Source organism: Sphingorhabdus contaminans (assembly GCF_007280415.1).
Lineage (GTDB): Bacteria > Pseudomonadota > Alphaproteobacteria > Sphingomonadales > Sphingomonadaceae > Sphingorhabdus_B > Sphingorhabdus_B contaminans.
Window position 1 is genome coordinate 679,978 of record NZ_VKKU01000002.1, and the last position, 57,671, is coordinate 737,648.

Sequence of the window (57,671 nt, forward strand, 5' to 3'; positions counted from 1 at the left end):
GGTCATGTCGAGGTCCCCGCGGACGCACATCCCAAAGGGGCGCTACGCCCGTTTGAGGAGCGCGGCCTCGCCAAATGGTGCGGGGATGAGCTGGTCATCGAAGAAAGCGGACGGCCTTATGCCCGATGCATCGCTGCTGCCTTCGACCGATTTCGCCAATCGGATAATGTGAAGGCAGCGTCGCAGGCGGTTTAACGACCGATGCTGCTGTAGCGGAAGCCTGCGGCCTGGATTTCGTTGCTGCGATAAATATTCCGCAGATCAACCATCGCGTCGCCCTTCATCGCCGAACGCAGCTTGGCAAGGTCAAGTGCGCGATAGGCATCCCATTCGGTGACCAGGGCAATGGCATCCGCACCTTCGGCAGCGGCATAGGCGCTTTCGGTCATGACCACTTCAGGGAGGATTTTCGATGCCTCTTCCATCCCTTCGGGATCATGGGCGTACACCTGCGCGCCCGCATCCAGCAGGGTCTGGACGATTGCGATCGACGGCGCATCGCGCATGTCGTCGGTATTGGGTTTGAAAGTCAGGCCAAGCAGCGCGACTTTCTTGCCCCGCGCATCCCCGCCCAGGGCAGCGATAATCTTGCGACCCATGGCCCGTTTGCGAAGGTCGTTTGCTTGAACGACGGCTTCAACAATACGGACCGGACTATCGTTATCCTGAGCGGTTTTGAGGAGAGCAAGCGTATCCTTCGGGAAGCAGCTGCCGCCATAGCCAGGACCTGCGTGCAGGAATTTCGACCCGATACGATTATCGAGTCCGATTCCGCGCGATACGTCCCGAACATTGGCGCCAAGCTTTTCACAAAGGTCGGCCATTTCGTTGATAAAGGTAATTTTCGTCGCCAGAAATGCGTTGGCGGCATATTTGATAAGCTCCGATGAACGGCGGCTTGTGAAGAGGATCGGCGATTCATTGAGGAACAGCGGGCGGTAAATGGCACGCATGGTTTCGCGGGCCCATTCAACATCGGTTCCGACTACGATACGGTCAGGACGTTTGAAGTCACCAATAGCGGCGCCTTCGCGTAAGAATTCCGGGTTGGAAACAACGGCAAATTCCAGGGTCGGATTTGCTTCACGGATAATCCGTTCGACTTCGTCGCCGGTACCGACGGGCACGGTCGATTTGGTCACAACAACCGTTTTGGGGTCTATCGCGCTCGCCAGTTCTTCGGCGGCGGCATATACGTAGCTGAGATCGGCATGGCCATCGCCGCGACGCGAAGGTGTTCCCACCGCGATAAATACGGCGTCACAACCCTTTAGCGAGGATTTGAGATCGGTCGAAAAGGAGAGGCGCTTTGCATCGACATTCGTCTTCACCAAAGTGTCGAGACCCGGTTCGAAAATCGGCATAATATTGGCATTGAGCTGATCGATTTTGCGTGCGTCCTTGTCGACGCAGACAACGTCATGGCCAAAGTCGGCGAAGCAAGCGCCCGACACAAGCCCGACATAACCTGATCCTATCATCGCGATTTTCATACATATTTCCTGGGAATAGCGTTTAGTTCGCCGCTTCATTATTTGGCGGGGACATAAACGGCAAGCCACTAAAAGGGATAATGCAACGGTCACCAAAAGGGTATTTTGCACACCAATGGGCTTGCTTCATGGTTAAAAAAAGGCCCCGAACGCGGTAGAGCGTCCGGGGCCTTTTGTTTGTCTGTCCGGTAGGTTCAGGACAATATCATATCCTGGCCCAAACCGGTCTTATGGTTTTAGCGAACGCCGATGACGTCCGGGTTGCCGTCACGATCGCCGATCACCGTACCGCCATTGCGGATGGGACCAACGAGCAGAAGCCCTGCCAGGTGCGGTGTCGCCATGGACGTGCCGCTGATGGTGTTATAACCTCCTGCGAGCCAGGTAGACCGGATGCCAACACCGGGTTCGGCATAATCGACCGGCGGGTTGCCGAAGTTCGAGAATGATGCAAACACATCGCCGGTACCAAAAGCAGATACCGTATAGATATTCGGCCCGTTGGCCCGTCCGGGTGAGCTGCTCGTAGCGTTGGTGGCCTCGTTACCGGCAGCCAGTGCGAAGCGGATACCCTTTGCCGCTGCTGCGACAACGGCATCGTCAAGTGCCTGACTGATACCGCCCCCGAGGCTCATATTCGCAACGTCGCCCGGTGCACCATTTTGCGATACATAATCCACGCCAGCGATGACGCCGGAAGTTGAACCGCTGCCCTTTTTGTTAAGCACGCGTACGGCAACAACCTTTGCGCCCGGCGCAACGCCGACCACACCGATATTGTTATTGATGGCAGCAATCGTACCAGCAACATGCGTGCCGTGACCATTTTGGTCGTCAGCGGTCAGACCGGTGATGAAGCTGCGGCTGCGCGGCACATCGACGTTCAGATCCGGATGGTTCAGCTGGATGCCAGAATCAATGACCCAGGCCGTAGCAAAGGTGCCGTTAATTCCACCGCCAACGCGTGTAATGCCCCAAGGTGTCTGCTGCACGCCCGATGGTGGAGGCGGCGGCGGCGGAGGAGGAGGGGTTGGTCCGGGAGGAGGAGGTGGTGGTGGTGGCTTCACGCCATCCTGGCCCTTGCTCGCGTTCACTTCACCCAAAGCGTAAACGACTGTGCCGCTTGCATCGAGTGGAGTCACTGAGACCACACGGTCCTGTTCACAAAAGGCAATATCGCTGTTGCGCGTTTTCAAGCCATCGACGCCCGTCTTGGTCATCTTGGCAGCAAACCCACGAACTGCGTCGCGATACACATGCTTCAACTGGCCACCGCCATCACGCACGGCGCGGTCGGCCTTTACGCCGACATCAGCTTTCGCAACGACATTCTTTTTGAATACGCAGATATAGCTATCTGCAATCGGATCACCGTTCCGTTCGGCAGAAGCCGGACTGATTGCGATAACGGAACAGGCGGCGATAGCCGTTCCGAGATACAAACTCTTCATTACTGAAACCTCCCAGTTTGGATTTGCCGCCCGAGCGACGCGCGGCGAATCTTACAGTATTTCGTCAAACCTAATGCAACACAAATTAAGGTCAGAACGCTTGACGCCCCATAATTGAACACATTTTAGCAACACTCAACGATAATATTGCATTAACCAAAAGTTGTTGCAGCAAGATGTACGTTCAGAAGAAGTCTGCTTATCAACACGCGCCACACGAACACCAAAAAAATCAAGAAAAAAGAATCATTTCGCTTCAGCATTTGAACGGCCAGTTAATTGTTAACCCTGACATGGCAAAAACATTGCTCAAAGGGGGTAGTCCAATAAAGACGCGCTATCTCCCCAATATCAATCGCACCTGATAATAGAGGCACGCTATATGATCGGTGCGAAGTGTTCGGTCGGGAAATGGCAATATCCTCGACATGCGGCACACAAAAAGTTGAAAAAGAAGGTAATCTGATGTCCAATGCTATCATAAGCTCAAACCATTCCGGACAGGTCGGTTTTGCGCAGGGTCGCCCCATGACAGCCGGTCCACAAAACTTCTCGACTATGGAAAGTTCAGGCATTGGTGAATTTACCAATGTCCTGTTGCGTCATAAGCGGCTTGTACTCAGCATCATCATCGTCGTTACCTTGAGCGCATTTGTCTGGCAGATCACACGACCCACACTCTACAGTTCAACAGTGTCGATGCAGGTCGAACTGATCGATGCCGTCGGTGTGAACCAGGCCGACATCATGGCAAAGAACAACCAGCGTATTGCCAACGAAGTGAAGTTACACCGTTCACGCGCCGCTGCCGAGAAAGTGGTACGTGACCTCGAGCTGTATGATCGCGCTGACTTCAAGAAAGATATGGGCAAAACGCCGGTAGGCGGAAAGAAGCAGAAAATCCGTAAGGCCGCGACCCGTTTGCTCGAAATGTCCGAAATCACCATGCAGGAAGGTTCGGACCTTGTCGAAATTACGGTAGAATCGCGCTCGGCCGAAATGGCAACACTGATTGCAAACCAATATCCCATTTCCGTCCAATCTATCCGTACCAAAAAAGCTGAAGAGCGGAGTAAGGAACTGCTCGCCTCGCTGACCAAAAAGCAGGAAGAGACGGCCAAAATGGCTGAAGAAACGGCAAAGGCCGTTTCTGATTTCCGCATTGCCAATGGCATGCTGGCCGGTGCAGCGGGCACGGAAGATCTGAGCCAGATTAACCGGATTCAAAGCGAAGCCATATCTGCTGCCGCCATGAGTGCCGGCTCCTCCTCGCGTAGCGCGGGCGTCGCTGCTGCTGCAGGGATCCGGAGCATTGCAGGGGCCAGCAATGCTGCGACGCAGGCGCTGGAACGTCAGGAAGCAGATCTGACAACCCAACTTGCAAGCAAATCCGAAACCTATGGCAACAGCCACCCCGAAATCATTGCCTTAACGGCAACCTTGTCGCGTGTTCGTCAGGATCTTTCGCGTGAACGTAGCCGTGCAGCATCCGATGCAGCCGCCGTTGCCAGCGCCGAAGGTGCGCGGATGGCGCAAATGGCACGCAGCGACGCTTCGGGTGACGCTGCGCGTGCGGGCCAGTTGCGCGCACAGCTCAATGCCCTGACCGGAAAGGCCTACAGCAATATCCGCAATGTGGTGGAGCTCGAAACATTATCGCGCCAGGCCGAACAGGCGGTGAAGGCATATAACCAGATCACCGAGCGCGTTTCGGAAATCCGTGCCAAGAACCCGTTGGAAGGCGTCAACACCACGGTAGTGTCGCCTGCATCGGTCAATGAAAAGCCGGTATCGCCGCAGCCGTTCAAGATTACGACAATGGCGCTCTTGGCATCGGCCGTGATGGCCTTCCTGGTCGCCTTTGCCATCGACTTGTTTGACAACAAGCTTCGCAACTCGGCGCAAATCCGCAAATTCTTCGGCCTGCCGACGTTCGGCATGCTGCCCTTTATCGAAGCCGATTTTGGTAGCAAAATCGAAGAAAGCCCTGTGTTGCAAGACCCGCAATCGCTTTTTTCGGAAGTTGCGCGCGCCGCTTATTTCGATGTCAATGCATTGGGTACGCCAAATCAGTGCCAGACCGTGCTGATTACATCACCATTACCGGGTGACGGAAAGTCGGTGGTATCGGTTACGCTTGCCGCCGCAGCCATGGCCGTTGGAAAGCGCGTCGCGGTAATCGATCTCGATCTGCGCAAGACGGGTCTTATCCAGCAGATGAAGCGCGCCGGCACACCGGACCTGATCGAGATTTTGAAGGGTCATGTCGACTTTTCAAAGATCGCCCCGCCGCTGCTTCCAAATGACAGCGACGCGGACCAGATCGACACTGAAACAGAGATCGATACAAGCCGCATCGCCCTGATCAGTGCGACCAAGCCGATTGCGGAACCTGCGCGTTTGTTGGGTTCGCGCGCCTTGCAGGTGTTGCTGTCTGACCTCAGGACAAAGTTCGATTTCATCGTCATCAACGCACCTGCGACATTGGCCGTTAAAGATGCGCGGACGATGTGCAGCTTTGCCGACCATACTGTTGTGGTTGCACGTTGGGGCAAAACAACGATCGAACAGATGAACGCTACCATGGAAATGCTGGGCATCAACCGTGTAGCAGGTGTAATCTTCGACCAGGTCAACTATGAAGAGCACGCACGTGGCCGCTATGGCGATGCCATCCAATATTATTGGGAATCGGCCAGCTATTACAGCGACATTGGCCGGGCCAAATCCAAGATGCCCGCCTGGTTCAATCGGTTGTTTGGCAAGAAATCCTACGTGAACTGAGCATGGGGCCGGTGAAAGACCGGTCCCTCTGCCCGTTTCGAACAATAGTATAAGGTTTGGTCCGTGCGCATAGCTGTCATCAGCGACATCCATTCGGCTTACGCACCATTTGCAACCGCCCTGTCGGACGCACGCACTGCCGGATTTGACCAGCTCATCCTTCTGGGCGATCTCTTTACCTATGGCCTTGATCCCAGGCCATGTGCGGACCTTGCGGCGGAAGCCATCGCCCGGGATGGTGCGCTTTTGGTCGGCGGGAACCATGACCAGCTCTATATTGATATGGAAAATGGTGAGACCGGCTATTTTGACCGTATGCCCGAATGGATCAAACAGTCGGCCGAATGGACTTGGGCGCAACTGGGAAGCCATTGGCCCGACAACCTGCCGATCGTGCCTGAATGGCACTATGGGCCGCTGTTCATGGCGCATGCCAACCCCTTTGGTTATGGCGACTGGACCTACATGTCGGGCGAGGCCGAAATGGCGCGCGCGGCGCACGTGTGTGCGGAACGTGGATATCGCTATGGTGTCTTCGGGCATCTGCACCGCAGCCGCCATTATGCCGACGCTAACGCCGAAATCCACGTCGTAGGGGCAGTCGGCCAACCCCGCTCTGCTGACGATCGCACCCCGCACTGGGCTATGGTTGAACTGGACAACGAAAAATTGACACTTGTTCGGTACAATATAGCCTGCGACGCTGCGGCGCATTGCCGCGAGATCAGGCAGCATCCGGAATTCTCGCCAAGCACTAAAGATAAGTTATGTGGATTTTTTGAATGATGAAGATTGTAGTTACGGGCGCCGGCGCGGTTCTGGGCCAAGGGATTATCAAGTCGCTCAAGTCGGCATCTTTGCCAATCCGGATCATTGCGCTTGACCCCAATGCCCTGTCGGCAGGATTGCACTGGACGGACGAAGCACGCCTGATCCCGATGGCGACTGACCCCGATTATGTATCCCGGATCGAGGCCATTCTGGACGAAGTGCGGCCGGATGCCGTGCTTGTGGGGACCGACGTCGAACTCGCCCTCTTCGCGCAGAAGCGCGCGGAATGGGAAGCGCGCTTCAACACGCATATTCTCGTGAGTCCCGCTAACGTCATCGAAATCGCCGACGACAAATTCCAGACCGCACAGTTCCTTGAGGCAAACGGGCTGTCCAACCCCAGATCGGTGCGTGCCGAAGACAGCGCCGCCTTGGAACAGCTGATCGAAAGCATCGGCTTTCCCCTGATCGTCAAACCCCGCCGCGGCGCGCGTGCGGTCGGTGTGTCCAAGGTGCACAACCGGACAGAACTCGACGAAGCGCTGCGCGGGCGGAGCGATCTGGTGGTCCAGCAAATGGCGGGCGAGGATGACCAGGAATATACCGCAGGCGTGCTGTTCTTCGACAATGAAGTGCAGGCATCCATCGTGCTGCGCCGGGATCTGAGAGACGGAAACACCTACCGCGCCTATTCGGGCGAGTTCCCCGAATATGAGAAATATGTCCATGATCTGGCCCACGCGCTCAAGCCCTATGGCCCGACCAATTTCCAGTTTCGCGTGGATCAGCACGGCGTCCCGCGCCTTTTTGAAATCAATGCCCGTTTTTCAGGGACGACGCCGATGCGGGCATTGTTCGGCTTTAACGAGGTTGAATTATGCTTGCGTAAACTGATCCTGGGCGAGGACATCGCCCCGCCGACAATCCGGCACGGGACGGTGATCCGGTTCCTCGAAGAACAGTTTCTCGACCATAGCCAGATCGCCGCAGTGGGGCGTCCGTGACCAGACAACGGATTGCGGTTACCGGTGCAAGCGGGGCAATTGGCAGCCGCCTTGCCGCGCTTTTGCAGAGCCGCGGCTTTTCAGTCGTGGCGCTGCAGCGGGATACCGCCTTTTCCCATGGCGAAGGTATCGAGATCCGCCCGTTCTCTCTCTCCGATACCTCCGACACGATTGCCGAACATCTGCACGATGTAGATCAACTCGTGCATCTGGCTGCGATTATTCCGGGCAAAGTGCCGGGCAGCGAGGGCGATGCCGCACTCTGGAACGTCAATGTCCTTGGCACACAAAGGCTCGTCGAGGCGATGGCAATGGCCAAGGTCAAGCGCCTGGTACTGACCGGTACCGCCAATGTTTACCGCGCGGATCAGGCCGAAGCATCGGAAGAATCCCCCTTTGGCCCGCAATCGCGGGTGCTGTATCTGGCATCCAAAGCGGCGCAGGAATGGCTCGCCGCCAGCATGTGCAACGAACATGATATAGACCACGCCATTTTGCGCATATCGTCGGTCATCGGCGACGGCCGCAGCATCATTGACAAGCTGGCAGGCGACTTGGCCAAAGGCATCCCCGTTCAGATCCAGGACGGCGCCGCCTTTGGTGCCGACTTCATAGACTGCGATGACGTATGCGCCGGCTTACTGCTTGCCGTCGAAACAGAATTGAGCGGCGTGTACAACCTGTCGTCCGGCCAGCGCACCGAATTGATCGACATCCTGATTAAACTGGCTGAAATTTTGGGCCGACCTTCAGACGCAATCCAGATGGTGCACGCCAACCGTGCTCCCGATACAGGGTTCCCAGCCATTAACAGCGATCGGCTGCAAAGTTTCGGCTTTAAACCAAAACCGTTGCAGGCGATACTCCAGCGTATCGCCGCTTCGGCTGCCGGAGGAACGAAGGCGGCATGAACACCATTACCAGCATCCTGCGCCGTCTATTGGCGGCGGTAGCCCTGGTGGCTTTGCTGCCGGTCAACCTGATTATCGCCGCATTGTTGCGCGTGTTGCAGGGCAAGAATGTGCTGTTCCGGCAAACACGATCCGGTTTGGGTTGCAAGCCGTTCACGCTGGTGAAGTTTCGCACAATGCGCGATTTGCGCGACGCCGATGGTCAACTGCTGCCCGATGAAGACCGGGTTACGGGTATCGGAACATTTCTGCGTAAAACACGGCTTGATGAGCTTCCCAGCCTTTGGAACGTCGTCAACGGGGATATCGCGATTGTCGGTCCCCGCCCGCTCCTGCCGGAGACGATCGCCGGTCTGGGCGAACGTGGCGTGAAACGGGGTTCGGTCCCTCCCGGGTTGACCGGATGGGCGCAGGTCAATGGCAACACCTTGCTAACCCTTGATGAGAAAATCTCTCTCGATCTCTGGTATATCGATAACGGAGATTGGCGGACGGACCTGTCAATCGTGATATCCACCCTTGGCGTTATGGCCACAGGTGAAAAACGCAGACGTCTGCAAAGCTGACATAGAAAAGCCGGAATATCCTTTCGGATATCCCGGCTTAATTCCTAGCTGGTCACCGGCCTAAAAAACCGGCGCTTTGACGGATTATTCTGCAGCGACCTGGACGTCGTCGTAGTTCATTTCGTCATCAAATTCCTTGACGTCTTCGGCCACAACCTGAACGCCATTGTTGAAAGCCCAAATCGCGGCCTGCGTCCGATTGCTGACCCGCAACTTACGCAGGATTGCTTTGACATAGACCTTCACGGTCGCTTCGCTGATTTCGAGACGACGGGCGATCACTTTATTGGCATGTCCAACAAGCAGATAGCGCAGAGTGGTAATCTCGCGTTCCGACAGGATGCGGGTGACATCAGGGTTACGCGCGAATTGCGGAACCTGGGCCTTCTCTTCCATGCTGGAAAGATGCTGCGCGAGCTGGCTCGGCATTACCTTTTCGCCCATCGCAACCAGACGAAGCGACTTCATAAGCGCTTCAAGGCTGATTTCCTTTACGATGTAACCATCGACGCCATATTTGAACGCATCAACAACTTCTTCCAGATCGAACTGGTCCGAAAGCACGACCTTGCGCGACTTCGGGAAGCTGGTGTTCAGCGCTTCCAACTCACTTTCAAGGTGGTCGGTTGTGCTATTGTCCAGAATGAACAGATTGGGCGATTCATCTTCGGCGTTCGCGAGCAGGAACGAAGTCCCGCTTTCAACGGAAGCCTGTACCGAAAAATTTTCTTCGGCTAGAATGCGGCGGAGGCCTTCACGAGCAAGAGAATTCTTGCCTACGACTACGGCGGATAAAATTGCATCGGTCATCAAACGTACCTTGTCCAGAAGATTTCACGTTTGCGACCCACGTAAACTTTACTTTTTGGTAAGTTTCTTAAAGTTATATAACTTCAGCAGAACTGTCGACCCCCAAAGGGCCATTTTTCGCCCAAATTTGCATTTTTTTGCATGTGCGAGATAACCATTTAAGTATCTGAATTTTAAAAGAATATTTCAATTCTTTGTATGAATTCGTCAGTGTCGTACCAGAGTGGGACACCTATCTATCCAAAGGTAAATAGCCGTAAAAGACGAAAGTCTAGCCATTTTGGATAAGTGATTCGTTTTGGTGATTCGCACGTTAACCATCTTTCTCGTTCCACTTTTTGGCGTCCAATGCAATCGATAGTAACAGATAGAGTTCGCGGCCTGGCCTTAATTGATCCCGGCGACATCCAAAAGTGACCGAAATTCAACCTGTCATTAGCGAAATTGTGGTGGAGATGCTGCAACGCTTATCGTCGGCAGCTTCATTAAATCGCCTGGCTTTGAATCCTTAAAGTAATTCAGAGCTGCTTCAGACGCTAAACCTCTGAAGAAATTCAATAAATTGAACAAAACAAGAAGAGTCCGCATACTAACCCATTGAATTCTAATTCTAAAATACAAATACGGTCGACATTCGTCGATTATCTCAAAATTTTATCTGCCTAAATTCATCTGGATAGCGTCGTTAGCCATTAATCATTGCGTTACTATCTTTACTAACATAGTGTTACTATTTTAAAGGCACCTTCAAATTCTTCCAGTCTCGCCCCCCTTTTTGCCCGGCGGACGGAGGATCGAGTTTTGGAGCTTTTAAAAATGTCACGTCGCACTTCCCGCCGCTCGGTCGGCGTTCAGCACGCATTGATCTCGCAAGAGACTCTGTCTCCACGTCCGGTACGTGGCCCCGGCCGTGCCGAGAAACTGTTCACGCTTCTGATCACGATCGTGGCCATTTTGTGCACACAGATCCCCTCAGACGCGTTCGGGCAGACATATAACCCTGCCAAACTTCCCTCAGGGGCCCAGCGCGCCTTCCCCAGCGCAGAAGGTTTTGGCGCGACTTCGGTCGGAGGTCGCGGCGGACGGGTCATCCCGGTAACGACACTGGCTGATTCAGGCGCGGGATCATTACGCGATTGTATGATGGCGAGCGGGCCGCGCATTTGTGTGTTCCGCGTCGCGGGTACGATTGAACTGCTGCGGCAGATCAAACCGACATCGGGCAATTTGACGATTGCCGGTCAGACCGCGCCCGGTGGAGGCATTGCCATCAAGAACCATCCGTCCAACCTGACAGGATCACCCTTTTACTTTACCAAGCCCCACAATATTGTCCGTCATATCCGGATCCGGCCAGGCCCGACAAGCGGCACCAAGCAGGACACCACCGACGCAATTACTATCGATGCTGGCGCAGCGCATACGATCATCGACCATGTATCCCTGTCCTGGGCGACGGACGAGCCGTTCAACACAACGAAGACCGCATCCAATGTGACGATACAATGGTCTCTGGTCTATGAAGGGCTGAGCAAATCGACCCATATTTCGGGTGAACATGCAAAAGCCATGTTTCTGGAGGGCGATAACATCACCGCGCACCACGTCTTCATGGCGCATGCCACGGACCGTATGCCCAATGCCGGTGTCGGCAGCCGCGTCGACTTCGTAAACCTCATCTCGTACAATATGCGCGAGAAGGCCCATCAGTATTTTTCGATGAAGCAAAAGCAAAGCGCAACCGCGAGCGGTTTGACGCGCACGGCCAATATCGTGGGCAACTGGGTTTCGATGGGGCCAAATTCGGTTCGTGGCACCGCGATTTATGGTGGAAATTATGATGAGCAGTTTTCGACTAATCCCGGCTTCGCCCAATTTTACCTGTACCAGAATATCGACGGACGCCGGCGCAATGGGACACTTTCGGAAAAGCTGTTCTTTGACCCTGCCGATTGGAAATATGTCCTGACGCAACCCATAGGCACGTTAAGCGTGCAGCTATTCAGCCCGGCCGAGCAGGCTGTTCGCGACATCACGGCATTTGCAGGTGCCTTTCCCCGCGATGCTGCGGACAAAAGGGTGGTGCAGGCATTTCTAACCTGTGGTGGCTCGATCATAGACAGCCCATCGCAGGTGGGCGGATGGCCAATACTGGCAGGCGGCACACCCTATATCGACGGCGATGCAGACGGCATGGACGACAATTGGGAGAAAAGCCGGAACATCAGCAATGCCAACGCAGACGCGGATGGCGACGGTTATACCAATTTGGAAGAATTCCTGAACGAGCTGGCCGGTGACCAGGACAGTGCCGGAAATTTCATAAACCGCGTTGGCGTGGGCAACGGCACCCTGCCGCCCGTCAATTGCAACATAATCCCCTAGATCCGGGCCCCTAATACTGGATCAGAGGATAGGGCGCGTGGTTTACCGGTTACCCGGTATCTGCGCGCCCAATTTTCTGTATTAAAGGGTAAAGGGACCAGTGGCCCCGAATTCAGACGGTAATCCCGCAGTTCACGGCAGGTACCGGACCGGTTCCTGCGCCAACGCGATTGATAAGATTGCCTGCGGAATCCTGGTCACCCGCCAACTCGTTCAGGAATTCTTCCAAATTGGTATAGCCATCACCATCTGCATCCGCAGTGCCGCTGCTAATCCCTCTGGATGCCTCCCAGACATCGTCCATGCCGTCGCCGTCCGCATCCGCATAAGGTGTTCCGGTAGCCAAAGCAGGCCAGCCACCCACCTGACTGGGATCATCAATGATCGAACCGCGGCAATTGAGGAAATCAAGCAATACGCGCTGATCTGAAACATCGCGGGGGAAGGCACCTGCGAAAGAGGTGACGTCACGCACACTTTGTGCGGCGGAGGAGAAGAGTTCGACCGACAATAGCCCGATGGGGCTGCTCTGGATATAACGCCAGTCGGCCGGATCGAAGAAGAGACGATCATCCAGGCTCGTCGACAGGCGACGCCCGTCAATATTACCGGAGAGGTAAAACTCTGCAAATCCCGGATTGGTCGAATATTGTTCGTCGTAGTTTCCGCCGTAAATCGATGCACCACGCATCGAATTGGGGCCCATAGACACCCAGTTACCCACAATATTTGCCTGACGGGTCAAACCGCTGGTGGCGCTGCCCTGCTTTTGCAGCATCGAGAAATATTGGTGCGCCTTTTCCTTCATATTGTAGCTTACAATATTCACGAAATCGACGCGGCTGCCGACGCCGGCATTGGGCATACGGTCAGTCGCATGCGCGACCAGCACATGATGCACCGTAATATTGCTGCCCTCGACAAACATACCCTTGGCATGTTCGCCCTGAATATGGGTCGATCTGCTCAGACCTTCGTAAACGAGCGACCATTGCACGGTGATATTGGCCGATGCCTTGGTCGAGTTGAAGGGTTCATCGGTGGCCCACGACAGAGAGACATGGTCGATGATGGTGTAATCCGCACCGGCATCAACCGTGATACTGTCTGTTGTATCCTGCTTTGTCCCGCTGGTTGCACCCGGTCGGATCCGGATGTGGCGGATAATATTATTTGGCTGCGACAGATAAATGGGCGATCCGGTCAGGTTGGACGGATCATTGCGGATTGCGATCCCGCCACCCGGCGCGGTCTGACCGGCAACAGTCAGATTGCCCGATGTAGGCTTGATCTGTGAATTGAGAACAATGGTGCCCGATACGCGGAACACGCATGTGCGTGCACCGGTCGCCATCATGCATTCGCGTAGCGAACCAGCGCCGGAATCGGCAAGCGTGGTCACGGGTATCACACGTCCGCCACGGCCACCTGTTGCAGCAGCGCCAAAGCCTTGCGCGGTCGGAAATGCACGTTGCCGTCCGTCCGGTAATTTGGACGGGCTATAGACACCTGCCGTCGTTGGAGGCGGCGGCGGAGGAGGTGGTGGTGGCGGTGCAGGCGGCGGCGGAGGGGTCGGCGTCGGCGGCGGCGGGGGAGGAGGAGGTGGCGGTGGCGGTGGCGCCGGTGGCGGAGCCGGCGTCGGCGGAGGTGACGGCGGCGGAGTTGTTGTGGGCGGCGGCGACGGAGGCGGCACCTCTGCTGGTGGCGGAGAAGGCGTGGGCGGAACGACAACTACAGGAGGCGGAGGCGTCGAGCTGGACGGCGGTGCACTACCGCTACCGCCACCGGCACCACCGCCGCCGCAACCCGACAGGGCGAGTGCGAAGACAAGTGTAGAAGAACCGACGACGATGCGTCCGCGACGTTGCATTGGTTTGCGACCTCTGGCCATATAGATGAAACCCGTGCCTTTTGTTTCTATGTAAGCATCGAGTATGCGAAGTTACCTAATTAGACGTAGGCGATTATGGTTAACAAAATGTGAAAGAAAGGGCGCGTCGGTCACACGTTGCTTATTGTCGGCCAGTTGAAAATGCCCCTGAATGGCAGATTAACGCCGTTTTTTTAGGGTTAAATTGGTCCGGACAACAAAATCAGTATCATTCCGCTACTTAACCCGAAAAGCCTGATTTTGGTTATATATCGAGGTCGCGAGTCATGACGATCGAACTGATGCCCCTTTTGCCATCCTGACGTTCCAACTGGACGACGATATCGACGACAAAGCGGGCATATTCGATCACATCCTGACGGCTCAGCCCGATGCCCGATTGCATCACCATCAGCGCCAGTTGCTCGATCGCCCCGCGCGGTGAGTTGGCATGGATGGTGGAAAAACTACCCGGGTGACCGGTGTTGATTGCCCGCAGGAAACTTACCGATTCAGTGCCGCGCAATTCGCCCAATACGATGCGGTCCGGCCGCAGCCGCAATGCGGCCTGCAACAGGTCGTTCGTGTTGATGCGGGCTACGCCCATATCGCCCTTCATGGCGACCAGGCCAACCGAGTTGGGATGCGACAGTCTTATTTCGGGCGTGTCTTCGACCAGCACTATGCGCTCGGACATCGGCACTTCGGCGAGAAGCGCGTTGAGGAAACTGGTTTTACCTGTTGATGTACCGCCACTGATCAGGATGGTCTTACGGGCATGTATGGCCTGCTGCAGGAAAGCGATCGGATCGCTTTTGGCCAACATCACAGCGGGTTCGGCGGCGGGCGCGAGCTGCGTGGAGAAAGACGACAATGGCATCGCCTTGATCTTGTGGCGGCGGATGGCAATGACCCAGTCACCGCGGGTCGCCGATGGTGCAATGACCTGCACGCGCGCCCCGTCCTCGAGCACGGCGGACAGCAACGGGTTTTCACGGTTCACGCCCTGGTTGTTCACGCGGGCAATCTGTGTGGCCAATCGTTCGATCAGCCGGGCGTCCACCTGTGGAACCTGTGCACATTCCATCTTGCCGGGCCCTGCCCGCTCGACCCAGATTTCACCGGGCCGGTTTATCAGCAGTTCGGTGACATCGTCCTGGTTCAGCCAGGGTTGAAGAGGCGCAAAATAGGCCTCCAGATAGGACTGCGCGACCTTTTCGCCGCCGTCGACAGGGGGGACTGCCCGAACGCTCAAAGATTTGCACCCAGGGCATCGGTAAAGTCGAGATCGCGCGCTACAAAGATCTTCACAGCCTGCCCCTGCACCACACGGATCGTGGGTGGTATGTTGGCACTACTCTGCGCAGCAACAGACGCCGCACTGGTGCCTGATGCGATAACAACGCCGTCATTCGACCGGGAACCAAGCGCTCCTACAACAGATAATAGGATGGCCGCCCCAAAACGCTGGAAGAAATGGCTGTTTACTTTGCCGGGCAGCCCGGTTTGACCGGAGCCGTCTGTGCCGGGCGAACCGAGGTCGATCGAAATGCCATCCGGACGTATCGCACGCGTCCAGATAACATAGGCGCGCTTCTGTCCTGCGGCGACGCCGCTCTTATACTGTCCAATCAGGCGTGAACCGCGGGGCAGCAAAACGGTCTTGTTGTCAAAGCTACGCACGTCCTGACTGACAAATGCGCGCGTATATCCCGGAAGGTCTGAGTTGATTGCTGTTTCGAGAACCGCTGGGATGAGCGTGCCCGCAACAATTGTTGCACCCGGGTTTGCCATCGGTGTAGCGCTGCTGCTTCCACCTTCGCCCGCACGCATCCCGAACAACTCATCATTGTTAAGGCCAATTGGTGTCGTTGGCACTTCACCGGCCGAAGCCTGACGGTTGGCGTTACGGCGTTGCAAACGGTCCGCATAATCATCCAATATCAGCGCAGGTGAACGCGGATCCGTCGTCCGGGGTTCGAAATTTGTTGTAGGCGGCGGCAGAACTGTTGCCATCGGCGGAGGAGTGACAGGGGGGACGCCCTGGCCGCTTGGAACTGTACTTGGCTGCACACCCATGACCGAATTGCCTAAGGGGTCAACCAGCGTCACTGCATTTTGTGGAACGGGCGGAGGTTGCAGATCGGCAATTGCCGGCATCTCTTCGGCTTGCTTGGGTTGCGGGCTCGCGGATTGCCGCGCCTCCGACATCAAATAGAGGGTTAGCGCGCCCAATGCGACCGCGCCGAACATGCCGCCCCAAATGGCGAAACCGTCTTTACCACGCTTTTGGTTCGCAACCACCGGGAAACGGTTCGTCGAAGCCTCTTCGAGGCTTTCATCATCAAGCGTGGTTCTGGGATCACGCTCATCATGGATGCCTTTCGTGATCGTTTTCAATTCCCGTTCTCCAGTTTAGGCTGAACAGGATCGGGTAACGTTATCCTGTCCAATCGCGCTTTCGCTTTGCCCAAACGCAGCATCAAGGCGCTCGGTACGAAATCAATAACAAAATAATCATTTTGCGCGAGTTGATTTACAAGACTCTCGGTACCGTCAGCACCAATTGAATAAATAGCGGGCGGGGAAACGGTTTTGGGCCAGCGCAAATAGGTAAGTGTCCCGTCATCGAAAATTTCACTGGGCCAAAGACTTTGCTTGCCACTCTTCGCCCAACTCAGATTGATCTTTGGCGACGGATCTGCGGTTGTCTCACTAAGCGCTTCGGGCGGGATGCCGGTCAAATCGGGAACTTCCGAAGCCATAGGTTCAGGGGGATATATGAACCGCATCGTATAAATGGGCACTGCCTTAGGGTTGGTCGAATTGAGTTCGAACAAATAGGTTCGGCGGTCAGTGACCACGGTCAGATTGGTAATTTTCTTCGTCGTGATTGGTTTAATGAAGAGAATGTTCGCACGCTTGTTCGGTGTAATCTGCCAATTCGACCCATCGCCAACGGCGATGTTTTCGATCCGCTCTTCTTCGCCAAATAATATAGCCGTTTGAATGCCCATTACGCCCGCAATGGGATAGACGGTCTCGGGCGAATATGGGCGCTCCACCACGCGGCTGTCGGCGGTTTGCATCGCAAAAGACGGCTGAATACCGCCGGCGGCCAATCCCAGCAGCGCGAGAAGAAAGACAGGGCGTCGCAACTTGCTCATACCGTACTTTCCCGCTTTAAACGCACAGCGCCGATTGTGGCGGGTCTAAATTTGCGACCCAGTGCTTGTGTAACATCGTTCGTTTCCCGTTTTCCGGCCCCTACACTGCCCACCATGTCGCCGGTATTAACAGCAAAATTCCGCGCAAAGCCTGCGCGTTCGGATGTATCTGCGGCTGGCGAAGGCATTGAAGACTGGTCCACAGCGCGCAAAATGGATTGCGTGCGTTGATCGGGCCCAGCCTCAACCGACGACGCAGGTGTGGATGCCGCCATCGAAGATGCCGCAACGGCGGCGGCCGTGCTCGCTGCATTGGTATTGTCGGATGTTGTCGTACCCGATTCCGGCTCGGCCCAGGGCAGCCGCCATCCCGACACAAGCGTCGTCGACAATTTGATAGCCATCAGCATCAGCGCAACGTGTACCGACGCGGCAAGAAATATATTCACGGCAATTCGCATATCGATTTCACCATTGAGTTTCGCCAGCTCAACAACCAAGGGCCGAATCAGCGTCAACGTCCCCCCTCCAAGCAGAACAGCGAACAGAGGTGTTACCGCAAGCATGACGACCGCCTTCATCCAGCCGACAAACAATCCCCGCGTGCCCGAAAACAAAGCCAATATGATGAATATAGGCCCCAATGCCAGCATGAGAGCAAGCGCCATACGGGCGACTATGAGCACACCGACGGTGCCCAGCAAAAGCATCAAGGCGCCTAGCCAGAGCAGGTCGCCTTCTGCCGACATAACGCCGGCCGCGCCTTCAGGTCCCGCGCCTGTCGTACGCGATTGCAAGGCAACCTGTGCGATTGCCTGAAACATGATGTCCAACTGCCGCGAGAACATGTAGGTCGCGCTGCCTTTGGTGTTCAAAAGTATCTTCGCCAGCTCTTCCGGTGCGCCCAATGCAATGTTGAGAACGAAGCTTTGGTATCCGATCCAGCTGGTCGCAAATGTCAGGATAAGCCCGAGACCGAGTATACGGGGCGGCAATGCGGAAAGCCGGCCACGACCGCTGAGAAGACGGAACGCAATCAATGCCACATATATGGTCAATATGATTGTCAGCGCCCAACCAAGCGCACCACCCGGGCCGAAAAAGCGGTTGAAGGCATATTCGATGATCCGCTCACTATTGCAGTCGATATACTGCAAACCTGCAGTGATCCCCTGCTCCCGCAGACCGGTTGGCTGGCAAAACTGGCTCATTGGGCAAATTCCGACAAATCGAGCAATATGTTCGGATCACCGGGCCATGGAGTTTTCGTCAGATGCTCGTACCATTTTTCAGGCTTATCCCCGTAACTTTCCCGTAAGCTATCCAGCGCACGCACGCTGGACTCGCGGCCAGACAATATGGTCAGAATGTCAGGCATCTGGCCCAAATCAAGCCGGACCACGACGCTGTGATTGGGCTTCCGAATCAGGAAACACCGGCTGTGGACAGGAAGCGTCCTGACCAGCGACAATTCATGGTCGCTCAACCCGAACCCGCCGCAATAATCCTCCGCCTTCGCCCTGCTGTTGGGCATAAAGATCTGGGTAGCAGTCTGTTCGACGATTGCCGAAGATACCTTGCTGTCCAGAGCATCGCGTGCGCTTTGCGTACCGAAGCCCACAATGGCATTTCGCTTACGCAGCGTTTTGAGCCAATCCCTCAGACGAGCGGCAAATACGGGATCATCCAGAACTTTCCAGCCTTCGTCGATCATGATCATGGCAGGACTTCCATCCAGCCGTTCGTCGACCCGGTGGAATAGATACATCATGACTGCGGTACGAATAGCCGGCTGGTCTAATAGGGCCGTCATATCAAAACCGATGATACGGTTCGTAAGATCAAGCCCGTCCGCATCATTGTCAAACACCCAGCCTCTGTCGCTGCGGTCCAGCCAAGGCCTCAGCCGCGATTGCAAATCGCCCTCTTCCGGGCGTTTTGTCCCGCCAAGCAATTCCCCCAGATGACGCAAGGTGCGCAAATGCTCGCCCTGTTCATAGCTCGCATCAACAGCAGAGGCGATCAGTGTTTCGTCGGCTGGTGACATGCCTCCCTGTTCCGGGGCCAGCAGGCAGGCCAGCCAATCGCGCAAAAATGCACGGTTCACAGGGCTGTCAGGCAAACGAAGCGGATTAAATCCTGTCGGAATTCCGGGACGTAACTCGACATAATTTCCGCCCAGCGAGCGAAGGAAAATCTCCGCACCCCGGTCTTTATCGAACAGGATAGTCCTCGGCTCAAGCTTCTGGGCCTGTGCGGTCAGAAAATTCATTACGACTGTTTTACCAGACCCGGATGGCCCGATAATGCTGAAATGCCCCAGATCGCCCTCATGGAAATTGAAGAAATAGGGTGTCGCGCTGGTCGTTTCGAAAATAGTGATAGCGTCGCCCCAGTGGTTACCCTTGGGTTGCCCCATCGGGAAGCCATGCATCGAAATGAAGCTTGCCGCATTGATTGTGGAGATCATCGACCCACGGGCAATATACATTTCGTTGCCAGGGAATTGTGCCCAAAAGGCAGGTTCCAGGTTCACATCTTCGCGAACACCGATCGAACCGAAATCCGCCAGCGCCGCCACCGCTTTGGCCGCTGCCTTGTCCAGCGACGTAATGTCATCAGCACGCACCGAAAGCGACAGATGGTGCATCCCAAAACCGATCTGTCCCCCGATCAACTGGTCCTTAGCGGCGAGCATTTCGCGCCGTTCGCCGGCCACATCTTCATCGGTCGCCTTCAAACGGCGTAACGAAAGATCGATGCGTTCCTTTGCAACCTGACGGTCAACAGGGGCAAAACTTTCGGTCAAAGCAAATTCGTGGGGCAGGCGAAGGACATCGTCCAATATGCCGACACGCGTTTCACCAGGATAGTCTTTGACCGAAATCATCGCTGCAAATTCGGATCCGCCTGCACCGCGATATTCAATCGTATCCAGACCGAAGCTGACGCGCTTGTAGGGAATATGATTCCCCAAATCGACATCATCGTCCGGTTTCAGAACGGCACGCATTTCGCCATTGTACAGGGCGGCCAGAAACTCGAGCAGTTCCGAGCAGGTTCCGCCATCGCCTTCGTAACAGCCAAGATCGCGAACACCATATTGCTGCAACGCGGCGCTCAAACCGATGACCGCGCTATCCAGGTCACGCAATTCTTCCTGGAATATTGCATCAAAATGGTTTCGGTTGAACCGGCGACGCATTCGTTCGAGAAGGCCCACTTTGCCGCGCGGCGGACGGCGTAATACCGTGAGGAAAAGTTCGTTTGCAAACAAGGTTCGTTTCGCAAGTCGCGCGGACCACTTTTCCTGCAAATGTGCGGAGAACGCGCCGGTATATTGCGACGGCATTTCGGCCGAAACACGGCGGCGAATAACGTGGTGGTAAACTATGAAACGTGAATCAAGCGTGCTTCGCAATATTGTCTCGCGAACTGCCTGTGTGTGGTTGAGATGGTCGGCATCTTCCGTTTCGAACGGCAGGCCATTTAAATGGAGCACACGCATCAAGCTGCCGTCACGCAGCTGCAGCGTCACGTCATCGACATGACGCCGATATGGCAAGCGATCGCCTGCGCGCTGTTCATATTTGCCCCATGCTGCGGGTCCCCGCCAAGCCATCATTTATTCCAATTCACGGTGCGTAACTGTTGCATCCCCAGCGCTTCCAATTTTTTACACGTGGTGTCCGGGAGACTTTGGTGATCCACAAGTCGAAAAAGCGGGGTTCCCGAAGACATGCCAGATATCCGATTACATGGACGATCAGCGCAACCCCCAACGCCCAAAAACTGCGCGTAATGAGGAATGCTTCGGTTGAAATCACGCCGTTGATGACAAAAAAACTATAGGTGACGCCCGCAAACATATGCGGCCGCGTAAGCGATGTAAAAACGGGCGCCTTGCTTAATGCCACTGTTTAACCTGCGCCTGCTGCAGACTGGATTCCCGACACAATTGCGACTGCACCAAACAGAATGAAGCAGCCGAGCACAACGGTCATGCCATAACGCCAGTTCATACGCCCCGTGAGCATCATGAAACCAACGGCGGCAACGGCAACGACAGCAGCTGCCGTTGCCACATTGCCCATCAAAGTCCCCTGCAACCACTGCGCAGCGCGGACAATCGGACCGCTGCCTGCCGGATCCTGTTGGGCAAAGGCTGGTGCGGACAGCATGGCCAATGGCCCGGTTATGGCTATCCGTTTAATCAACTTTCTCATATTTTCATTCCTCCAGTGCGCCACCCCAAGCAACCCGTTGCCGGATGGCTTCGACATAATTCTGTGTTTCAGCGAACGGCGGCACCCCCTGATATTGGGCCACCCGAGCCGGTCCGGCGTTATAGGCTGCCAAGGCCAGCCGGACATCGCCGTTAAATTGCGTCAGCATTGCTTTAAGATAGCGGGCGCCGCCCTCAAGGTTCGCCAACGCATCATTAGGGTTCACCCCGAGATTGGCAGCCGTCCCTGGCATAAGCTGTGTGAGCCCGACAGCCCCCTTTGGCGAACGAGCCGACGGATTCCACCGGCTTTCCTGCCAGATCAACGCCTCGAACAGCAGCGGGTCGATGTCATGCTGCTCCGAAATCGTCGTTACGATAATTTTCCACTGGGGAGGCATGATCTTGCGGGTGACAGACGGAGAGAACGACCGGTGATTCTCGGCAGCGATTCGTGCGCTAAAATTTACCGCTTCCGGCTGCGTTAACGTGGCCACTAACCTAGGAGCACTATCTGTCCCAATTTCATACACTTGTGCTGACAAACTGGTGTGCACGCAGAGCGCGATGCCCGAAAACATCACGAATCTAAAGACATACCGGAGTGCAAGAAAATGAAAAATCATCCTTGGCGGCATAAAACTTTCCACAAAATTGGCAAGCTTCATGGCCGCTAGAATAGCGATCTCTCGGGTGGTAATTAGGGGTAAGCCCTTTGGCCAATTCACATTGAAACATAAGCGGTGCAAGGTCGCTATGTCGGATTCTACAAGGATGAAATCATGTCCCCGCTTTCACGTAATGGTGCCATTACTTTTTTCGGTCTTATGCTTGCAACGACCGTCGCATTTTCCTCCTGTTCGCCTGTCGACGGCCAGACGAAGGGAACCACAGAACCTGCTGCGCGATCAAAGGCATTTCCCGGTGCGGTCGGTTATGGCGCAGCGGCATTGGGCGGATTTAAGGGCAAGATCATTCAGGTAACCACAACCGCCGACAATGTCGCCGGATCACTGCGTGCCTGTGTTGAAGCCGTCGGCCCCCGGACATGCGTGTTCCGCGTTGGCGGCATTTTCCGGTTTGACGGTTTTCCTCCTGTTATCAAAAATCCATATCTCACAATTGCGGGGCAAACGGCACCAGGCGGTGGCGTTACAATTGCCCATGACGGTAGCATCGAATCCCGCACACCACTGCTCATCAAGAACACCAACGATGTGATTGTCCGTCATGTCCGTATCCGCAATGACAGGATCGGCGGGGAAAAGGAATCCGAAGACTCGATAACGATTGAAAACAGCAAATATGTTGTCATCGACCAGGTAAGCGCGAGTTGGGCCCGCGACGAAATCATCAATGGCTATGGAAATAACGACTTTATCACCATCAGCAATTCGATCTTCTCCTACGGAATTCCGAAGCATGACAAATGCGCGCTTTTGGGCAGTGATCCGAAGAATTCGCAAAATTTCAGCTTCATAGGCAATATTTGCGCCCATAATGGCGACCGGAATCCCGACATCAATTTCAAACCGTCTTCCTGCGTCGAAGTAATCAATAACATCTTCTACAATGCAGTGTCCGAATTTGCTGAAGTATGGGAGACCTATGGCGGGACGCCTGTGTCCATCGTCGGCAACAGCTTCAAAGCCGGAATTGATACGACCGACAATGCTGTCGGCGTTATCCGGCAGACGGTCGAAAGTACCGGAAATTCCGCCATCTATCTGCACGACAACCAGTTTTTCGGTTCATTTACCGACATCGACGCTTCTGTAGCAGTTGCACGCCGGAATACGCCACCCTGTCCGTTGACCGTCAAACCAATGGCAGCCGGCATAGCCTACTCGTCGGTGCTGGCAAAGTCAGGTGCCTGGCCACGGGACGCCATTGATGTCGAGGTCGTTAACGATGTGATCAACCGGACTGGCCAGATTGTTTCGTTGCCCGGATCGATACCTGCAATTTTTGCAGGCACTCCCTATCCCGATACTGATCGGGACGGCATGGACGACCGTTGGGAAGTCAAAAATGCCGCTAAAGTAGGTGTGTCGGATCCATGGCTTGACGGCAACCGGGATGGCATCACCAATCTTGATGCTTTCCTCGATTATCTCCACAAACAAATAGTGCGCTGAAATACCGGTACATCACATCCTATGAAGCCCGAATGCGTTACGATTGCCTACCCTATGGCGGGCGACAGCCTTGGCGGTAGCCATCATTCCCTGTTGGGACTGTTAAAGGGTCTTGATCCGGCACTTTATTATCCTGTGATCATTCTGGAAAAACCGGACGGGCGGCTGGCGGAGCATTTTGCAGGGTTTGAACAACGTCCAGACCCGGCACCTCCGCGCGAAAGCTTTGCCGTGGGACGGGAGTTTAGTGTTTCGAAGTTTGCCTCCACCTTCGCAGGCATCGGCCGCCGCGCGGCATTGCTTCGGGATATCGGCAGCACGATCGTCCATAGCAATGACGGACGGACGCACGCTACATGGGCGTTCGCGGCAAAGCGGGCAGGTTGTCGTTTGCTGTGGCACCATCGTGCCGATCCCTATGCAAAAGGTTTGCGCTATCTAGCCCCTCTGGTTGCAGACCAGATCGTTGCCGTCTCCAACTTCTCCTTGTCGGGAATGCGGCCATCGAAGGCCCGGCAAAATGCTCAAGTCGTCTTCAGTCCCTTTGACATTGATGTCAAAGCCGACCGGACCATCATGCGTCAGCGTCTTTTGACGGAACTGGGGGCACACGAAGACACTATCATTTGCGGCTATTTTGGAAGCTTCATTGACCGTAAACGCCCTCTGGAATTTATGGACGCCGTTGCCGAACTGCGGGCTATACAGAACCGGCCTGTCGTCGGAGTCATGTTCGGCGAGACGACCTATCCCGAACTCGAAACTGCCATGCGCGCCCGGATGCAGGAACCTGACGTCGCCGGCGCGGACCATATTATGGGCTATCGGTCACCCGGCGTCGATTGGATTGCGGCCGTGGATCTGCTTTTGGTGACAGCCGTCCACGAACCGCTCGGCCGGACACTGGTCGAGGCGATGCTTGTGGAAACCCCGGTCATTGCGACAGACTCAGGCGGCAATCCGGAGGCCATTTTGGCTGGGCTGGGCACTCTCGTTGAACCAGATAACCCCGCCGCCATGGCACGAGCCGCATTGGACGCCCTGAACAACAAGCCTGCATTAGCCGAAACGACAGCGCGCGCGAAGGAAAGCGCTAAGGCACGCTTTTCCGAAGAGACCCACATTGCAAAAATTACGCAAATCTATCGCGATCTTTCACCCGCCTAGGCGGCCCGAGGTCTACTTCAGAAACGCAGGCGAAACGACAATCCACCCCGCGCCCGCTCAAAATTCTCTTCAGCAATGTTACTGGAGCGATCTGTATAACTGACATAGCCGGCAATCGATATCCGCTTGCTGGCAAGCCATTCCACTTCGACACGCGGGCTGATTGCCTTTTCAAGGTCGCCGGACCCAATGAACTCGGCTCTCAGATAGGAAACCCCGGCGGTTGCGTACAGATTATGTCGGATTTCCTGCTGAACACTGAGCTGCGCTGTCGTATCGGCACGTGCCACGGCGCCTAATCGGAATGTTGCAACGTCGCCTGAAAATACATTCAAGGTGATTGCCGTGCGCTGCTGCGGACGATAAGTCAAAGAGATGTCCGTCGAGACGCCAGTCCGGCTTTTCTGCAACGGCTCTGCCGGATTCAACTTGAACAAACCGATTGAGGCGCGGCCTTCAATGATCCCGCGTTCCTTTGTTGCGATACCCAAGCGGCCGCCGAAGGTTGTTTCATCCTGACTTAATCCGGCGGGCGTAGGCAAACGGAAATCGCGATTCGTCACAAACGCAGTTGCTGTCCCGTAAAACCGGCTGCCGATACTGCGGCCAAGAGTGACCGAGCCAAATTGCGATGTAAAATCACGGCGATCGTTCACCGGTCCGAGAAAGTCATATTTCCGCCAGGCAACGTCAGATGCAATCAACATCACGCCGCCTTCATGGCTAAATTTTCCTTCGGCTTCGAAAATGTTGAGAAGGCGCGGGCCGGTTGTCGTCAGTTGAAGGGCTTCAGGATCACCACGCTCCTCGACGACCCGCCGCCATCCTCCGGAAAGACCGAATTTCTGACCTTGCCTCGGTTGCCATCCGAGTCCCAGCAAAACTTCGCCACCTTCGGAATTTTCAGTGGTCAGTTTGTCATAACGACGAATGCGGGTTTTTGCGGTTGCCGTCAGATCAATGTTGCCAACGCGACCTTTGGCTTCCAAGCCCCCGACAATGATAAATGCTGCATCTGCCTTGGTGCCGGTCGGCGCAGCGTACACATTGTCGTCCGCATAAATGATATATTCAAAATCCGGCATCAGGCGGAAACCGCCAATGTCGAGCCCCTTCGATTCAAATTCCGGTAGTTGATCCGACACCAAGGGCGCAGTTTTGCTGACAGGGTCCGCAAGGGCGGCACCCGATGAGAGTAAACCTGCGACCGTGCAGGTCGCCCAGAAAGAATGACGCAACAACATTAAAACCACTTCTCAACAATACGGATTTGATCGCCAGGCATGACGATAGTGTTTTCCGAAGCGCGGCCGGTGACTTTGCGGCCGTTGATTGTGCGGGTGATCACCATCGACGATGTATCGGCACGATAGGTGTAGCCACCTGCAAGCGATATAATCGAAAACACTGTCAGCCCCTCCCGGAATTCGTACTGGCCGGGCTTACCGACTTCTCCCAGAATGTAAATCGGGCGCAGCGATGCGGCCTGCAAAGTGACGTTGGGCCGGACCAGAATCCGCTTATCAAGCAATGCTTTTTCAATCGCTTTTTCTGCCTCGCGCAATGTGAGACCGGAAATCTTCACTTCCTCTACCAATGGCAGCGCGATGACACCTGTCTGATCGACGGCATATTCCGCGTCAGCACCTTGAAGATCGGGAATCTGGACCTTGATCCGGTCACCGGGCTCCAGACGGAGGACCGATAAATCTCCTGCCGGAATGGCAGCAAGTCCGCTAGTCGACGATGCACATCCCGATACAAGCGATGACCCTGCCAGAACCGCAACGACCAGCAGACTTTTGAGCATCTTCAGCATTTTCGCTTCTCCCATTTTATACATCTATGACAAACACCGGATTCCAGTTGCGCGAACCTTATCATGCAACCTTGGAATGCTCACGTTCCCCATGACTATTTTGAACATCTCGCGGCTTGTCATTTAGCCAACCCGACAGATCCCGTCCAAGCAGTTTACCCAATTGTTCCACATCTTCGGCATAAAAATCGCGCAACCGCAACCGCAATTGCGGCGATAATGGCGGATAAGCGATTTCACGTGCGAATAAGCCACGGGTCGATTCAAATATTGGATGCCCGCGTAAAGGCGCAATGGTGCTTTTCAACGGCGCGAGAATCTTGCGGACGGGCAGTGGAAGGAAACGCTCAGAAGCGTTATTTGCCTTTTTCCGAGCCTGGTTGGCATCAAAAACGGGATCGACACCGATATGGCGCGAGATCGCCTCGACAGTTTCTTTCGGCTGCGCTTTCACATCATCATATAAGAAAGCGTGGATCTGTTCGGAAGGAAAATGATCGAGCCACCGGCGTAAATGCTGAGCGTAAAGCCCATCGTTCAGGAACCGGGGCTGAGGATTATCCAGAGATGTGAGATAGGCTTCGGGTCCTTCTTTCACGGTACCGCGCCGGTAGAGCATTTTGTAATCGGAGTAGGCACGCTCGACAGGATTGCGGAACTGAACCACAAGCCGGGCATGCGGCAGCATCTTTGCGATACGCTGTGCCGCATCCGGATGGGCGAGATAATCGGCCGATTTCTCACCCAGCATCCGTCCGGAACCCACATGCGCTTCGAAATAGGCGCGGTAAAAATCTTCACCGCGCTCAAATTCGCTGCTGAAATAATGCGGTTCGGGGTCCGGCATGTAGAGCGCCGGATTTACCTGCAATTGTTCCAGAGCCCAGGTTGTCGCCGCTTTTACTGCACCAATTATAATGAAAGACGGGTGCCAGTCTGCCTGACCCGGATATGCCTGCGTCATGCGAGGACGACCTTTCTCAGGGCACTCGCAATCACCAGCATATCAACTTCGCTAAAGAGATGGTCAACGGGGAACATGATGGTACTTGCCCCCAATTTATGCGCGTTTTCGAGATTTCCGTCGCGTCGTGGTTCACGGCCCTGAAACGCGATTTCCCGCGACATATCGGGGCAAGACCCGCTTCCGCATTGGATACCCAAGCCGAGCAAACCGGCAATGATATCACTGCGCGACTTGTTGCCCGGCAACTCCTTCTCGTCCACCCGGATATAATATTTGTAGCGGGCCGATTGAATATGGTTCGGAATTTTATCGACGATGACGCCGGGAATATCGGCGATGGCTTCGCTCAGGCATTGCGCGTTTGCGCGCCGTTGCGCCAACCATTTCGGCAGCTTCTTGAGCTGGACGCGGCCAATAGCTGCCTGCATTTCGGTCATACGGAAATTGGTGCCGAAGCTTTGGTGCACATAGCGGAATTCACCTGCGGGAGCGATATTCTGGGGCATTTCCTCGGGCGGAAGTTTGCCATGGTCCTTGATCGCCCACGCCTTCGACCACGCAGCCTTGTCCGCAAAAAGGATCATGCCACCTTCGCCGCCTGTCGACATGATTTTGTCGGTGCAGAACGAAAAGGAAGACGCGTCGCCAAATGATCCGATCATTCTATTGTCGTAAACCGCGCCATGTGCCTGTGCACAATCTTCGATCAGAAACAGGTCATGCTCCTCACAAATCGCTGTCAGCGCGCGCATGTCGCAGGGGAGGCCAGCCAAATGGACACAAATGACAGCTTTGGTTTTTTCGCTGATCATGCGCCGAACCGAGTCCGGGTCGATATTTTGCGTCTCGATCACAACATCCGCAAAAACCGGGTTGGCCCCGACAGCAACAACCGCGCTGGCCGTTGCAAAAAAGCTGCGCGCGGGAATGATAATTTCGTCGCCTGCGCCGATGCCGAAAGCACGTAGCGCCATTTCGATGGAGACCGTGCCATTGCTGACAGCAATAGCGTGCGGCATTCCGATATAGGCCGCAAATTCCTTTTCAAAGGCGCGATTCTGTTCGCCGTGAACGAGGGCATTGACTCGGCCACTTTGCAAGACCTGGGTAACAGCCAGAATTTCGTCACGGCCATGCGACGGCCAGGAAGACGTTATCGGCACAGGGAAATCACGCGCTTCGGCGGTGGTCGGAGTCGATTGACTGCTCATAATCATCAACTTTCTTGTTGTTATTGCAAGCCCTGCACCAGCTGCAGGTGGTGCCCGCGTTTTGGCAGAGAATTGTTAAGAAACATCGTCGACAGATCGATGTCGCTGCTCGGAAGCTTGACCAGCGAGTGCGTCAGGCGGCATGCTTCTTCCTGCTTGCCCTGCTTGACCGCAAGATCGAGCTCATCAATCGCACGGCCGATAAGCGGCAGCGGGATCGGGCGCGAGCAGGCTTCGAACAAATTGGGTATTTGCGAATCCACCCGGCGCTCGCAGCTGTCGAACAATTCTTCGTACAGTTTTTCGCCAGGCCGCAATCCTACGAACTGGATCGGCACATCCACATCAGGCTCAAGACCGTGCATTTTGGCCATACGTTTAGCCAGATCGACGATTTTCACCGGATCGCCCATGTCGAGAACGAAGATATTTCCACGGTTCGAATTATCTTCCAGCGAGCGCGCACTGCTTTCCAGGATCAGCTGGACGGCTTCGCCAACGGTCATGAAGAAGCGCTCAATATCTGGATGGGTAACCGTCAACGGACGACCTTCAAGCAATTGCCGCTTGAACAAGGGAACAATCGAACCGCTTGAACCCAGAACGTTGCCAAAGCGCACTGTCATAAAGCGCGGCGCCGAGGTGTCATCGACCCCGCAAAGGTCAAGCGACTGGCAATATAGTTCGCCGACACGCTTGGTGGCTCCCATCATGCCAACTGGGTTCACTGCCTTGTCGGTCGAAACCTGCACCATTGCACGAACCGAATATTCGGTAACGGCATTGGCGATATTGCGGGTCCCGATAATGTTGGTGTGAATCCCGCCCAGCGGATTCGCTTCCACCATGGGCACATGCTTCAACGCTGCAGCATGATAGACAACCGAGGGCAGATGCTTTGCAAAAACCCGGCGAACTTCGTCTTCGTCGCGGATGTTGCAAAGTTCCGGGAAAATTTCGAGGTCGGGATGCGCCTCGCGCAGCCGCATTTCGATATTGTACAATTGGAACTCGGCGTGGTCGAGCAAGACAATCCGCGAAGGGCCATAGGTGGCAAGCTGCATAACCAGTTCGCCGCCAATTGTACCGCCCGCACCCGTCACCAGCACACATTGCTGCGCTACCTGGCGCTGAATTATGCTCCGTTCGATGGTGCGTTCGCTACGACCCAACAGTTCCGACAAAGGAAAATGGTTGGGATCGCGCATGGGCTGGCGATTCAGCAACTGGCTGGCAGGATCGCTCAGCTTCAATACATCGATATTGTGCGACTTTGCCGACTTGTTCAATGTGGACAGGTCACGCACGCTGATGCTGATCCCGTCGTCACAGACAATAGCCAAATTCGGTTTCTGGTCCTGTTCGGCAAGGAAGGACACCGTCTGGTTGAACGAGTCCAGGCCGCCCAGCACCGGTATACCGCCGAGCTGCGAAATCGTCCGGTCGTCCGACGGCAGCAGCAAACCGATCACATTGATGGCCGAAGAGTTGCGCGGACCGAACATGTCGAGCACCGAAAGGGCCCACTCGGGATCGCCGATCAAAAGCGCAGTCTTTGCAACATTGTCGTTTGAATAAACCGACGCAGCATTCTGGCGGCGACGGCGATAAGAGCGCACCGCACGACGTCCGGCCCGCATCAGTTGCATCGCCATGCTTGCCAAGCTGTAATGCAGGAGCGCGAATGTGACGAAGTTGAAGAGATATTTCGAAAGTGGTGAGAAATAGGCGACAACCGCCCAGCCGATACCCATTCCGATAAAGCTGGTGATAAGCATCGAAATGCTGTCCGCAAAGGACACGAATCGCCAGCTGCGCTTGTACATCCCTGTCAAAAGAAAGAAGGTCGAGGCGATTCCGGCAATGAGTGCGCCGTCAGTCAGCATCAGCAATGTGGCCGACTCCGCCCAGCCCCTCGTCAGTCCCAAAAGCAACGCGAAAGAGGCGAAGATTGCGAGAGTGTCCAAAGTCCACACACCGCCGGTGCGCACCACCCGTTTCCAATAAGGAAAACGCCACAGCGAGTTAAGATCGCGCTGGTTGCCCCGATGGTGGATGAACAGGTCTATTTTTTGCGCCAAGCTTTGGATCATTGCTTGCTTCCCCTTTCGACCTTCACAAGCCCGGAAACCGAATAGCAAGCAGGAAGCTTGTTATCGTTTCCACGTCTGACGTGGCTTGTGAAGAAAACTGATTTCGTCATTTCACAGTCAAAGTAGGACACGAACCCTCGCGCGTCGCGTGCTCTTGCTGACATTAGACGAAAGGGTCAAAAATTTGCTTTCTGGCAACAAAACGACCCAAATGGGGGATAGCACTCTACTAAATCGCAGCAGGCCTATATCCGCGTACCCCGGCTTGCGGGGACAAAAGGATGTATACCTAATGCTAAATTGCGTCTTGGGCGCGATTGGCCCATTTGGTTTGCGCATTAACGTCACTGATACTGTTTTGTTTTAAAGCCCCGCCGAACGCATTGCATGCGGTGTGGCAAATTATTTGGAGGTAGAGCGAGCGTGAAAATCCTTGTTTTTTCTAGTCTTGCTTACTCTCTCGTGAATTTTCGGGGCGCCTTGCTGTGCCGGATGAAAGAAGCGGGGCATGATGTCGTCGCCGTCGCGCCCGATCGCGATCCTGCTGTTGAACAATGGTTGAAAGACCGTGGCATCGGGTTCGAAATCATCAGTATGAACCGCACCGGCATGAAGCCGCTGGAAGATATACGTACCCTTTTGGGGTATATCCGCCTGATCCTGAGGGAACGGCCTGGTATAATTCTGGCCTACACACAAAAGCCGATCATCTATGGAGGTATCGCTGCGCGCCTCACGGGAAACACACCATTCTATGCCCTGATGTCGGGACTCGGCTATCTTTTCAGCCCTGATGGATCCAAATCTGGCCTGGTGCGCACAATCTTTCTGCGGCTCTACCGTGAGGGTGTGCGCAAGGCGCTAAAGATTTTTGTGTTCAACCGCGATGATCACAAGGACATGCTTGACGCAGGAATCGTCGACAGCACCCAAAAGGTAATCCAGGTGCCGGGTTCTGGCGTCGACACAACGCGTTTTATCCAGCAGCCACTGCCCGCTGGCGCGCCCCATTTCCTGATGGTGGGGCGACTGATGCGCGACAAGGGCGTGTATGAATTTTTGGCTGCTGCCAAAGCGGTAAAAGCCGAGTATCCCGACGCACGTTTCAGCATTCTTGGACGGGCAGAGGAATTTAATCCTACCGGAATTAGTAAGGATGATATTCCACAGCTCCAGTCCGATTATCCGGTGAATTTTCTTGCCGAAACGACAGATGTGCGTCCTTATCTCGCCGATTCTTCGGTTTTCGTATTGCCTTCCTTCTACCGTGAAGGTTTGCCGCGCACGATCCTGGAAGCAATGTCCACAGGGCGTGCCGTCATTACCACTGATACGCCCGGCTGCCGGGACCCTATAGTCGATGGAGAAAGCGGCATCATCGTTCCGCCCCAAGATGCGGACGCCCTTGCCACTGCCATGCGGTCATTCCTGCAGAATCCCGATCAGGCCCGCAGGATGGGCGAAAAAGCGCGTGCCATCGCCGTCGATATCTATGACGTTGCAAAAGTGAACGAGATCCTTGTCGGCCATATGGGGTTGAACCAGTCGGCCAGCGCATCGGCATCGCCTGCTGTGCAACTGGTGGCGTCCCAGACATGACCTTACGCGCCGTAATTGTAGGTGCTGTCGAAAGCACGGCCGTCGCGATCCGCGCTTTTGCAGGCTCGGGTTGGGATCTGGTACTGGTTGTTACGTTGCCGCCTGAAAAATCGGCGCGGCATTCGGACTATGTAGACTTGCAAGCCGATGCCGAAACAGTCGGTGCGCGCGTATTTCATACTGCGCAAACAAACCATCCCGATACAATTGCGGCGATACGCGAGGCCCGGCCGGATTATATCTTCGTCGTGGGTTGGTCGCAAATTTGCGGACCCGAATTTCTGAACCTGACACCGGGTAAAGTCATTGGCTATCACCCTGCGGCGCTGCCCCGGCTGCGTGGGCGCGCAGCTATTTCCTGGACCATCTTGCTGGACGAGAAAATCAGTGCAGGCTCCCTTTTCCAGATGGCCGACGGCGTGGACGATGGCCCTTTGCTGGAACAGGCTTATTTTCACATCGCGCCGCGCGAAACCGCAATGTCGCTTTACGCCAAACATATGGTGGCGCTGGACAAGATGACCCGCCGTGCACTCGAGCGCCTTGCCAATGGCAATACCGAATTTCAGGTGCAGGATGAAAGCTGCGTCACTTATGCGGTGCGTCGTACGCCCGCCGATGGGCTCATCGACTGGCAGCAACCTGCACAGGCGATAGACCGTTTGGTGCGTGCTGCTGGCAAACCATATCCGGGCGCATTTACGTTGGTAAAAAGCGCCCGTCTGACTGTCTGGGCGACAGAGCTCGTTCAGCCAGAGCTGCCCTTTCACGCAATGCCCGGCCAGTTGATTGCGGATGATAGCTTGGGACTTTTGGTTCAAACGGGATCGGGGCAAATCCGCATAACGGATTGGACATGGGATTTGGAAGGCCGACCACCCATGCATGGAATTTGGGGACGCGAAAATGGGTGACTTGAGCTATATGGGCAAGGTGCTGGTCATCGCCCCCCATCCCGATGACGAGATACTTGGATGTGGCGGCACGATCGCACGCCTGACAAAATCGGGGGCAGAGGTCATCGTCGCCATCGTGACCCGCGGCATGGCACCCCAATTCTCCGACGAATTTGTTGCCGCTATCCGTGCTGAAGCAAAGGCGTCGCACGACCTGGTGGGGATTGCGGAAACGCGCTACCTCGATCTTCCAGCCGCCGCACTGGAAACTGTGCCGGCAACCAGGCTGAATGGCACCTTAGCCAAACTGGTGCAGGATGTCCGGCCGGACACGATCTTCGTCCCCTTTGTCGGGGACATTCATACCGATCATCAACTGACATTTCTCGCGGCCATGGTCGCGGCGCGACCGCGCGACGTCCATGCGCCAAAACGCATTTATGCCTATGAGACATTATCCGAGACCAACTGGTATGCGCCCGGCGTTACTCCGGCATTTATACCCAATGTATTCGTGGATATCAGCGATACACTCGAACTGAAACTGGACGCCTTTCGTTGCTTCGAAAGCCAGGTGAAGCAGTTCCCCGACGAACGTTCTATTGAAGCTATCCGTGCACTTGCGACAATGCGTGGAGCATCCATGTATTTGGGTGCAGCAGAAGCATTCATGCTAATCAGGCAGATTGACCGGCTATGAAACGCGGCAGGTTTATAGAGGGGAATGGCATTCCCGGGGAATATGATCCCTACGGCACGCCATTTGCGCAGCCAATGGTACGGATCGACCGCATCCGACAGCTGATGTTGGCTGCCGGCTGCTTTCTGCTCTCTTGGCATCTTCTCCGGATCGGAGACATCAACTTTACCGCCGCCGATTTGTTGTTTTTCTTGTGCTTTGTGATCTTCGTGGCTCGCCGAAATCTCAACATGATGGCATTGAATTCGATGACGGCGCATTGGTGTGCGGCACTGGCCATGATGCTGGGTGGTCTCTTAATAGGCTCCGTTTTTAACGGCGACCCGTTGCGTTGGGCCAATATTGCCAGCCAGTATCTGTTTGGCTTCCTACTCCTCCCGATGGTGCTGATGAGTGAGGATCGGATGTGGATCCGGAAATGCCTGCTCTATTTTGTGTTGGGCGTTGCGGCTTCGCAGATCGTCGCATTGACGATGGCTAATTTTTTCAGCTTTGAACAATCAAAGGAAATGCTTGGACCCAGTGTGGTTGCCGGTAACGGCCGTATTGGCGGGCTGGTTTCCGACGCTAATCTCAACGGTGCGATTATTGCCTTTTCGATCGTCGCGCTCTTCAACGCCCATCATCATGGACTGATCCGGAATTTCTTTGCACTTTGCGTCGGCGGCGTTTTGTTCTGGGCGCTCCTGTCGACTGCGAGTTTTACCGCATTTGCATCGACGGGCATTGCGACTTGTATCTATTTTACCATGTCTAATTTGGGGCGTTTTCTAAAGGTCGGCGTGCCTGTCATGGCATTTGTAATTGCCTATATAATTTTGGGCGGACCGCTCCCCGAGGCTTTCAGTGAACGCGTGTTGGGCGCGTTGACAACAGGCGATATGTCACAGGCGGGCACCTTCACACACAGGTCTCAACTCATTGCCGAAGCCTGGGAAATGAGCAAGGACACCCTTTTCATTGGTCTTGGGGTCGACCGGTTTCGGGTTGTGAGTATCCACGGTATGCCGGTTCACCAGTTCTGGATGCTGCTGCTCACCGAGGGAGGGCTTATTTCCTTTACCGGACTCGTGCTGATGTTCGGTGTACTGGGAATGATGGGGTTGCGCGCGATCCAGTCACATCGTGAAGATGGCGCGATGGTTCTTGCCATTCTCGCCATTCTGTTCATTTTCTCGACATCAATCCCGCACATGTACAACCGCTTGTGGATCACGCCGCTAATGCTGGCACTTGCCACTACCTTTGCGCGTACGACCCAGGTCTATTTCCTGCATGAGGAACAATCTGAAGTCGACGAGTTCGACAATGTTTTTGAAGTGGATGGGACGCCCACCGCTCTGGCTCTGAAAGGGCGAACACCATGACCCAGATCACTACACCGGCAGATGCGCCGAACGGCGACACCACCGCTTCCTGGAACAAAAAGGGCTTTGAAAAAGGCTGGCTGAAGAACATCCTGCATCTCGTATCGGGAAGCTCCGGCAATGCGATTTTGATGCTGGTCAGTACGACGATTGCCGCGCGGTCTCTTGGACCTGCTGCTTATGGTGTGCTGGCGCTGGTTCTGACCGTCGGTCGTTTAAGTGAGCGTCTGCTGCGTTTTGAATCCTGGCAGCCGCTTATCCGTTTTGCCGCGTCCGAGGAGATCGCGAACGACAAGAAAAAGATGTCGGAGCTTTATCTCTACGGCCTGTTTCTCGATATCGGCACGGCGTTGTTAGCGGCTGTTCTTACGATCATCGTCGGCTACGCCTTGATGAGCGTCATTGGTCTGAAGCCGGAGCATATACCACTGGTCGCCATCTATGCGATAGCGATTGCCGTAAACATTCGGGGTGTGCCGACCGCCGCACTGCGTTTCGATGGCAAGTTCCGTACGCTTGCCTATGTCCAGATGCTGTCCTCCATTTTGCGCCTGATCCTTGCGGCGGTCGGCTTGTATCTCGGCTTTTCGCTCCTTGAGTTCGTCATCATCTGGACGTTGTGTCAGGCGCTTGATTCACTGCTTTTTCTGTGGCTCGGAATGCGCGTGATCCGTAAGCAAGGGATTCCGAATCCTCTGCGCGCCAATCCTTTCGGTTTGAAGGAGCGTTTTCCCGGTTTCATGTCCTTTGCTTGGTCCACAAATGTTTCCGGTACTTTGCGGACGTTGACGCAAGAGGCTGATACATTGTTGGTCAGTGCCTTTGCCGGCACGGCCTGGGCAGGCTTTTACCATATCGCCAAACGGATTGCGAAGGTCGCCCAGCAAGTGGGTTCAATGATGCAAGCCGTGGTCTATCCCGATATGGCCCGCATGTGGGCTCAAAAGGATTTCAAAGCCTTCCGCAGAACGATCAAGCGGGTCCAGCTTGTTCTGGGTCTCGTCGGATGCAGCTTCCTCGCAGCGTTCTGGCTTTTGGGTGACTGGATCATGCATGTCGCCTTCGGTCCTGAGTTTGTTCAGGCCTATCCCCTGTTGGTTGCGCAACTCTTGGCCGTCGTGCTGATTATGCATGCGGCGCCTTCACGGTCAGCTTTGCTGGCGATGAATCGTCCCGGGTTCGTACTGTGGGTCGCCATAGCTTCTACTGGCCTGTTCTTTTTGACCGCTTGGCTGACCATGCCGGTCTATGGCGCACTGGGCGCAAACTTCGCCCATATCGCGTTTGCTGCATTGACCGCTGTTGCGATGGATATCGCCATGTGGCGCCAGATCGGGCAAACGATGAAGGCACCGCAGGAATGACCGTCGACACATCCCGTCCGGCAAGTATCAAGTTCATCCTGCCCGGCCTTTCCGCCGGTGGGTCAGAGCATGTTGTCAGCTTCGTCGCCAACCGGTTGGCGCGATCGGGGTTTGAGGTGAGCATACTGTCGTTCGAAATGAGCGACAGCACACCTTATTACAAAACCGATGAAAGAATCCGGATTGAATATCTGAATGTCCCGGTCGGGAAACGAGGTCCGCTCGGGGTGCTGTCAGACATTGTACGCCGGGTGAAAAGGCTGCGCGCAATCTACAAGGCCCAACGCCCAGGTATGGTGGTCAGCCTACTGACCCGCTCGAACGTGATCGCTGTTTTGGCAGCGACAGGTCTCGACATCCCTGTGATCGTTTCCGAACGCAATAATCCGCTGAGACAAAAACCGGGTATCGTTTGGCAAGTGCTGCGCCGCTATACCTATGCACGCGCCTTCGGTCTTATTACGATGACGCGCGGCGCGCTGGAATGCTTTCCGCCTGTCATGCGTCCGCGCAGTTGGGTAATCCCCAACATGGCAGACTATCAGGATTTCAAACCCAAATTCACAAATGAAAGAAAGGTCATGACCGCCGTTGGCCGCCTGGTCGACCAAAAGGGGTTCGATCTTCTGATACAGGCATGGGCCAAGATTGCCGACCGCCATCCTGACTGGTGCCTGCGCATCTGGGGCGAAGGACCAGACCGGGCAATGCTCGAAGCCTTGGCAGCCGAACAGGGGGTGACTGACAGTGTCCAGATGCCCGGAGTCAGTTCGGCGCCCGGACGCTGGATTGAAGAAGCGGATGCCTTTGTGCTGAGTTCCCGTTTCGAAGGCTGGGGCCTTGTGTTGGGCGAGGCGATGGCTGCCGGGCTTCCTTCCATTTCGTTTGATTGCCCATTCGGCCCCGCCGACATGATCACACATGATCATGACGGTTTGTTGATCGAAGAAGGCAATATCGATGAAATGGCCAAAGCCCTTTCGCAATTGATGGGCGATGCGGCCTTACGTGATCGCTTGGGCGCCGAGGCAAAGTCAGCAGCAGATCGTTTCGCACCCGAGGCGATCGGCGCAATTTGGGAAAATACAATTCGCGGCGCATTGGCGACCGCGCGCGGACAATAGAGGTTTCAGGAAATGCAGATGGCACCCGAATTTCTAAAGAATATATATCGCCGCGTGCGGCGGATGCGGAATCTGATGCTGCTCGAACGGGCTGCGCCGTCAGTTGATGCGTTTCTGGTATCCTACCCCAAGAGCGGGCGGACCTGGTTACGCTATCTTCTGTCCTGCTATTTTGCAGAGGTTTCCAAGCTGGGGTTTGAGCCTGATCTGCGCACCACTTTCCGCGTCCTGCCCAATTTCGACCGCGATGCTGAACGCGGTTTGCCTGTATTCGTGGGGCGATCCAACAATGTTTCCGTGCCTTTGATCGCTGTTAGCCATCGCCAGTTCACGGGCCAGTTATTTGCAGGTAGGCCGGTCATCATTCTCGTCCGCGATCCCCGCGATGTCTGCGTTTCCGCCTATTTCCATGAGACGAAGCACAAACACCGTTTTTCAGGCAGCATTGCCGAATTCATCGAAGATGAAACTTACGGCATTCCAGCCATTGTGCGATATCATAATGGCTGGGCGAAGGGTATGGAGGGCAGCCGCTCTCTGGTTATCAGCTATGAAGAAATGAGTAGCAATACTGACATGACCGTCCGCAACATCCTGGAATTTTTGGGTCAGCCCGTTGACGAAGCTGCGCTGGCAAAAGCGATCGAACAGGCACGATTCAGCAAGATGCAAAAGACCGAAAAGAAAACCGGCATCCCCGGCCATGAATATGACCGATCGGACGAGGACAGTCTGCGCGTCCGTAAAGGAAAGGTCGGAGGCTTTGCCGACACCTTAAGCGAAGTGGAAGCCGCGCGCATCATACAGATTTGCCGCGACACCATGGTGCCGGAGGCAAAGGCGCTGATGCAGCGCAGCGGCATTTCGCTCGATTAAAATCAGGCACGCCAGCTATGCATATTGTATCCATCCTCACCAGCCTGACTTCAGGCGGCGCCGAAATGCTTGTTGTCAATTTGAACAAGGAATATGTCGCCGCCGGGCATCGCAGCACTGTTGTCTCTCTGGCCGATGCCCAAAGCGTCGGAAACTCCGCTGAAATGGAAGCGGTGCTGCGGCAGCGTATCGTGGACGAGGGTGGAGAATTCGTCTCCCTGCAGCTTGGAACGTCACGCAATCCGCTGAACGGATGGCGGAAGATGCGGACGCTTATCCGCAATCTCAATCCCGACATCATTCATGCCCATACAGCACGTGCGCTGCTTATGCTGCTCGCACATCCGAGCAATGCGCCGGTGGTTTTGACGCATCACAATAGCAAGCTGAGCTTTCCCGTCGGCATGTTCAAACTATTCGACCACATCGCCTCGGCCTATGTTGCGATCAGCAAAGAGACCGAGGCCCTGTTCACACAGAATGTGCGTCGACCGATCGCGTATATTCCCAATGCAGCAAGCAAGAGTTTCTCTGCCTCACATCCGCGATCTGAAGTCAGTGCAAAGAGACGGATACTGAGTGTGGGGACAATCTCGGAGCAAAAGCATTACGATCTTCTTGTCGAAATCGCGGTCGTGCTCAAGGCTAGGATTGGCGCAGAAAAAATGCCGCAGTTCAACGTTGCCGGTAATGGCGTCGACCTTGAAAATATGCGTACTTTGGCCGTGGATCGCGGCGTTGCCGAACATGTCCATTTTCTGGGTGAGCGTTCGGACATTGCCCAGCTGATGACTACGTCCGACATCTATCTCAACACGTCACGATATGAAGGAATGCCGGTCGCATTACTCGAGGCGATGGCTTGCGGGTTGCCCATTGTTGCGACCCGGGTCGCGGGCAATACGGAACTGGTTCTGGAAGGCCGGAACGGGTTGCTGCGCCCGCTGGATGATGCCGACGCGTTGGCCGATGCCATTCTTACGCTGCTCGATGATCCGGATCTCTACCGGAAATGTTCAGCGGCTGCGATCGAACAATCCAAGTCTTTTTCGATCGAAAACACATGCGCCAATCACCTTTCTTTGTTCCAAAAAATCGGCGCAAGATAAGATTGCGCGGCAATATAAAAATTGAATTTTTGTTTCAAAAATCCGAAGTCGGTCCAAGATGGAAAAGTAAATTTTAACCATCGAAATGATTGAATCGGAACCTATTACCCCAAAAATTGAGACTAACTTCAACTACCTGACTTAACTGAATTTTTTGGGCACGCCCTTAACTTATCTCCTTCATTTGGCATTTCACACATCTCGTATGTGCGGGTTCGTCAAATGCATCGGAGATTAAGATGAAAAGATATTTGGGGGCACTGCTCGTGACAGCATCGCTCGTCGCATGGCCATCAGCTAACCACGCAACTTCCTCGTCCATCTACAACCCGTCCAAGCTACCTGGCGGACAGCAGCGGTCGTTCCCCACGGCCGAAGGATTTGGTGCGGCGTCTGTAGGCGGTCGTGGCGGACGGGTCATTCCGGTTACGACATTGGCCGACTCTGGTGCAGGTTCACTGCGCGCTTGTATGATGGCAACCGGGCCGCGGACTTGCATCTTCCGGGTCAGCGGAACTATCGAGTTGCTCACTCAGATCAAACCAACATCGGGATATCTGACCGTTGCCGGGCAAACCGCACCAGGTGATGGCATCGCTATCAAGAACCACCCGTCGAACCTGACCGGGTCACCATTCTATCTCAACGCACCGCATATCATCATTCGCCATCTGCGCGTGCGTCCGGGGCCTACAGGGGGCACCAAGCAAGATACCACCGACAGCATCACGGTCGACAGTCGTGCGGTCAACACCATATTGGATCATGTGTCCTTGTCCTGGGCAACCGATGAGCCGTTCAACACCACCAAAAATGCGTCAAACGTGACCATTCAATGGTCGATGGTTTATGAAGGTCTGAGCAAGTCGACCCATAAATCCGGCGAGCATTCTAAAGGCATGTTCCTTGAAGGCCACAATATCACCGCCCACCATGTGTTCATGGCCCACGCAACCGACCGCATGCCCAATGCGGGTGTTGGGACCCGTGCGGATTTCGTGAACCTGATCTCGTACAATATGCGGGAAAAGGCGCATCAATATTTCTCGATGCAGCAAAAGCAAAGTCTGACCACAAGCGGCCTGAAGCGCCAAGTCAACGTTGTCGGTAACTGGGTATCTATGGGCCCGAGCTCGCTCCGCGGAACATCGATTTTTGGCGGCAACTATGATGAGCAATATTCGACAAATCCTGGAATGGCTGAATTCTATCTGTATCAGAATGTAGACGGCCGTCGCCGGTCGTACAGTTCTGATGACCGGTTGTTCATGGATCCAATGGATTGGAAATATGTCCGTCAACAGCCAATTGGCGCATTGAGTGTTCAGCTTTTCAGCTCCGCTGACCAAGCCGTAAGGGATGTTGTCGCCTTTGCCGGCGCCTTCCCACGCGATGCTTCTGACCGCCGGGTGTTGCAGACATTTCTGGGCTGCAGCGGTCGCATTATCGACAGCCCGGCAGAAGTCGGCGGATGGCCCACATTGCAGTCGGGCGTTGCCTATACCGACAATGACGGAGACGGCATGGATGACAATTGGGAGCAGCGCCAGAATATCACTAGCGGAACCGCTGATGCGGATGGCGATGGTTACACCAACTTGGAAGAGTTTCTGAACGAGCTCGCGGGTGATCAGGATAGCTTCGGCAATCTGATCAACCGCGTGGGTGCGGGCACAGGGGCAGTCCCTGCACCCAATTGCGGGATCACCGTTTAAAACTGGCCACTAGCCTTGTTCAATCATGGGGAGGGTGCCGCAGGCAATTAACCTGCGTCATCCTCCCCACTTTTTTAGACTGCCCCCTATCCGGCGGGCCTCTGTCAGATTTACCAACCGAAGCTTATCCCTACTCGGCCACCTGTCGAACGTTTTACGGTTGACCCGCCGATGCCACCGCTCACCCAGACATTTTCGCGCACCTTTGCAACGACGGCACCCGAAAAGCCCTGTTCGCCGCGATAGGTCGCAAGGTTGAACGAGACGGAAACCGAGGTGTCGGGAAGAAGCATTGTTCCGCCCAACGCCATGGCCGCTGCTATGCCACCATCAGCTTCCCGCGCCCTACGGCCAAGACCCTCGATCTGGGTCGAGATGGTCGAAAACTGACCAGTCAGATCGGCTACCGACTTCTGCAAATTGGCGATATCTGCGGTGCTGAATGTGGAATAGGCCAGATTGCCCAGGGAATCGCCAGTCACAAATTTGGTTGTTCCCGTTTGCGCGGCCGCACTCGCGGCCGAACCGAGACCCGCCATTGTGACCGTGGTTGTGCTATTACCAACTGCAATCTGATTGTCGCGTGTTGTGGTTACACCCTGACCAATTGCAACGCTGCCAGATTTCCCAGCGATCGCCCCGTTCCCGATAGCAACACTCAGCGACCCATCCGAACTTGCCCCATTACCCAAGGCAATCGCACCAGCGCCATTCGATTTGGCGCCAGAACCTATGGCGAGAGCAGCCACGCCGGTTGCATTTGCATTGGTTCCGACGGCAAGGCTATCCTTGGAATTGGCAATGGCGTTTTCACCCAGCGCTATGGCATCCTCGCCCGTGGCCTTCGGCTTTGCGCCCGTGCTGTTGACCTCCAGATACTGTGTGCGCGCAAGCGCCGTGTTGGCGGTGTCGGTAACTTTTGTCACATCACCATTCACCTGTTTGATGGTGGTCAGCGCCTGATTGGCGACAGTTAAGGCGTTGTCTGCCACGGTCTTTACCGCGGCCAACTGGCCGCCATTGACGGCTTCCTTGCTGCCCAATGCAACGAGACCATCGGCCACATTGACGATCTTGCGTTCGGACCCCGCGGCACCGACCGACACGGTATTGGACTGGTTCGCGGCAACAACCGAACCGGCACCCAGCGCCACGCTATTCTGCGCGGTGGCGTCAACCGACGCCCCTTGTCCAAGCGCGACTGCCTTTTCGCCTGTCGCAAAACTGTCCTTGCCAATGGCGACGGCATCGCTGCCTGTGGCGGTCGATCGGCCTCCTGTGCTGTTGACGGTCACAAAGGGATTCACCGATTGCGTAATCGCGCGGTTTACCTCGGCGAGCAATTGCGCACCATTGACGGCATCGGTGCTGGTCTCACTGATCAAACCTGCTTTTACGTTGGTGATTTTACGCTCAGCTCCGGCTGCACCTACGGATACGACATTGTCTCCATTCGCGATCGATCCGGTCCCGAGCGCGACGCTGTTATCCCCGTTGGTTGTCGCATCCTTGCCCAAAGCGATAGAATCAGCCCCATTGGCCGTCGCTTTGCCCGATGTGCTGCTGGTAATGAAGAAGGGGTTCACACCGGCAACAATGTTTTGCACCGCCTGGGTCAACTGGCTGACGTTGACGGCATCATTTGCGCCCACGCCTTGCGCGACATTCACTATTCGACGTTCGGCACCCACGGCACCAACAGACAGGACATTAGCCTCGTTCGCGATCGATCCGTTTCCGAGCGCAATGCTGTTCGCTCCGGCGGCCCCAACCGTAGCACCTTTTCCTAACGCCATTGCATTTGCGACATTGACTTTCGCACCCGAGCCAATGGCAATGTTATCAGCATTGGTGGCCGATGCGGCGTCACCAATGGCAATGTTTCCGCTGTTAACCGGTATCGGATCACCTGTGACGGGATCGATGATTGCCAGCCCTGATGCAGGATCGATCTGGACGGCACCGGCCGTAGCATTATCACCCAGAGCGATAGCCGACTTGCCAAATGCTTTGTTCAGATTGCCCAAAGCAAGCGCGCCGTCACCGATGGCCCGGTTTTCATCGCCACCGGCAAAGGCCCCTGTTCCGCTTGCGACATTGGGGTCACCAATAGCGACGGCGCCTTTACCCGTCGCGCGGTTACCTTTACCGACTGAAACGGATGCGTCGCCTTCGGCAATGGCACCGTTACCAATTGCCACCGTATCGTTGCCCCGCGCCCGACTTTCTTTGCCCAACGCGATAGCATCTTCACCAGTGGCGACGGCAACGCCATCTTCGCCTTCAACGCTCTTAATCGAGGTCCAGGGAGCCGCCTTTGCGGCGGCCTGGACCGTTGTATTGATATTGGTGATCTGGTCACCCACTTTGCCGTCAAAGGTCACAATCTTGCTTTCAACGGCGTCCAGCTGCGCCTTGTTGACCGCATCAGTAGCAGCTGAACCTGCCGCAACATTGATAATCTGTCGCTGCAATGTGTCGGACCCGACCGAAACGGCGTTGCCGCGATTTGCGATGGAATTGGCACCTAAAGCGACACTGTCCGCTCCACCTGCGGACGCGTTTGAACCAAGTGCGATCCCACGTTGACCAACAACATTGGCGGCAAAGCCAAGTGCGAGGCCTTGCTGCGCTTCGGCCCGCGCGGATTTGCCCAGCGCCATTGCGTCACCGCCCGAAGCAAAGGCTTCGTCATCGGCGGCAATCGCAACCGTGCTATCGATCGCAAGAAACGGATTGCGGACATCAATATCCTTGATCGCCAGATCCAATTGCTGGATCGCAGCATCCATCTGACCTTTGTTCACCGCATCGGTCGCCTGCGTACCAGCGGCGACGTTAACCAACTGACGCTGACCGCCATTGGCCGTCGTGCCGAACGAAACCGTGCCTGCGGTCCCTGCCACCGGCACACGGTCTGCTATGGAACCCGCACCTATCGCAACGCTGTTCAACGCACCGGCATTGACTTTGGCGTTGCTGCCCAGGGCAATGCCACCGTTCACGCCGGCCGCCACAGACGAACCGCCACCCACAGCAATCGATTCCGCACCTGTCGCTGCGGCGTCCGTACCTGCACTGTTCACCGCCAGATATTTGGTCTTCTCGTTAATTATCGTGTTTGTCGCGGTGGTTACGTCGGTAGTGATGTTGGTGATATCGCCACCGAGATCTTCACGTATTTTGTCTAACTCACTGTCCATCTGCCCCTTGTTCACCGCATCCGTGGCCTGAGTACCGGCCTTTAGGTTGGTGAGCTGGCGTGTTTTAACAATGCTTCCAATTATAGTTCCGTCGGAGCCGATCGAAACAACATCGCTCCGCGCTCCTGTATTTGAATCCGAACCTAGCGCGACACTATCGGGGGTCAGAGCCTGCGCAGCGCGGCCTATAGCCACACCTCCGGCGAACAGAGTATTTGCGTTTCGTCCCATAGCGATGGAATCTTCAAATGCCGTTTGGGCAAATTTACCAATTGCGATCGAGTTTGCACCGTTGACGATATTCTGCTGCCCTATAGAAATCGCCTCTTTGCGATTGGCAATACCACTACCTATTGAAATCGCTTCTTTTTCTGTAGCTTGCGCCGTGTTGCCAAAAGCGATGGCGCCTACTGGCAAGTCAACGGTTTCTTGCACTCCTGGTTGTGCGCTGTCCGTATCGCGTGCAAAGACTTTTGCCCCGGCCCCTATAGCAATCGCACCTTTCGCGGTGGCATCCACCGTTGCCAGTTTGCCCATGGCGATCGCATTGTCGATGTCGACTTGCGCACCAGACCCGATGGCAATTCCGTCCCGGGCCAATAGCCCGGTCGCAGCCCCACCGCCAATAGCGACTGAATCAACCCCAGATGCCGAAGCAACTGCTGCCGTGCTTTTGATCGACAGATATTTTGTCTTGGCATCGACAACATCCAGCTGCCTTTTGTTCACGGCATCTGTGGCCTGCGTGCCATCGGCAAGATTGATGATCTGGCGTTCCTTGCCGACATCGCCGACCGAAACCACGCCGACAGTCGTGGCGGGCAGTCCGGTCAAGGCGCGATCCGCCACGGACCCAGCCCCCAACGCCACGCTGTTTGCCGACTTGGCGTCGGCATTGGCACCCATCGCAACCGCGTCCGTTCCGGTTGCTTTTGCAGCCTTTGCCACATCGACCGTCTCGCTTGCGAAAAATGGGCTCGCACCACCATCGACGGTATTGATCAGCGTCGTCAGATTCTGTTCGACGAGATCGAGTTGCCTTTTGTTGACAGCATCGGTTGCCTGCGTGGCATCGGCCACATGGACAAGCTGTCGTTCTGCACCCGCTTTACCGAAGGAAACCGTGCCCGCCGTCCCCGCCACAGGCACTCGGTCCGCAATAGAACCCGCACCGATAGCGACACTGTTCAAGGCACCTGTATTTACCTTTGCATTTTCACCAAGCGCGATTCCGCCGGTAACAGTTGCCGCCACCGACGACCCGCCACCAACGGCAATAGCGCCCGTGCCCGCCGCCGACGCATCTGCGGCCGTGCTGTTCACCGCGACATATTTTGTTTTGTTGTTGATCGTCGTGTTGACCGTGCGAATCTCGTCAACCAGCTGATCCGCGTTCACCGCATCCGTGCTGCCGTCCACCAGATTGCCCGCGGCGACATTGATGATCTTGCGCTGCAATGTCGACGAACCTACGGACACCACATTATCGACACCTGCAACAGATCCATCGCCCAAGGCAACGCTATGGTTGCCCGTTGCATCTGCAAGTTCACCCAATGCGAGTGATGCAGCGCCCGTCGCGGTCGGCTTTTTCGCTAAATCGGTGCTTTGCGATACAAAGAACGGATTGGCTTCGGCGACGGCGTCATTCAGCTGCCGCAGATTTACAGCATCAGTATCCTGCGTTCCGTCGGCGACATTTATTAACTGGCGTTGGAAGACCGGATTGGTCGCCGGGTCGCCGTCGCCATCGTCCTGATCATTACCAAAGGATATGGCGTTGCCGCGGTTCGCGAATGAGCCGGAACCAAGGGCCACACCATCTTGCGATTGGGCCACCGCACCTGCGCCCAAGGCGAGTGCGGATTGACCGGTACTGCGTGCGGCAGAACCAATGGCCACCGATTGCTGACCCGATGCATTCGCCGAAGTGCCAAATGCGGTTGAGAAAGCACCCGATGCGAGGGATTCCGAACCGAAAGCCGAAGCGTTATCACCCGACGCCAATGCCTTGCTGCCCAAGGCGGTCGACTCTTCGCCTGAAGCGCTCGCGGAGGCGCCTATTGCTGTGGAATCCTTTGTGTCTGCCAGGGCAGCACGTCCGATTGCAATCGCTGCCTCACCGCGCGCACCAAAGCGCGGTTCACCCGGATCGAGAACACCATTGCCATTGGAGTCAACGCCACCCTCCAGACCGGAAGCCGCATTGCCGATGCCAATTGCGATGGAATCATTGGCCGACGCAAAGCTGTTGTTACCGATTGCCACAGACCGGTCATTGACCGATCGTGCATTTGTTCCGAGCGCCAGGCTGTCATTGCCAAGGGCCGAGGAATCGCCGCCTATCGCGATGGATTCAGACCCGGCCGCCGATGCATCGGCACCCGTACTGCGGACCGACAGATATTTGGTTTTGTCGATAATAGTTGTGTTGACCGTGCGAATTTCGTCAACCAACTGGTCCGCGTTCACCGCGTCCGTGCTGCCGTCCACCAGATTACCTGCGGCTACGTTTACAATCTTGCGTTGGAACGCTGGATTGGTCAAAGGATCACCGTCGCCGTCATTGCCGTCAAAGCCAACCGACACCACATTCGCTGCACTGGCAATCGATCCCGCACCGAGGGCAACGCTGTTGTTGCCAGTAGCATTTGCTCTGGTGCCCAGCGCGATTGAGTTTACCCCGCCGGCAATCGCTTCATCTCCCGCAAGCGCGACTATGCTGTTGATCGCGAGGAAAGGGTTGGTGAGATCATCGCGCAGAGCATTCAATTGCCGCACGTTTGCAGCGTCGGTATCTTCCGTACCATCGGCGATATTGACCAATTGCCGCAGTTCGCCCGCCTTACCAAAGGATACAGTTCCGACAACATCGGTGGCAAAAGTGCCCAAATCTCTATCCGCAAGGGAGCCAGCGCCAATTGCGACACTGGATCCTGTATCGAATGCTACTTCGGCTAAATCACCTAAAGCCACACTACCTTCTGTTCTCGCCTTGGCTGAATGGCCGACAGCAACGGCACCTAAGCCCGTTGCAGAGGAATCGCCCCCTAAGGAGACGGCGAATAGAGCCAAAGCGTTAGAATTGGCGCCGAGTGCGATAGTTTTGTCACTCGAAGACGTTGCCCCTTCCCCGATACCAATTGCATCGATGCCGTCCACGTTAGGCGCCGCGCCATCGCTATTGATGAAGATATATTTGGTTTTGGCATCGACCCGATCCAGTTGTCGTTTGTTCACCGCGTCGGTGGGGGCCGTACCATCGGCCAAGTTGACCAGACGGCGTTGACCGCCGACAAGGGTGGTACCAATGGAGACGGTATCTTTTTCATTGGCGATGGAATTTGCGCCGAGCGCGACTGCATTGACCGTGCCGTCGGTCACCTGCGAGTCCGCACCAAGGGCGATGGAGCCATTAGAGCCCGCCCCTACTTTCGACGTTTTACCGATAGCGATGGAATTCAGGGCCGATGCCGATGTTTCTTCACCCAGGGCGATTGCGTCGACGCCGGTGGCCGATGCAGGGTCTTCGGTGCTGTTGACCGACAGATATTGCTGCGCGAGTTCGAGGGCAACGACCCGGTCATCAACGATGTTCAATTGGCGCACGTTTACGGCATCAGTGTCTTGCGTACCATCGGCGACATTGATGAGCTGTCGTTGGAATATGGGGTTGGTCAGGGGATCACCATCGCCGTCAATATCCGCAACGTCATTACCGAACGACACTGCATTGCCGCGGTTGGCGACCGAGCCAGAGCCGAGTGCCACGCCGTCCGCTTCTTGCGCGAATGCACCAAGCCCCATCGCGACCGAAGACCGACCATCGGCAAGGGCGGCACCAACTGCGACGGAATCATTTCCATTTGCGTTGGCGAATGCCCCGAGGGCAGTTGAACCAATGCCGGTGGCGAAGGTAGCGGTGCCGATTGCGGTGGCGAAATCGACGTCAGCCGAGGCAATATCGCCAAGAGCGACCGAGCTAAGCCCAAGAGATCTGGATGAATTACCAATGGACACCGATCCTTGACCATGGGCACCCAATCCGTTGCCGTCGTCCGGAAGAGGAAGACCGGTCACAGGATCTGTCCTGGGAATCTTCCGTGCCCCAAAACCGATGCCGATTGCTATCGAATTAACTCCATCTGCAAAGCTGTCAGCGCCGATCGAGAGGGAGCGCTGCCCCAATGACCGCGCGCCGATACCAAAGGCAAGTGATGCAAGTCCGGTTGATTCTGTGCGTTCGCCCATGGCGATGGCAGCCGGTCCAGTAGCGGACGCCTGACGCCCCAGAGCAATGGTATCATTGCGACTTGCCGTTGCCTCACGACCAATCGCAATGGCGTCTTGTTCCTCCACCAATGAATCGCGACCAATGGCAATGGCATCGGTAGGTTTACGCGTTGTAATGTCCGTTGGAAGCGGTCCAATGACGCGAGCCGCAATTGTTGCCCCTTGACCCAGCGCGATCGCGCCGGTTGCTGTTCCGTCAATTGATGTGTTCGATCCCAGCGCTACAGCGCCATTGGCGATCACATTTGATCCATTACCAATCGACACGGAGCTCGTACCCACCGCCGTCGACACGGGACCAAGCGCAATGGCGTTGGTTCCGGTAGCCGATGCGACGCCAAGCGTGCTGTTGACGGAGAGATATTTGGTCTTGTCGTCCAATTGCGTGACGTTGACCGCATCTGTCGCGGCTGTGCCCTTGGCCAGGTTGGTGATCTTACGCTCACTGCCTGCCTTACCGACCGATACGGTATTGGAATCACTCGCCACCGACCCCGCGCCAAGTGCGACGCTGTTGGTGATACCGGCGTTGATGGTGGCATCTTTCCCGAGTGCGACGCCATTGGTCGCATTTGCATTCACATTTGCCCCCGAACCCAAGGCCACACCATCCGCCCCGCTTGCAACCGCTGCACCGGCCAAGGCGTTGCTGTTCACGGTGAGGAATCGGGATTCCTCTTGTAAGCTGTCGATGTCTAATTCGGCGGTGTCGAGTCGGTTATCCAAAGCCGTTTCAACACCGTCCAACTGCCTCTTGTTAACCGCGTCGGTACCTTGCGTACCGTTAGCGACGTTTATCAGCTGGCGCTCTTTATCCACATCGCCAATCGACACTACACCTACCGTAGTTGTTGGCAATCCAGCTAGATCACGCGACGCTACTGAGCCGGCACCGAGAGCGACACTGTTGTCACTATCAGCCGTAGCTAGCGCGCCCAACGCTATTGCATCTGTACCCCGAGCTATCGGAAGATTTGGCGATACCAAATCTTGTTCGCTCTCGGACACAAAAAAGGGATTGGCCGTGACGCCATCCAGCGCTGCATTTAATTGCGCCACATTTACAGCGTCCGTGTCGGCGGTACCGGCAGCCACATGAATTAGCTGCCGTTCTTTATTCGTGGAGCCGAAAGCCACTGTTCCAATTGGTTTCCCTAGTCCTGTCGGGATGACCCGGTCGGCAACAGAATCGGCACCGATTGCAACACTGCTGTTCGCCGTTGCCAATGCGCCGCGTCCTAATGCGATCGTATCGACACGATCAGCTTTCGCATTCAGGCCCACCGCAATTGCGCTTGTTTCTTCGGCTCTGGCGCTCGTGCCGATGGCAAGGGCATTGGTCGGAAGAAATGTAGTGATGTCTGTCGGAAGCGGTCCGGTGCTACGAGCGGACACCTTTGCATCTTTACCGAAGGCTAGCGAGTCGGCGGCGCTTGCATCTACTGTCGCGCTGAAACCGATAGCGACGGCTGATAGACCCTTCGCCTCGGAAAGATTCCCAAATGCTAAAGCACTATCGCCTGTCGCTTTAGCATTAGATCCCAAAGCCCAAGCGCTTTGGCCCGATGCAATGGATTGTGTGCCAATCGCCACACTACTTACATCGGAGGCCGCTGCACCAAGACCCATTGCGATAGAAAGATCCCCGGTAGCGCCAAAGCCATTGCCATCGTCGGGAACTGGTAGGCCGGTAACCGGATCCAATAACAGTTCTCCCGTTGCGGGGTCTTTAGGCTTCCCCGCCTGAACGCCGATCCCAATAGCGATTGATTCTCGCCCAGATGCAAAACTGCTGTCGCCTATCGCGATGGAACCACCACTACCTATAGTTGTCCGGGCATCCCCACCGATCACGACAGATTTGAGTCCTCTGGATTCTGTTCGGAGCCCGATACCGATCGCACCAGTGCCGCTGGTTACGGCTTGCGATCCGATCGCGATGCCTTGTTCCCGCTCCGCCCGTGCACCACGGCCCATGGCAAGCGCCTCGATTCCACCCCCCAAGGAATCCCGACCAATGGCAATCGCATCAAGAGGATCATTACCCACAACATTAATAGTATTTTCTACTTTCGCGTTTTTACCTATCGCGATGGCGCTGGTTGCGATACCTTCTACAAATGCGCCGTTCCCAAGTGCTATCGCACTTTCCGCGTCACTTTTTGCAGCAGAGCCAATTGCAATTGCATTAATGGCTGCAAAAGTTGGATCTGATCCGACGATAGCACCAGTCCCAAAAGCCATGCCATTGTCGGCCAAGGCAGCAACCTCGGCGCCGACACCAATTGCAACAGAAGCCGAACCCGACGTTTGTGCGCTGCTACCCAGAGCAACGCTGTCGAGACCATTTGCCTTTACTGACAGCCCTATCCCTACAGCATTTCCAGCACGAGCACTGGCATCCTTGCCTAGAGCGATGGATTGTTCCGCATTGTTCACTTCGGCGCCCGAGCCAATGGCGATGGAAGAGGTTGAAGTTGGCTTGCCCCCTTCTTCGCCAGTGATTTTTGCACCGTCACCTATGGCAATGGAGCTTGTTGAATTTGCTTCAGCCGCCGCACCCAGACTGAGCGCGCCCGATGCGGTAGCTTTTGCGTCGGCACCTAGTGCTGTGGCCGGGCTTAAACCAGGATCCAGCCGGTTAGCTTGCGCCCTGAAGCCAATTGCAATACTTCCTTCACCATTGCTGACAGCATCTGCCCCTATACCCAGTGCATTTTGACCAACCACGAGCGGCCCTAATGCGCCCCCTGGAAAATATTTGAAGAATTTTATTTGCTCTTCGACCTCATCCAACTGACCGACGGTTACAGCATCGTTGGCATCGATGCCTCTCGAAATGTTGACCAGCCGTCTTCTCAGATTTGTAGACGCGTCACCAAACGACACAACATTTCGTTCACTCACAATTGAGTTAGCACCGATTGCGACGCCGCCAATTGCTTCAACGGTTGCTTGTGCTGATGCACCAAGCGCTAGGCTGTCTACCGCTAAAGCCTTCGACAGCGCACCAACTGCTGTGGCTTTGATGTCCGCAGCTACAGAGCCGGCACCAATAGCCGACGATCCAGCTCCATCAGCATTGGAAAGTTCGCCACACTCCAAAGAAGTTGTCTCGAAGATAACGAGCCCCGAAACTGGGTCGACGCTGGAACCTATATTACACTCCGGCGTCGCATCCGCCCATGCGGCGGAGGTGAAGCCTGCGCCACCTGCCAGGGCCAGGGCAGTGGTTGATGCTTTCAAGAGAAGCCAATGGTTCGTGCGACGCATGTTGTAACTCCCTGTCTGGCAAGGCCCCGGGGGAGGCGCTTGTCGGCATTCCGGCCCATTCCCCCAAGATTCGGAATTTGGACCATTTTCGAGCAACTGCTGCCAAACATTGCGGCACTATGTCAAGTAAACATTGTACCACTATTTATATTACGCTATGGCCCTGCGGCATACGGCGGACCGCTAAGCGCGGAAAACCGTCAATTTGACGGAAAGGCAAAAAGACTGCTTGACGAATCATATCTCAACCAAATAAGTAGAGAATACATCGAGCGGGCACCCTCGTCCGAACGGACCGCTCCTTACCAGATTTCGGACCGCGGCTTTTGATCAGGATGCAGCTTGCTTCCACGTTACCAACAGCTAAAGCGCGCGATGCTCAGGCGACCTAGCCAAGTATCGTGTTCCTCTCTGCCAACGATGAGGTGACGACGATGCGTATGAAGATTTGTTTCTGATTTCCGATCCCGATCGAAGACGCTGCGCATGGCGCGCGTGAACCCGCCCCCTCCACAGGGGAATATCCTAAATAAGAAATTTACGAGACTTTCATGTTCAAAATTAACACGGCAGACCTACCGGAACTGGACCATTATCCGGCATCGCTGCGCCAGGCGGCGCTGGCGCTTTGGGGAGTTGTTCCAGATTCACGATCAAACGCGGCAGAGACCTGGAACAATCCGGCGAGTGGGCCCATTTTACTCTCCGACAATATGCACAAACGGCGTTTTTGGCGAAACGCGTTTTTTAACCGCAACACCGACCTAGCAAAGGAAGCAGCATGAGCAATTTGACCCTTAACCGCCGTGTTGTCGCCTGTTTGGCCGCATGCAACGGAATCTCTTCCGAAGCGTTGGAGTCGGGTGCGATTGAACGTTTGCACAAATCCGCAACGGTCGCATTGCGCAAGCTGCAGGAACTGCATCCCCGCATCGAACGTGGCGGCGAACATGCCGACATCGGCGCGTGCATCGTGCGGTTGCAGGTCGCGCTCAACAAATTGGAGGACGCCATCTGAGCGGGCCCGGTGGCAATAGCGACCTCCGGAGGCCCTAAGGTTTACCTCAACGATGGTCCGCGAGAAATTGGGCAATGCGCTTATTTGTTGGACCGGACGATTCAATGGGCGTCATATGTCCGACGCCGGGGAAATGCGCGACCGACACGCTGCGCGCATAGGCGGGCATCTGGTCTAGAAAAACAGGAAGGAACGTATGGTCCCGGTCACCCCAGATGATCAATGTGGGCGCCTGAATCGGCCGGTTATCGCGTGGCCAGTACCAGGATTCATCAAGCTTTTCGAACGGGGGCAAATTCGCCCGGTACCAGTTCATTCCACCACTCATGGCATCGACATCGCCAACGGCCTTTTCGAACAGGCTGGCTTCCTCTTTCGTCAAATGCCCGGCATCACGCAGGGCGCCATAAACCTGCGCTGCAAAGCGCGGAGCAAAGCCACTGTCGCGGACATCGGCATAGGACTGGGTCCGGAAAGTTTGCATATAGGCCGACATGGCGCGCTGCTTTTCATTTCGCGTCACCAGATCGAGAAACAGGTTATAAGGCGGCGCGCTCATCCCCACGACGGCCTTTACCCGGCGCGGATAGGCCTGCGCATAGGCAAGGCTGAGTGCCGCGCCCCAGTCATGGCCGATCAGGACGAACGGACGATTGCCATCAACTTTGCGGGCCAAGCCATCAAGCTGCCGGGCCAGACGATCGATGCGGTAAGGCGCGAGATCACGGGGCTTGCCCGATAGTCCGGCCCCCAGGGCATCGACCGCCACCACACGATAACGCCCCTTCAGCTCTTCCATCAGGTCGAACCAGCTGAACCAGGTGGACGGAAAGCCGTGGTACAGTATGACCAGCGGCCCTTTCCCTGCCTCCACATAATGCAGACGCGTCTCGCCTTTGCCATACCATCCCTGACGGTAGGGATTATCCTTGTCCCCATGTTCATTTGCGTAAACCACCGCGGGATCAACCTGCACATCGGAGGCCCACAGCGGTGTTGCGAACAGAAATGCAGCGACAGCAACGAGTTTTGCAAGCAGGTTCATGAGGGCGAAATATCCACTATTGTAATATTCGTCAATAAAGTATAGGCAGCCGTTGAGGAGAGGAGAAGCAGCGTTTCCATGCGTATCATTCGGGCCCTACCGGCGATCATTCTGCTTCCCCTTGTTGCAGCCTGCGCCACAAAGACGGAATTGTCCGCCGCCGACAAGAGGCGGGCGGAAGCATTGTACCAGCAAAATTGCGCGGCATGCCACAATAATGGCGAAACCGGCGCACCCGGGCTGAAGGCGCTGCGCAGCCGGACTCCGGATGCAATTTTGGCCGCGCTCGAAACCGGATTGATGCGTGAACAGGGCAAGGCTCTGAAGCCTGAGGAACGCGAACTGCTCGCCCGCTATCTTGGAAACAGCGCTCAGGCCGTTGCGGGGAAAATGTGCACGGGCACCCTCGCATCCGCGCCGCAAAAAATATGGAACCGTTGGGGCAACGGATTGGAAAACGCGCGGTATCAACCAGCTGCTGCCGGCGGCATAACGCCGGCCAATGTCGGCAGCCTGGAACTGAAATGGGCCTTTGCCTTTCCCGATGCGGCACGGGCGCGGTCACAACCGGCGGTAACCAAAGACGCCATTTACACCGGAAGCGCCGACGGCCGCGTCTACGCGCTTAACCCTGAAAGCGGATGCATCTGGTGGACATTCGACGCCGATGCAGAGGTCCGTAACGCGCCTACGATCGGCGACGACGGCAATCTCTATTTTACCGATTTTGATGCCCATGTGTACGCCGTCAATGCGCGCAGCGGGAAGCTTGTCTGGAAACAATCGGTCAAGGATCATCCGGCAGGCACGATCACCGGGTCGGTCACCCTTTACGACAACAAGCTGTTTGTGCCGATGTCATCGACCGAAGTCGTGAGCGCCATGCGCGGTGACTATGGATGCTGCACATTCCGGGGCGGAATAACTGCGCTTGATGCCCGGACAGGCCGCTCGCTGTGGCGCATGCACACCACTGAGCCTGCGACCCCACAGGGCAAAAACAAAGAAGGCGCTATGAATCTCGGGCCTTCGGGGGCGCCTGTTTGGTCGACACCCACCATCGATACAAAGCGAAAGCTGCTCTACTTCGGAACCGGCGAAAATTACTCGACACCGGCAAATGACAAAAGCGATTCCATCATCGCGCTGGAAATTGGAACCGGCAAGATCCGCTGGGTGCAGCAGATGCTGAAGGGCGATGCCTGGAATGCGTCCTGCGGAATGCATGGAAACAATGTAAACTGCCCGAAAGAAGATGGGCCCGACCTCGACTTCGGCGCGCCGCCCATATTGGTAAAGGCGGCGAACGGACGCGATATCATCCTTGCGGGCCAGAAATCCGGCATGATCTACGCGCTCGATCCGGATCAGGGCGGCAAATTGCTGTGGCAGCAGCGTGCCGGCATGGGCGGGTTTAACGGAGGTGTCCACTGGGGCATGGCCAGCGATGGCCGCACACTCTACGCAGGCATCGCCGACACACCCGGAAACAAGGGCGCGGTCGGACCAGCGCGCCAGGGCATGCATGCCTTTGATGTCGTCAGCGGACGTCCGCTTTGGAGCAAGATCGAACCCTTTGTCTGCAAGGAAGACAAACATGAATGCCGCACGGCGATGTCGGCGGCTGTCACGCTGACCGATGGGATTGTGTTTGCCGGTGCGTTGAACGGCATAATGCGGGCCTATTCAGCTAAAGATGGCCGGATCTTGTGGACGGTCGACACACGGCGCGACTGGCCTACAGTGAACGGCGTCAAAGGCTATGGCGGCGCGATCGATTCCGCAGGTCCGGTGGTTGCCGACGGACGGCTGATCGTCAATTCGGGTTATGACAAATTCGGCCAGATTCCGGGCAATGTCCTTCTGGTATTCGGGCCAAAATCAGGGAGCAGCCGATGACCAAATTGCGGTTCAAGATAGTCGCACTGGCAACGCTTCTGTGCGCAGGCGCGGCGCAGGCGCAGGGTTCCGGTGATGGGAAAGCAGGGCTCGATGGTCCGCATCTTGGTCTGCACCATGCCGCGATGACCGTGTCGGACATTGACGCAACCATTGCCTTCTATTCAAAAGCCGTGCCCTATAAAGCGGTACGCCGGTTCAAGGTGAACGGCTCCGTCTTTCCGGCGGCGCTGTTGTCCAGACCTTACAAGCAAGTTGAAATCGCAATCATCGCCATGCCCACCGGTTTCATCCAGCTTATGGATTTTGAACCCGGAAAAGCAGGCGTTGCAAATCCCCGGCCTGTCATAGGCCCGGGCTATACGCATATCTGTTTCCAGTCAGCGTCCAAAGACCCCGCCATTTTCCGCTTCATGGCAGCCGGACTTTCGATCATTTCCCGGTTTGACGCGAAAGATGGCGTCGACCTTGGCGGATATGGCGTGCGCTATTCCTATGGACGCGACCCCGATGGCATCATGATCGAAAATGAATCGCTCGATGCCCCCAAACGTCGGGAGGCGGCATGGATTACCCATATAGCCAATGTCGTGCACGACCGTGACAAGATGCTGGAATTCTATACGCGCCTGCTTGGCCGCAAAACGCATCGGACGATGGAGCAGGAAAATAACAGCAAGCTGGACGCAGTCGGCGGCCTTTATAATAGCAAGATAAAGGGCGGCTGGTTCACCGTGGGCAATATGGACATCGAAGTCTGGGAATTTGCCCGCCCCAAAACACCCCTGCGTTCGGGACGACAGAAACTGGACGAAATCGGCTATAATTCCTTCGGTTTGGAGGTCACCGATCTGAAGGCAGAGAAACGCCGGTTGAAAGCACAGAAAATACCACTTGTCGGCGGCACGGTGTCGCTGGATGGATGGCGGGTGCAATATGGAGTCGACCCGGAAGGCAATCTGTTTTCGGTGCAGGAAAATCTGTCTTCCGACCAGTCGCTTTCCGTTATGGGTTTGCCAAAGAATAGCTGACTGCCAATAAGGTTTCGGCACGCCCGACCGTGCGGTGCAGACAACGCTCTATCGCAACGGAAAATTTGTGGTAACAGCCGTTCATGGCTACCGAAGCGAAGCAGCCCCGACAGAGATTGAATCCGGAAGAGCGCCGGACACGGATTCTCGACCATACGGCAGCCATGGTTGCCCGTGACGGTGTTGCCCAGCTCAGTGTCGAGGCGATCGGACGTGAGGCAGGCATCAGCAAATCCCTGGTCTATGCCTATTTCCCCAACCTGACCGAATTGCTGCGCGAACTGTACCAGCGGGAGATGCGGCAACTGCGCAAAAGGCAGGCCGACG

The 57,671-nt window shown here is 55.6% G+C and carries 42 protein-coding genes (2 of these 42 only partly in view); 23 read left to right on the forward strand and 19 right to left on the reverse strand.

The window, feature by feature from the left end:
* Positions 1 to 195 carry the 3' portion of an oxygen-independent coproporphyrinogen III oxidase gene (gene hemN / locus FOM92_RS11585; RefSeq protein ID WP_143777025.1) on the forward strand. Its footprint begins 1,122 nt before the window's first position, so 195 of the gene's 1,317 nt are visible here — the last part of the coding sequence; the start codon falls outside the window, past its left edge; its stop codon occupies positions 193 to 195.
* Here the strand turns inward: hemN and FOM92_RS11590 are convergent.
* Both FOM92_RS11590 and FOM92_RS11595 read right to left on the reverse strand, forming a co-directional pair.
* Positions 192 to 1,493 carry a UDP-glucose dehydrogenase family protein gene (locus tag FOM92_RS11590; protein ID WP_143777026.1) on the reverse strand — a complete coding sequence of 434 codons (1,302 nt, stop codon included), beginning with the start codon at positions 1,491 to 1,493 and terminating at the stop codon, positions 192 to 194. The genes hemN and FOM92_RS11590 overlap by 4 nt on opposite strands.
* 236 nt (positions 1,494 to 1,729) lie before the next feature.
* Positions 1,730 to 2,944 carry a S8 family serine peptidase gene (locus FOM92_RS11595; protein ID WP_143777027.1) on the reverse strand — a complete coding sequence of 405 codons (1,215 nt, stop codon included), beginning with the start codon at positions 2,942 to 2,944 and terminating at the stop codon, positions 1,730 to 1,732.
* A 465-nt stretch (positions 2,945 to 3,409) separates the two neighbouring features.
* Here FOM92_RS11595 and FOM92_RS11600 point away from each other — a divergent pair, with 465 nt between their 5' ends.
* From FOM92_RS11600 to FOM92_RS11620, 5 genes are all read left to right on the forward strand, one after another.
* Positions 3,410 to 5,728, forward strand: coding sequence for a GumC family protein (locus tag FOM92_RS11600; protein ID WP_170226871.1), 2,319 nt, complete (start codon positions 3,410 to 3,412; stop codon positions 5,726 to 5,728).
* 63 nt (positions 5,729 to 5,791) lie between these two features.
* Positions 5,792 to 6,514 carry a metallophosphoesterase family protein gene (locus tag FOM92_RS11605; RefSeq protein ID WP_143777029.1) on the forward strand — a complete coding sequence of 241 codons (723 nt, stop codon included), beginning with the start codon at positions 5,792 to 5,794 and terminating at the stop codon, positions 6,512 to 6,514.
* A complete protein-coding gene (locus FOM92_RS11610) occupies positions 6,511 to 7,503 on the forward strand; it encodes an ATP-grasp domain-containing protein (protein ID WP_246087272.1) in 993 nt (330 codons plus the stop codon). Before FOM92_RS11605 ends, FOM92_RS11610 begins: the two co-directional genes overlap by 4 nt.
* Positions 7,500 to 8,414 (forward strand): NAD-dependent epimerase/dehydratase family protein, encoded by a 915-nt coding sequence (locus FOM92_RS11615; protein WP_143777030.1) that lies wholly within the window; start codon positions 7,500 to 7,502, stop codon positions 8,412 to 8,414. Before FOM92_RS11610 ends, FOM92_RS11615 begins: the two co-directional genes overlap by 4 nt.
* A complete protein-coding gene (locus tag FOM92_RS11620; protein ID WP_246087273.1) occupies positions 8,411 to 8,980 on the forward strand; it encodes a sugar transferase in 570 nt (189 codons plus the stop codon). Before FOM92_RS11615 ends, FOM92_RS11620 begins: the two co-directional genes overlap by 4 nt.
* Positions 8,981 to 9,064: 84 nt before the next feature.
* Here FOM92_RS11620 and FOM92_RS11625 read toward each other — a convergent pair whose 3' ends face one another.
* Positions 9,065 to 9,790 carry a LuxR C-terminal-related transcriptional regulator gene (locus FOM92_RS11625; RefSeq protein ID WP_143777031.1) on the reverse strand — a complete coding sequence of 242 codons (726 nt, stop codon included), beginning with the start codon at positions 9,788 to 9,790 and terminating at the stop codon, positions 9,065 to 9,067.
* Positions 9,791 to 10,606: 816 nt separating this feature from the next.
* On the opposite strand from FOM92_RS11625, the gene FOM92_RS11630 reads away from it, so the two are divergent.
* On the forward strand, positions 10,607 to 12,175 hold the full coding sequence (locus FOM92_RS11630; protein ID WP_143777032.1) for a hypothetical protein: 1,569 nt from the start codon (positions 10,607 to 10,609) through the stop codon (positions 12,173 to 12,175).
* A gap of 112 nt (positions 12,176 to 12,287) precedes the next feature.
* Here the strand turns inward: FOM92_RS11630 and FOM92_RS16035 are convergent, their stop codons facing one another.
* The 9 genes from FOM92_RS16035 to FOM92_RS16105 form a co-directional block, all read right to left on the reverse strand.
* Positions 12,288 to 14,045, reverse strand: a complete 1,758-nt coding sequence (locus FOM92_RS16035) for a hypothetical protein (RefSeq protein WP_211347398.1) — start codon at positions 14,043 to 14,045, stop codon at positions 12,288 to 12,290.
* Positions 14,046 to 14,310: 265 nt separating this feature from the next.
* On the reverse strand, positions 14,311 to 15,300 hold the full coding sequence (virB11, locus tag FOM92_RS11640; RefSeq protein WP_143777033.1) for a P-type DNA transfer ATPase VirB11: 990 nt from the start codon (positions 15,298 to 15,300) through the stop codon (positions 14,311 to 14,313).
* Positions 15,297 to 16,445 carry a TrbI/VirB10 family protein gene (locus FOM92_RS11645; protein WP_211347399.1) on the reverse strand — a complete coding sequence of 383 codons (1,149 nt, stop codon included), beginning with the start codon at positions 16,443 to 16,445 and terminating at the stop codon, positions 15,297 to 15,299. The genes virB11 and FOM92_RS11645 overlap by 4 nt, the downstream gene beginning before the upstream one ends.
* Positions 16,442 to 17,212 carry a TrbG/VirB9 family P-type conjugative transfer protein gene (locus tag FOM92_RS11650; protein ID WP_143777034.1) on the reverse strand — a complete coding sequence of 257 codons (771 nt, stop codon included), beginning with the start codon at positions 17,210 to 17,212 and terminating at the stop codon, positions 16,442 to 16,444. Before FOM92_RS11650 ends, FOM92_RS11645 begins: the two co-directional genes overlap by 4 nt.
* Positions 17,209 to 18,423 (reverse strand): TrbL/VirB6 family protein, encoded by a 1,215-nt coding sequence (locus tag FOM92_RS11655; RefSeq protein WP_143777035.1) that lies wholly within the window; start codon positions 18,421 to 18,423, stop codon positions 17,209 to 17,211. The genes FOM92_RS11650 and FOM92_RS11655 overlap by 4 nt, the downstream gene beginning before the upstream one ends.
* Entirely contained in the window at positions 18,420 to 20,837 is a 2,418-nt protein-coding gene (locus tag FOM92_RS11660; RefSeq protein ID WP_143777036.1) for a VirB4 family type IV secretion/conjugal transfer ATPase, read from the reverse strand. Before FOM92_RS11660 ends, FOM92_RS11655 begins: the two co-directional genes overlap by 4 nt.
* Positions 20,838 to 20,847: 10 nt before the next feature.
* Positions 20,848 to 21,129: a VirB3 family type IV secretion system protein gene (locus tag FOM92_RS11665; protein ID WP_143777037.1), complete on the reverse strand. Its 282-nt coding sequence runs from the start codon at positions 21,127 to 21,129 to the stop codon at positions 20,848 to 20,850.
* A gap of 3 nt (positions 21,130 to 21,132) precedes the next feature.
* Positions 21,133 to 21,438, reverse strand: a complete 306-nt coding sequence (locus FOM92_RS11670; protein ID WP_143777038.1) for a TrbC/VirB2 family type IV secretion system protein — start codon at positions 21,436 to 21,438, stop codon at positions 21,133 to 21,135.
* A 4-nt stretch (positions 21,439 to 21,442) separates the two neighbouring features.
* On the reverse strand, positions 21,443 to 22,105 hold the full coding sequence (locus FOM92_RS16105) for a lytic transglycosylase domain-containing protein (protein WP_246087274.1): 663 nt from the start codon (positions 22,103 to 22,105) through the stop codon (positions 21,443 to 21,445).
* Between the two features lie 114 nt (positions 22,106 to 22,219).
* Between FOM92_RS16105 and FOM92_RS11680 the strand changes: the two genes are divergently transcribed.
* Together FOM92_RS11680 and FOM92_RS11685 are read left to right on the forward strand one after the other, a co-directional pair.
* Entirely contained in the window at positions 22,220 to 23,575 is a 1,356-nt protein-coding gene (locus FOM92_RS11680; RefSeq protein WP_246087275.1) for a pectate lyase family protein, read from the forward strand.
* A gap of 21 nt (positions 23,576 to 23,596) precedes the next feature.
* Positions 23,597 to 24,742, forward strand: a complete 1,146-nt coding sequence (locus FOM92_RS11685; protein ID WP_143777039.1) for a glycosyltransferase family 4 protein — start codon at positions 23,597 to 23,599, stop codon at positions 24,740 to 24,742.
* 17 nt (positions 24,743 to 24,759) lie between these two features.
* Here FOM92_RS11685 and FOM92_RS11690 read toward each other — a convergent pair whose 3' ends face one another.
* From FOM92_RS11690 to FOM92_RS11710, 5 genes are all read right to left on the reverse strand, one after another.
* Complete coding sequence (locus FOM92_RS11690; protein ID WP_143777040.1) at positions 24,760 to 25,986, reverse strand: outer membrane beta-barrel protein; 1,227 nt, start codon at positions 25,984 to 25,986, stop codon at positions 24,760 to 24,762.
* Positions 25,986 to 26,561: a polysaccharide biosynthesis/export family protein gene (locus FOM92_RS11695; RefSeq protein ID WP_170226872.1), complete on the reverse strand. Its 576-nt coding sequence runs from the start codon at positions 26,559 to 26,561 to the stop codon at positions 25,986 to 25,988. The genes FOM92_RS11690 and FOM92_RS11695 overlap by 1 nt, the downstream gene beginning before the upstream one ends.
* Before the next feature lie 61 nt (positions 26,562 to 26,622).
* Entirely contained in the window at positions 26,623 to 27,525 is a 903-nt protein-coding gene (locus FOM92_RS11700; protein ID WP_143777042.1) for a sulfotransferase family protein, read from the reverse strand.
* Positions 27,522 to 28,739 (reverse strand): DegT/DnrJ/EryC1/StrS family aminotransferase, encoded by a 1,218-nt coding sequence (locus FOM92_RS11705; protein ID WP_143777043.1) that lies wholly within the window; start codon positions 28,737 to 28,739, stop codon positions 27,522 to 27,524. Before FOM92_RS11705 ends, FOM92_RS11700 begins: the two co-directional genes overlap by 4 nt.
* Positions 28,740 to 28,759: 20 nt before the next feature.
* The gene (locus FOM92_RS11710; protein ID WP_143777044.1) at positions 28,760 to 30,832 is read right to left on the reverse strand and encodes a UDP-N-acetylglucosamine 4,6-dehydratase family protein; all 2,073 of its coding nucleotides are present in this window, start codon (positions 30,830 to 30,832) and stop codon (positions 28,760 to 28,762) included.
* 423 nt (positions 30,833 to 31,255) lie between these two features.
* On the opposite strand from FOM92_RS11710, the gene FOM92_RS11715 reads away from it, so the two are divergent.
* From FOM92_RS11715 to FOM92_RS11755, 9 genes are all read left to right on the forward strand, one after another.
* Entirely contained in the window at positions 31,256 to 32,431 is a 1,176-nt protein-coding gene (locus FOM92_RS11715; protein WP_143777045.1) for a glycosyltransferase family 4 protein, read from the forward strand.
* Positions 32,428 to 33,345: a methionyl-tRNA formyltransferase gene (locus FOM92_RS11720; RefSeq protein ID WP_143777046.1), complete on the forward strand. Its 918-nt coding sequence runs from the start codon at positions 32,428 to 32,430 to the stop codon at positions 33,343 to 33,345. Before FOM92_RS11715 ends, FOM92_RS11720 begins: the two co-directional genes overlap by 4 nt.
* Complete coding sequence (locus FOM92_RS11725) at positions 33,338 to 34,027, forward strand: PIG-L deacetylase family protein (protein ID WP_143777047.1); 690 nt, start codon at positions 33,338 to 33,340, stop codon at positions 34,025 to 34,027. The genes FOM92_RS11720 and FOM92_RS11725 overlap by 8 nt, the downstream gene beginning before the upstream one ends.
* Complete coding sequence (locus FOM92_RS11730; RefSeq protein ID WP_143777048.1) at positions 34,024 to 35,394, forward strand: O-antigen ligase family protein; 1,371 nt, start codon at positions 34,024 to 34,026, stop codon at positions 35,392 to 35,394. The genes FOM92_RS11725 and FOM92_RS11730 overlap by 4 nt, the downstream gene beginning before the upstream one ends.
* Positions 35,391 to 36,758: a lipopolysaccharide biosynthesis protein gene (locus FOM92_RS11735; RefSeq protein WP_143777049.1), complete on the forward strand. Its 1,368-nt coding sequence runs from the start codon at positions 35,391 to 35,393 to the stop codon at positions 36,756 to 36,758. Before FOM92_RS11730 ends, FOM92_RS11735 begins: the two co-directional genes overlap by 4 nt.
* Positions 36,755 to 37,882: a glycosyltransferase family 4 protein gene (locus FOM92_RS11740; protein WP_143777050.1), complete on the forward strand. Its 1,128-nt coding sequence runs from the start codon at positions 36,755 to 36,757 to the stop codon at positions 37,880 to 37,882. Before FOM92_RS11735 ends, FOM92_RS11740 begins: the two co-directional genes overlap by 4 nt.
* Positions 37,883 to 37,900: 18 nt before the next feature.
* Complete coding sequence (locus FOM92_RS11745) at positions 37,901 to 38,758, forward strand: sulfotransferase domain-containing protein (protein ID WP_143777051.1); 858 nt, start codon at positions 37,901 to 37,903, stop codon at positions 38,756 to 38,758.
* A 17-nt stretch (positions 38,759 to 38,775) separates the two neighbouring features.
* Positions 38,776 to 39,867 (forward strand): glycosyltransferase, encoded by a 1,092-nt coding sequence (locus FOM92_RS11750; protein WP_143777052.1) that lies wholly within the window; start codon positions 38,776 to 38,778, stop codon positions 39,865 to 39,867.
* Positions 39,868 to 40,106: 239 nt separating this feature from the next.
* Entirely contained in the window at positions 40,107 to 41,582 is a 1,476-nt protein-coding gene (locus tag FOM92_RS11755) for a pectate lyase (protein ID WP_143777053.1), read from the forward strand.
* A gap of 110 nt (positions 41,583 to 41,692) precedes the next feature.
* On the opposite strand, the gene FOM92_RS11760 is transcribed toward FOM92_RS11755, so the two are convergent.
* Positions 41,693 to 52,351: a YadA-like family protein gene (locus tag FOM92_RS11760; protein ID WP_143777054.1), complete on the reverse strand. Its 10,659-nt coding sequence runs from the start codon at positions 52,349 to 52,351 to the stop codon at positions 41,693 to 41,695.
* A 551-nt stretch (positions 52,352 to 52,902) separates the two neighbouring features.
* Between FOM92_RS11760 and FOM92_RS11765 the strand changes: the two genes are divergently transcribed.
* Both FOM92_RS11765 and FOM92_RS11770 read left to right on the forward strand, forming a co-directional pair.
* A complete protein-coding gene (locus FOM92_RS11765; protein ID WP_143777055.1) occupies positions 52,903 to 53,136 on the forward strand; it encodes a hypothetical protein in 234 nt (77 codons plus the stop codon).
* Positions 53,133 to 53,369 carry a hypothetical protein gene (locus tag FOM92_RS11770; RefSeq protein ID WP_143777056.1) on the forward strand — a complete coding sequence of 79 codons (237 nt, stop codon included), beginning with the start codon at positions 53,133 to 53,135 and terminating at the stop codon, positions 53,367 to 53,369. Before FOM92_RS11765 ends, FOM92_RS11770 begins: the two co-directional genes overlap by 4 nt.
* A 46-nt stretch (positions 53,370 to 53,415) precedes the next feature.
* Here FOM92_RS11770 and FOM92_RS11775 read toward each other — a convergent pair whose 3' ends face one another.
* Positions 53,416 to 54,414 (reverse strand): alpha/beta fold hydrolase, encoded by a 999-nt coding sequence (locus FOM92_RS11775; protein ID WP_143777057.1) that lies wholly within the window; start codon positions 54,412 to 54,414, stop codon positions 53,416 to 53,418.
* A gap of 78 nt (positions 54,415 to 54,492) precedes the next feature.
* Here FOM92_RS11775 and FOM92_RS11780 point away from each other — a divergent pair, with 78 nt between their 5' ends.
* The 3 genes from FOM92_RS11780 to FOM92_RS11790 form a co-directional block, all read left to right on the forward strand.
* Positions 54,493 to 56,313, forward strand: coding sequence for an outer membrane protein assembly factor BamB family protein (locus FOM92_RS11780; RefSeq protein ID WP_143777058.1), 1,821 nt, complete (start codon positions 54,493 to 54,495; stop codon positions 56,311 to 56,313).
* A complete protein-coding gene (locus tag FOM92_RS11785) occupies positions 56,310 to 57,344 on the forward strand; it encodes a VOC family protein (protein WP_143777059.1) in 1,035 nt (344 codons plus the stop codon). Before FOM92_RS11780 ends, FOM92_RS11785 begins: the two co-directional genes overlap by 4 nt.
* Positions 57,345 to 57,427: 83 nt before the next feature.
* Positions 57,428 to 57,671, forward strand: partial view of a TetR/AcrR family transcriptional regulator gene (locus FOM92_RS11790; protein WP_143777060.1) — the beginning only. 380 nt of this gene lie beyond the right edge of the window; the window shows 244 of its 624 coding nt (coding positions 1-244); its start codon is at positions 57,428 to 57,430; its stop codon lies off the right edge, out of view.

What these genes read in the sequence shown, in the direction of transcription:
- FOM92_RS11590 (WP_143777026.1), bottom strand. Translation starts at nt 1,493, where the DNA reads ATGAAAATCGCGATGATAGGATCAGGTTATGTCGGGCTTGTGTCGGGC.
- FOM92_RS11595 (WP_143777027.1), bottom strand. Translation starts at nt 2,944, where the DNA reads ATGAAGAGTTTGTATCTCGGAACGGCTATCGCCGCCTGTTCCGTTATC.
- FOM92_RS11600 (WP_170226871.1), top strand. Translation starts at nt 3,410, where the DNA reads ATGTCCAATGCTATCATAAGCTCAAACCATTCCGGACAGGTCGGTTTT.
- FOM92_RS11610 (WP_246087272.1), top strand. Translation starts at nt 6,511, where the DNA reads ATGATGAAGATTGTAGTTACGGGCGCCGGCGCGGTTCTGGGCCAAGGG.
- FOM92_RS11620 (WP_246087273.1), top strand. Translation starts at nt 8,411, where the DNA reads ATGAACACCATTACCAGCATCCTGCGCCGTCTATTGGCGGCGGTAGCC.
- FOM92_RS11625 (WP_143777031.1), bottom strand. Translation starts at nt 9,790, where the DNA reads ATGACCGATGCAATTTTATCCGCCGTAGTCGTAGGCAAGAATTCTCTT.
- FOM92_RS11630 (WP_143777032.1), top strand. Translation starts at nt 10,607, where the DNA reads ATGTCACGTCGCACTTCCCGCCGCTCGGTCGGCGTTCAGCACGCATTG.
- FOM92_RS16035 (WP_211347398.1), bottom strand. Translation starts at nt 14,045, where the DNA reads ATGCAACGTCGCGGACGCATCGTCGTCGGTTCTTCTACACTTGTCTTC.
- FOM92_RS11650 (WP_143777034.1), bottom strand. Translation starts at nt 17,212, where the DNA reads ATGAGCAAGTTGCGACGCCCTGTCTTTCTTCTCGCGCTGCTGGGATTG.
- FOM92_RS11655 (WP_143777035.1), bottom strand. Translation starts at nt 18,423, where the DNA reads ATGAGCCAGTTTTGCCAGCCAACCGGTCTGCGGGAGCAGGGGATCACT.
- FOM92_RS11660 (WP_143777036.1), bottom strand. Translation starts at nt 20,837, where the DNA reads ATGATGGCTTGGCGGGGACCCGCAGCATGGGGCAAATATGAACAGCGC.
- FOM92_RS11670 (WP_143777038.1), bottom strand. Translation starts at nt 21,438, where the DNA reads ATGAGAAAGTTGATTAAACGGATAGCCATAACCGGGCCATTGGCCATG.
- FOM92_RS16105 (WP_246087274.1), bottom strand. Translation starts at nt 22,105, where the DNA reads ATGAAGCTTGCCAATTTTGTGGAAAGTTTTATGCCGCCAAGGATGATT.
- FOM92_RS11680 (WP_246087275.1), top strand. Translation starts at nt 22,220, where the DNA reads ATGTCCCCGCTTTCACGTAATGGTGCCATTACTTTTTTCGGTCTTATG.
- FOM92_RS11685 (WP_143777039.1), top strand. Translation starts at nt 23,597, where the DNA reads ATGAAGCCCGAATGCGTTACGATTGCCTACCCTATGGCGGGCGACAGC.
- FOM92_RS11690 (WP_143777040.1), bottom strand. Translation starts at nt 25,986, where the DNA reads ATGTTGTTGCGTCATTCTTTCTGGGCGACCTGCACGGTCGCAGGTTTA.
- FOM92_RS11695 (WP_170226872.1), bottom strand. Translation starts at nt 26,561, where the DNA reads ATGCTGAAGATGCTCAAAAGTCTGCTGGTCGTTGCGGTTCTGGCAGGG.
- FOM92_RS11700 (WP_143777042.1), bottom strand. Translation starts at nt 27,525, where the DNA reads ATGACGCAGGCATATCCGGGTCAGGCAGACTGGCACCCGTCTTTCATT.
- FOM92_RS11705 (WP_143777043.1), bottom strand. Translation starts at nt 28,739, where the DNA reads ATGAGCAGTCAATCGACTCCGACCACCGCCGAAGCGCGTGATTTCCCT.
- FOM92_RS11710 (WP_143777044.1), bottom strand. Translation starts at nt 30,832, where the DNA reads ATGATCCAAAGCTTGGCGCAAAAAATAGACCTGTTCATCCACCATCGG.
- FOM92_RS11720 (WP_143777046.1), top strand. Translation starts at nt 32,428, where the DNA reads ATGACCTTACGCGCCGTAATTGTAGGTGCTGTCGAAAGCACGGCCGTC.
- FOM92_RS11725 (WP_143777047.1), top strand. Translation starts at nt 33,338, where the DNA reads ATGGGTGACTTGAGCTATATGGGCAAGGTGCTGGTCATCGCCCCCCAT.
- FOM92_RS11730 (WP_143777048.1), top strand. Translation starts at nt 34,024, where the DNA reads ATGAAACGCGGCAGGTTTATAGAGGGGAATGGCATTCCCGGGGAATAT.
- FOM92_RS11735 (WP_143777049.1), top strand. Translation starts at nt 35,391, where the DNA reads ATGACCCAGATCACTACACCGGCAGATGCGCCGAACGGCGACACCACC.
- FOM92_RS11740 (WP_143777050.1), top strand. Translation starts at nt 36,755, where the DNA reads ATGACCGTCGACACATCCCGTCCGGCAAGTATCAAGTTCATCCTGCCC.
- FOM92_RS11745 (WP_143777051.1), top strand. Translation starts at nt 37,901, where the DNA reads ATGGCACCCGAATTTCTAAAGAATATATATCGCCGCGTGCGGCGGATG.
- FOM92_RS11750 (WP_143777052.1), top strand. Translation starts at nt 38,776, where the DNA reads ATGCATATTGTATCCATCCTCACCAGCCTGACTTCAGGCGGCGCCGAA.
- FOM92_RS11755 (WP_143777053.1), top strand. Translation starts at nt 40,107, where the DNA reads ATGAAAAGATATTTGGGGGCACTGCTCGTGACAGCATCGCTCGTCGCA.
- FOM92_RS11760 (WP_143777054.1), bottom strand. Translation starts at nt 52,351, where the DNA reads ATGCGTCGCACGAACCATTGGCTTCTCTTGAAAGCATCAACCACTGCC.
- FOM92_RS11765 (WP_143777055.1), top strand. Translation starts at nt 52,903, where the DNA reads ATGTTCAAAATTAACACGGCAGACCTACCGGAACTGGACCATTATCCG.
- FOM92_RS11770 (WP_143777056.1), top strand. Translation starts at nt 53,133, where the DNA reads ATGAGCAATTTGACCCTTAACCGCCGTGTTGTCGCCTGTTTGGCCGCA.
- FOM92_RS11775 (WP_143777057.1), bottom strand. Translation starts at nt 54,414, where the DNA reads ATGAACCTGCTTGCAAAACTCGTTGCTGTCGCTGCATTTCTGTTCGCA.
- FOM92_RS11780 (WP_143777058.1), top strand. Translation starts at nt 54,493, where the DNA reads ATGCGTATCATTCGGGCCCTACCGGCGATCATTCTGCTTCCCCTTGTT.
- FOM92_RS11785 (WP_143777059.1), top strand. Translation starts at nt 56,310, where the DNA reads ATGACCAAATTGCGGTTCAAGATAGTCGCACTGGCAACGCTTCTGTGC.